Raw genomic sequence first — 56,905 nt, 5'->3', positions numbered from 1 at the left:
AGATAGTACCTTAGTGTTATGTATTTTTTGAACGCTTAGGGTAAGACTGAAAGCATTATTCCGATGTCACCTCATCTGTGTAATAACAATAATTATAGGAATGTCTATGCTGAGCATGATAGGACTGTTAGGCGGTTTAATACTGCTGATCATTTTAACGCTGCGTGGGGTAAATTTATTTATCGCTGCGCCAATCTGTGCACTGTTAGTTGCACTTAGTAGTGGCATGGCCATTTTCCCTGTATCGGCAGATACAAACTTTATTAACGCCTATATGGATGGCTTTGCAGGCTTCTTAAGTGCGTGGTTTTTTATGTTTTTACTGGGGTCGTTGTTCGGTAAATTCATGGAAGACACCGGTGCTGCAGACAGTGTTGCAAGCTACATTGTGGGTAAACTAGGTATGAAGCACGCCGTTCTTGCGGTTGTGATTGCCTGTGCTGTTCTAACCTACGGTGGCGTGAGCGTCTTTATTGTTGCGTTTTCCGTTTATCCAATGGCATTAAGTCTGTTTAAAGATGCAAACTTACCGCGCCGCTTTATTCCAGCAACGCTGGCATTTGGTTCGGTGACCTTTACCATGACTTCGGCAGGCTCGCCAGAAATTCAAAACTGGATCCCGGTTAAGCACCTTGGTACGTCACCCTATGCAGCGTGGGAAGTGAGCTTAGTGGTCGCTATTTTCATGGCGACAGCAGGTTACTTTTGGTTGAACAAGATGATCAAAAAAGCCGTTGCTAATGGCGAAACCTTTGAAGCGCGTGATGATGATCCTGTCATTATTGAGCGTCGTCGTCCGCATCCAATTACGGGTGTGATCCCACTGATTGTGGTGCTGCTTTTATCATTTACGCTACATGATGTACTGCAGCAAACCGCGCTTATTGTCGCTTTGCTTGGTGGTGTACTGAGTATTGTGATTATCAATTTTAAGCATTTTCACGATATGGGTAACGCTATTAATGTTGGTACAACCGGCGCTTTAGTGGCAATCGGTAATACCGCTGCTGTGGTTGGTTTTGGCGCTGTGGCGAAAGTATCACCGGCATTTACCGCCGCTGTCGATGTGATGACCCATATGCCGGGGAATGAGTTGGTTGGTGCTGCGGTTGCGGTTAGTGTAATTGCTGGTTTAACTGGCTCTGCTTCTGGCGGGCAAGCCATTGCATTACCCCTTGTCGCACCAGGTTATTTAGACATGGGTGTAAACCCTGAACAACTGCACCGAGTAGTGGCAATTAGCTCTGGAGCCCTCGATACCTTGCCGCATAATGGTTATGTGGTCACAACAATACGCGCTATCTGTAAAGAAACGCATCAACGAGCGTATTGGTCAATGGCAGCGCTGACTGCGGTCATTCCGCTTATCGGTGTCGCATTGGCACTCGGACTCTTTATTTTCTTTTAAGGAACAGCAATGAAAACCAAATTAATAATTTTGCTATGGCTGGTTGTATTTAGTAGCACCGCGTTTGGCGCTGCAAACAAAGCCGACACCATGCTGGTGGAAAAACAGCATTTTACGACAAAAGATTTTACCACCGTGTCTGGTGTGACGTTAGAGCAAGTGGATATTGGCTGGGAAAGCTACGGTAAACTAAACGCCAATAAAGATAACGTGATTTTAATCACTCATTACTTCTCTGGTACTTCTCATGCCGCAGGTAAATATAAAGCAGATGATGCCCTACCGGGTTATTGGGATGCGATTATCGGCCCAGGTAAAGCTATCGATACCAATAAATATTATGTGATTAGCTCAGATACTTTAGTAAATGCCAACTGGCATGATGAAAATGTCATTACCACAGGCCCTGCGTCAACTAATCCAAAAACAGGTAAACCTTATGGTTTGGATTTCCCTGTGGTTACGATTACTGACTTTGTGAATGTGCAAAAGCGTTTACTCGACAGCCTAGGAATCACTAAATTACATGCTGTGATGGGTGCATCAATGGGGTCGTTTCAAGCACTTGAGTGGGCAACACGTTACCCAGATAAAGTAGAGCGTTTAATTCATGTGATTGGCGCTGCAACGATGGATGCATGGACAGTCGCGGCACTTGAAAAATGGGCGTTACCAATTCGTCTAGATAAAAACTGGCAGCAAGGTAATTACTACGGCAAAGAGCGCCCGTTAGATGGCTTAGCGGCAACCATGCTTAATATTACGCAAGATGCGATGCATCCAATTATTTACAACGCGAGCTTCCCTGACTTTAATGTATTGGATGAAGGTGCATTAAAAGATATTCGTACCTTGCCTAAGTTAAACCAAGTACTCGCTCAGCGCGCAATGGCACGAGCTAAAACCCAAGATGCCAACCATGTACTTTATTTGGTCCGGGCATCACAATTATTTACCGCTGGTATGCAAAGCGATTTAACAACGGCACTTAAAAATGTCTCTGCCAAAACATTATTACTACCCGCAACGAACGACTTACTGCTTCGCCCTGAAAACATGCGCACCGTTTTTGACACCATGAAAGCGGCAGGTAAAGACGTTGAGATTTCAGAAATTGAAGGGGGCTGGGGACACCTTGATGGTATTTTCTCAATCGCCCCGAAAGCGCAGCTTATCAGTGAGTTTTTAGAGGAGTAGCCCGATGAGCAAAACAGTTTTAATTACCGGTGCAGCCAGTGGTATTGGTCTATATGTTGCCCAGCAACTGGCGATGCAAGGTCACACTATTATTGTGACTGATTTAAATCAGCAAGCTGCACAACAAGCGGCGGCAGGCATTGTTGAGCAAGGTGGTAGCGCCGAAGGGTATGCGCTTAATGTGGCAGACAGTGATGCAATAGAGCAGTTTTTCACTGAGCTTAATCAGCCAATTGATGTACTTATTAATAATGCGGGTATTCAGCACGTTGCGAAGCTTGAAGATTTTCCTGCTGATAAGTGGCAGTTTTTACAGCAAGTTATGCTCGTTGGCCCGGCGATGATGACCAAGGCGGTACTCCCTCGCATGCGTGAGCAAGATTTTGGTCGCATCATTAATATTGGCTCAATTCATGCCATGGTGGCGTCTAAATATAAGTCGGCTTATATCGCTGCAAAACATGGCTTAATCGGTTTTGCTAAAACCATGGCACTCGAAACGGGCGATGCCAACATCACGATTAATACTGTGTGCCCAGCGTATGTAAAAACGCCGCTTGTGGAGCAACAAATTGCCTCGCAAGCCAAAGAGCATGGCATTTCAGAGCAACAAGTGATCGACACAATTATGCTAGCACCGATGCCGAAAAAAGCATTTATCGGCTTAGATGAGATCCTGCATACCGTTAGCTTTTTAATGGCCGATGCAGCACGCAATATTACCGCCCAAGCAATCGCCATTGATGGCGGTTGGACTGCACAATAGGAGGAGCCAATGGCAGGTTTTGATAAAGTAGTTACAAGTTATAGCGAAGCAATGGCTGGCCTTGAAGATGGCATGACAGTGATAGCCGGTGGATTTGGCTTATGCGGTATTCCTGAAGGCTTGATTGCGCAAATTAAACGTCAAGGCACCCGAGATTTAACCGTGGTATCGAATAACTGTGGTGTTGATGGTTTTGGTTTAGGGGTGCTACTTGAAGACAAGCAAATCAGCAAGATGGTTGCCTCTTACGTTGGTGAAAACGCGTTATTTGAGCAGCAACTATTAAATGGTGAACTAGAAGTTGAGCTGACACCGCAAGGCACCTTAGCTGAAAAAATGCGTGCTGGCGGCGCGGGTATTCCTGCATTTTATACCGCAACGGGTGTCGGTACACCGGTGGCTGACGGTAAAGAAACCCGCAATATTAATGGTCGTGACTATTTATTGGAGCCAAGCATTACTGGCGACTTTGCGATAGTTAAAGCGTGGAAAGCAGATCGTTATGGTAACTGCATTTATCGTCATACGGCGATGAACTTTAATCCGATGGCAGCAACCGCTGGCAAAATTACGGTTCTTGAAGTTGAAGAAATTGTTGAGCCAGGGGAGCTAGAGCCAAGCCAAATTCACACGCCGGGTATCTATATTGACCGAGTGATTAAAGGTGAATTTGAAAAGCGCATCGAGAAAGTTACCACTAAGCAAGAGAATCAATAAGGAGCACGCTGATGGCATTATCACGAGAACAAATCGCTAAACGCGTGGCGATGGAACTACAGGATGGTTACTACGTTAACTTAGGCATAGGTATTCCAACCTTGGTCGCTAATTATGTCCCTGATGGCATCGAAGTGATGCTGCAATCAGAAAATGGTTTACTCGGTATGGGGCCATACCCAAGTGCAGACCAAGTTGATGCCGATATGATTAACGCAGGTAAAGAAACGGTCACCGCTGCAACGGGGGCGGCTATATTTAGCTCCGCAGAAAGCTTTGCCATGATCCGCGGTGGGCACGTTGATTTAACCGTGCTGGGTGCGTTTGAAGTGGACCAAAACGGCAACATTGCCAGTTGGATGATCCCGAAAAAGTTGGTTAAAGGCATGGGTGGTGCGATGGATTTAGTAGCCGGTGCTAAAAACATTATTTGTACTATGACCCATGCCAATAAGCATGGCGAATCAAAACTGCTGACCGAATGCAGTTTGCCGTTAACGGGTGTTGGTTGTATCAATAAAGTGATCACCGATTTGGCACTTTTAGAAATTAAAGACGGTGCATTTCATTTATTAGAGCGTGCTCCGGGTGTTTCGGTTGATGAGATTATTGCTAAGACACAGGGCAAACTTATTGTCTCTGAAGACATTCCTGAGATGACTTTTAGCTAGTTTTGCGATTTTTAAGCAGCTAATTAGCCTAGATTTTATACTAGCCCCCAGTAATGTGCTTTTTGTTCATGGGTTTTATGAACAAAAAGCCATTTATCACCATCAATGCAACTTACCCCCTAAACATTTCGTTAATCTATCGTTAACACTATGCTCCAAACCAGATCGCCATTTGCAGTAGGCCGATCAACGACAACAAATAATTATAATCTGGTGTGGAGTAATTCATGAAAGCAAGTAACACACAGCTCGCTTTAGCCGTTGCAGCGGCATTAGCAAGTACATCAGCATTCGCACAAAGCGACACTGAACAACTACAGCAACAACTCGATGCACTTCAAAAAGAAGTGGATTCATTAAAAACATCTAGCGGCTTCAACCTAGAATTTGGTGGTCGCGTGCAACTTGATTACAACTATTTCGACGGTGCTTACAATGCCGACAATGATGGCGCTGGAGGCAGCGACTTCTTCCCACGTCGTATCCGTACTTATGTTGAAAGTGAACATGGTAACTGGGATCACAAATTACTACTCGAATTTTCTGAAGGCACGGCTGAAATCGTGTTAGCGCGGGTACGTTATGCATTCGACAACGGCTTAAAAGTAAAAGCCGGTAAAATCCGTGAAGACATGTCGCTCAATGCGCTAACTAGCTCTAAACACATTAATACCATTGAGCGTAGCACCCTTGCTAACACCTTCTCACCTTTCTTCCGCTGGGGTATCTCGGCTTATCAATACTTTAAAGATTCAGGCTTACGTTACGCCGTGGGTGTTTACAAAAATGATGCGTTTGGTGCCTCAGGCCATGACGAAGATGACAAACTGACATTGGCTGTAACAGGTCGCTTAACCTGGTCTAGTGCAGCGCCGGGTGATGTGATTCATTTAGGTGCTTGGCACTCTTATCGTGACATGGGCGACAATGATTTAAGCGCTCGTTTTGCCCGTGGTGAAGTGCGTGAAACCAATGTTCGCTTAGTGGATTACGCAGTCGGTGGTGAAACCGCAGCGCTAAATAGCATGTCGCAAAGCGGTCTTGAATTTGCCTACCAAGCGAATGCATTCACTCTAGAGGCTGAATATGCCAGCCGTTACCTTGATACGGTCGATAGTAGCAACGAACTTGATGGTGAACGTTTTGATGGCTTCCATGTTTCGGCAAGTTACTTCTTAGGTGGTGAGCAGCGCCATTACAAAGCAGGCTCAGCATTATTTGTACAACCGAAAGGAATTAAAGATGCATGGGAACTTGTTGCCCGTGTGTCACAAATGAACGCTAGCAGCAAACAGCAAGGTACCGACGTAACCACTTACACATTAGGCACATCTTATTATCTAAGCAGCGATATCAAATTTATGGGCAACTTGATTTACAGCGATGTTGATGGTGCCGGTGCTTCTACGCTGGTAGGTGATGAAGATTCAGGTATGGGCATCAGTGCTCGTATGCAGTACTTATTTTAGGAGTCGTGCATTATGACTATGTTTAAATCATTAAAAAGATCTGTTTTAGCAGCTTCATTATTAGTAGCCAGCCCACTGGCATTAGCAAACTTACACTTTTTGGTACCGGGTGGCCCAGGCGGCGGTTGGGATACTACAGCACGTGGTGTCGGTGAAGCAATGGTCAAAGCGGGCATTGAAGATAATGCATCATTTCAGAATATGTCGGGCGGCGGCGGTGGCCGTGCAATTGCTTACTTGATTGAGTCGGGCACTAAAAAAGGCGATATGTTGATGGTTAACTCAACGCCTATCGTACTGCGCGCATTATCAGGCAAAATTCCTTACAGCTATCGCGATTTAACACCAGTTGCCAGCATGATTGCTGATTATGGTGCGTTTGTTGTGCGTAATGACTCACCATTTAAAACATGGCAAGACGTTATTGATGCCATGAAAAAAGACCCAGGCTCTGTAAAAGTAGCAGGTGGCTCTGCGCGCGGCAGCATGGATCACTTAGTGGCTGCACAAGCGGTGAAAGCGGCGGGTCTTGATGGTCGTCGATTACGTTACATTCCTTACGATGCCGGTGGTAAAGCGAAAGCTGGTTTACTGTCGGGTGAGGTCAACTTACTTTCAACAGGCTTAAGTGAAGCACTCGAAGTCGCTAATGGTGGTCAGGCACGTATTTTAGCGGTGACTTCTGCAGATAAATTGCCAGATTACCCAGCAATTCCAACCTTAAAGTCGCTAGGTTACGACATGGAGTTCGTAAACTGGCGCGGCTTTTTTGCAACCCCAGATTTACCAGCAGACAAACTTGCCGAGTACACAGAAAAGCTACGTAAGTTGCAACAAACCCCTGAATGGGAAGCGGTTCGTGCCCGCAATGGTTGGCTAAATCTATTTCAAGAAAAAGAAGCGTTTATTAAATCGCTTGAGCAGCAAGAAGCGCAATTACGCGTTGTAATGAAAGAACTTGGTTTTATCCGAGGCTAAGGTTAGACGATGTTAAACCGTGAACTAATTGGACCAAGTTTATTCTTGGTCCTCTTTACCCTCTACGCCCTTGTGGCTTGGCAAATTCCACTTATGCCATTTGAAGAGTACGAAAGCGTTACTTCTGCAACCTTACCAAAAGTGTATGCAGTATTCGGTATCGTGGTGTGTGTACTATCGATTGGTGCCAACTTATTAAAGCAAGCACCTGTAGAAAAAGCAGAGCTACTCAGTAAGGGTAACTTACTACGTACCTTTGCACTGTTGGTATTAATGGTTGCTTATAGCGCCATGCTTGAACCGTTCGGCTTTTTAATTGCCACCAGTGCCTTTTTAATTACGGGCTTTTTTATTATGGGCGAACGCCGTAAGGCAGTGTTGTTGTTTGCTTCTGTGCCTGTGGCCGTGGTTTTTTGGTTTTTAATGACACAAGTACTGGGCATTTACTTAGTACCTGGCAATCTGTGGAGTTAAGTTATGCTTGATGGAATTATGTTAGGTTTGTCGACCGTACTCGACTGGAACAACTTGTTATATGTGATTGTTGGCTGCTTTGTTGGCACGTTCATTGGTATGCTACCTGGTCTTGGTCCAATTACTGCAATTGCGTTGATGATCCCGATCACTTACAGCATCGGTGCTGATTCGGGCATGATTTTAATGGCCGGTGTTTACTACGGGGCTATATTCGGTGGCTCTACTTCTTCTATTTTGATTAATGCGCCGGGTGTAGCGGGGACAGTAGCGTCATCGTTTGATGGTTACCCACTAGCAAAACAAGGTAAGGCTGGTAAAGCCCTTGCGATTGCAGCTTATTCATCCTTTATAGGCGGGACCATTGGCGCCATTTTATTGATGGTGGCTGCGCCATTATTAGCGAAAGTGTCATTAAGTTTCCAATCGCCTGATTATGTTGTACTGATGTTTTTAGGCTTAACGGCGATTGCTGCGTTCTCTAATAAAGGGCAATTTTTAAAAGCTATGATGATGACGGTATTTGGCTTAATGCTGGCAACGGTAGGTATTGATCCCTCTTCAGGTACCGAGCGCTTTACTTTTGGCCAAGCTGATTTATTAGATGGTATTAGCTTTTTATTAGTAGCAATGGCAACGTTTGCGTTGGCTGAGGCACTGATTAATGTGGCGCGCCCAGAAGCTGAGCCAGATAAAAAAATTGATGATCCTGATACGCCAAAAATTGGTTCAACAAAACTGACTAAAGAAGAAGTAAAAGACATGGCTCCTGTGGTTGGCCGCTCATCTTTACTTGGTTTTATTGTCGGTGTTTTACCGGGCGCAGGGGCAACCATTGCCAGCTTTATGGCCTACGCTACTGAGCGTAACCTTGCTCCAAAAGCGCTGAAAGATAAATTTGGTAAGGGTTCGATGCGTGGCTTAGCGGCGCCTGAGTCGGCTAATAATGCAGCTTGTACTGGCTCATTTGTACCATTACTGACTTTAGGTATTCCAGGCTCTGGTACAACAGCGATCATGTTAGGGGCATTAATTGCTTACGGTATTCAGCCGGGCCCTATGTTAATGCAAGAAAACCCAAGCGTGTTTTGGGCTGTCATTGTCAGTATGTACTTTGGCAACATTGTACTGCTGATTTTGAATCTGCCGTTGATCCCATATTTCGCTAAAGTGTTGGCAATGCCTAAATCTGTGCTGACCGTGATGATTTTATTCTTCAGCTTAATTGGTGTGTATTTAGTGTCATTTAACACCTTTGATTTATTTATGATGGTGGGCTTTGCGCTGGTGGCCTTGGTGCTTCGATTGTTAGCTTTCCCGATGGCACCTTTATTACTTGGCTTTATCCTCGGTGATATGATTGAGCGAAACTTCCGCCGTGCCATGATGATTTCAGATGGCTCGCTGAGCTTTTTATGGGACCGCCCATTAACACTGAGTATTTTTGTGATTTCGATCTTAGTGTTGTTGTTCCCACTGAAAGACTATATTGTCCAACGTCGTAAAGAAAAAGCAGCTACGCAAGCAGAGCAACATGCGTAGAACAAGGCACTGATATGAGATACACCAATAAGCTAAACCCATTTCAGCATATGGTTAAAAAACCTAAGCGCTTAGAAACGCGACTCATTATTTGGGTTACTGGTCTATGTGTTTTACAGGCTGTGTTGTTTGGCGCATTGGTGTATCAGATCACTGCAGAAAGCTTACATAACCACATGGGTGATAAAGCGCTTGCGCTCGCAACCAGTATTGCCTCACGGGATGACGTACAAAATGCATTGCAAACCAAGCAAGGGCTTGATGAGTTAAATACGCAAATAGAGCATATTCGTGAACTCACCGCTGCCAGCTTTATCGTAATTGGCGATAAAAATACTCGCCGCATTGTTCACCCCGACTCTGACAAGCTCGGTAAGCCGATGGTGGGTGGTGATAGTAAAGCGGCGCTACGTGGTGAGCGGTATGTGTCGATTGCAAAAGGGAGTTTGGGCGAGTCTATTCGTGGCAAAGTCCCCGTGCTTTCAGAGCAGGGCGAAGTTATCGGCTTGGTTTCGGTTGGCTTTTTAGTGCAGTCAATTGAACCGCTTATTCGTGCTCGCAGTGCTGAAATTATGCTTTGGGGCTTGTTGTTAGTGGGCTTGAGCATTCTGGCTGCGGTATATATCGGTCAACGGGTACGTAACGCTATTTTTGGTTTACAGCCTGACGAAATAGCACGGTTGTTCTCGGAGCAAGATGCTATTTTGAACACTGTTCGTAGCGGCATTATTGCCCTCGATCCTGAGGGTAACGTGCGTAACTTAAACCAGCGTGCTTGCGAAATTCTCGGTAAACCGACTAGCTGTATTCATCAGCCACTTAAGCTTGCAGATTTGCTTCCTGAACATAGCGAGTTTTTGATGCATAACCAACAGCGTCCGATTGTAGGTTTTGAATTGTTTGCCGCCGATAAACGCATTGTGTTGTCGCGATATGCATTGCAAGTGCAAGGTCAGGCTGATGGTATTTTGTTGAGTATGCGCCCTGCGGATGAGCTTGAATATTTATCGCAGCAATTAACTAAAGTGCAAGCCTTTGCTGAGTTATTGCGGGTGCAAACCCATGATTACTCGAACAAGCTAAACTTAATTGGTGCGTTAATTCAAATGGGGCAAACGGATCAGGCAATTGAGTTAATTGGTCAAGAAAGTAAAGGCTCGCAAGCGCAGATCCATCATTTACTCGAAAGGATCCAAGATCCGGTACTAGCAGGTTTATTGGTTGGTAAATACCACAAAGCCCGTGAATTAAACGTGATACTTGAGCTTAATCCAGATAGCTTATTAGGATCGATCACCCGTAAAGATATGCTTGAACGGGTTGTCTCGATACTTGGCAATTTGATTGATAACGCAATTGAAGCTGCTATTCGAGCTAGCGATACACGTACCCCTAAGGTTCGTGTTACGGTTGATGAAACCAGTAAAACACTATTGTTTGATGTTGAAGACAGCGGTTTTGGTTTAGGCGATGACAAGGATGTGATATTTACACCACAATACAGTTCTAAGTCAGGGGCTGAGCATGGTATCGGCCTTTATTTGGTCAAAACCAACTTAGATTCGTGTCGTGGTAGTTTAGAAATAGGTGAGTCTGATCTGATGGGGGCACGCTTAAGTGTCTACATTCCAAAATAATAAAAAATGATCAGCCTATAATTAAAAGGTAAAGAACATGACTTACTCAGTTGTCATTGTTGAAGACGAAGTTGAAGTAGCCCAATTATTGGCGCAATACTTATTACTTCCTCATGGCGTTGCTGGCCAACAAGGGGCGCGGCAAGCACTGCGTCAGGGGCAATATCAAGTTGTTGGTATTGCAGGCAATCTTGCCACCGCGAAAGCGTTATTATCGGCGATTAATGCCGATTTAATTTTGCTCGATATTCATTTACCCGATGGTAATGGCCTTGATTTACTTAATGAATTACGCCGCGAAGAAATGAAAAGCGAAGTAATGCTATTAACCGCAGCAAAAGAAGTAGAAACACTGGAAAAAGCCATGCAACTTGGCGCCTGTGACTTCTTAGTAAAACCATTAATGCTAAATCGCTTAGATCAAGCACTGGCGCGATTCGAAGCAAGGCAACAATGTTTGTCAGATGCCGATGAAGTAACCCAATCTATGGTCGATACTTTATTTGGATCGCAAGAACAGTTAAAAACCCCTGTCAGGCTGCCAAAAGGGGTGGATCAGCTTACTTTGCAAAAGATCTTAAAAGCGTTTAAAGCGAATATTGGCACGGCTTTTACTGCTCAGCAAATGGGTGATTTAGTCGGCGTAAGCCGCTCAACAGCCCGTCGTTACCTCGAATACTTGCTTGAAGCTGAGCAAGTCAGTGCTGATCAGAGCTACGGAAGTATCGGGCGACCCGAGCGTTGTTATAAAATGACAAGTAGCTAATCGCATCATTTAATTGCCAAATCAGCGCTAAATTAGCGATTTTAGTAGCATAAACTCACTGTTCGGCACGTTAAAAAGTGCCGCTTATCCTGAGCATAGAAAAATTTTATAAAATTGATTGCATTTTAAGCGACTTCGATGGTGATGTTCGCTTTAAGTAATGCTATACTCCCGCCGAATAATTTTTCGACTTTATTAAGAGTAAAATAATGGCAGATTTATCGAAGTACAGAAATATTGGTATTTTCGCCCACGTTGACGCGGGTAAAACTACCACCACTGAGCGTATCCTTAAGCTTACGGGTAAAATTCATAAGACTGGTGAGGTACACGACGGTGAGTCTACTACTGACTTCATGGAACAAGAAGCTGAGCGCGGTATTACAATCCAATCAGCAGCTGTAACTTGTGAGTGGAAAGGCCACCGCTTAAACGTTATCGATACTCCGGGACACGTTGACTTCACAGTAGAAGTATACCGTTCACTTAAAGTACTAGACGGTGGTATCGGTGTATTCTGTGGTTCTGGTGGTGTTGAGCCGCAGTCAGAAACTAACTGGCGTTATGCGAACGAATCAGAAGTTGCACGTGTAATCTTCGTAAACAAATTAGACCGTATGGGTGCTGATTTCTACCGCGTTGTAGGTCAAGTTGAGAAAGTACTAGGTGCTAACCCACTAGTTATGACTTTACCAATCGGTATCGAAGACCAATTCACTGGTGTTGTAGACGTACTTGAGAAAAAAGCATACGTTTGGGACGAGACTGGTCTTCCTGAAAACTACGAAGTACAAGACGTTCCAGCTGACATGGTAGACAAAGTTGACGAATACCATGAGATGCTTGTTGAGTCTGCTGTTGAGCAAGACGAAGACCTAATGATGGCTTACATGGAAGGTGAAGAGCCTTCTCTAGAAGACATCAAACGTTGTATCCGTAAAGGTACTCGTGATCTTGCGTTCTTCCCAACATACTGTGGTTCTGCATTCAAAAACAAAGGTATGCAGTTAGTATTAGACGCGGTTGTAGATTACCTACCTTCGCCTACAGAAGTTGACCCACAACCTCTAACTGATCCTGAAACAGGTGAGCCTACTGGTGAAGTAGCAACTGTTTCTGCAGATGAGCCACTTAAAGCGTTAGCGTTCAAAATCATGGACGACCGTTTCGGTGCACTTACGTTCATCCGTATCTACGCTGGTCGCATGAAGAAAGGTGACACAATCCTTAACTCAGCAACTGGTAAAACAGAGCGTATCGGCCGTATGGTTGAGATGCAAGCTGACGAGCGTAACGAACTTACTGAAGCACAAGCGGGTGACATCATCGCTGTTGTTGGTATGAAGAACGTTCAAACTGGTCACACTCTTTGTGATCCTAAGCACGAATGTACACTTGAAGCGATGATCTTCCCTGATCCAGTTATCTCAATCGCTGTTGCTCCTAAAGACAAAGGCGGTAACGAGAAGATGGGTATCGCGATCGGTAAGATGGTTGCAGAAGATCCTTCATTCCAAGTTGAAACTGACGAAGATTCAGGCGAAACCATCCTTAAAGGTATGGGTGAGCTTCACTTAGATATCAAAGTAGATATCCTTAAGCGTACTTACGGCGTAGACCTAGTTGTTGGTCAACCTCAGGTTGCTTACCGTGAAACTATCACGAAAGAAATCGAAGATAGCTACACGCATAAGAAACAATCTGGTGGTTCTGGTCAATTCGGTAAGATCGATTACCGCATCAAGCCAGGCGAGCAAAACTCAGGCTTCACGTTCTCTTCATCAGTTGTTGGTGGTAACGTACCTAAAGAATTCTGGCCTGCAGTTGAGAAAGGCTTCGCATCAATGATGCAAGAAGGTGTTCTAGCTGGCTTCCCAGTATTAGACGTTGAAGTTGAACTTTTCGACGGTGCTTTCCACGCAGTTGACTCATCAGCAATCGCGTTCGAAATCGCTGCTAAAGGCGCTTTCCGTCAGTCTATCCCTAAAGCGGGTGCACAACTTCTTGAGCCAATCATGAAAGTTGACGTATTCACTCCGGAAGACAACGTAGGTGACGTAATCGGTGACCTTAACCGTCGTCGTGGTATGATCAAAGACCAAGAAGCTGGCGCAATGGGCGTTCGCATCAAGGGTGATGTACCACTTTCTGAAATGTTCGGTTACATCGGCCACTTACGTACTATCACTTCTGGTCGTGGTCAGTTCTCTATGGAGTTCTCACACTACGCACCATGTCCTGCAAACGTTGCTGAAACAGTAATCGCTGCAGAAAAAGAGAAAAAAGCTGCTAAGTAATTAGCCTTTTAACTTCTTTTAAAAAAACCCGCACTTGTTGCGGGTTTTTTATTGCCTAAAATAGACCGCTTATTAAACGAATTGGTGTGATACCAACCCGCAATAATACTTAATCATTTTGAGGTTTTATTGCCTCAAAATAGACAACTTAATTAAGCGGATTGGTATGAGTGGTATAAATTATAATATTTTAATTTAAATCTATGGTAGGTAAAAAGTAGCGGTTTTATAATGAGTTGCGGTCTGGTTTCTTTTTTCTAGTACAAAAGTATTTTTTTGTACCTTGTGTCCCTTTTTTAGACTCTGTAAAATAGCAATCGAATGATTCTTTAATCATTTTGTATTAAACGTCAGCTTATTATCATTAAAATTTTAAGATTCAGCCTCATGAAAACGATAAAGTTAAGTCCTAATTGGACTCTACAGGGAACCAAGATAGCGTTTGCTATTCTTGTTTTATTAAGCGTTACTTTTCTTGGAACATCGCTACTTTTGTTTCTTTTACCTATTTTGCTCTTTATAACTATTTTAAATTTCTTACAACTGCGCTTTTTACACTGTTATAAAGCGGGAATTTGTTATTCGCGTGGAATTAAAAAGCGTTATATTAACACTGAAGATATTGCTGCAGTTGAGTTCTCTCAGCTCGCATTTCTAACTATTTTTAAAGTAGATTTAGTAAATGGAAAAAGCTGCCAATTCTTTAATTGGCAAGTTAGCAATGAGCAAAAAATTGAGATTGAAAGACTCTATAAGGCAAAAGCCAACTCTAGAGTTGAATCAGTTTTAGAGTGTGAAGTATAAAAAAGGCCGCGATAAGCGGCCTTTTTACTTAATGCGGTGTCGCTTATTTTTTCATGCGACGACGAAGTGCAAATGGTAAAGCAAGTAGACTTAACCAAGCAAATGAACCAGAATCATCATCTTTTGACTCTTCTTCAGTTTCATCTTCTTCAACTTCTTCGGTTACATCATCTGCCACATCATTGGTAATGTTGATGTAGAGTAATTGTGCTTCTGATAAGTTGCCTGCGCTATCTTCTGCACGGATCATTAATGTAAGCTTGTCTTCTTCTTCAAAATCGAGCTCTTTGGCTACTGTGATTTCACCTGTAGCACTGATTGCAATCGCGTCAGCATGCTCACCTTCAATGCTAAAGCTAACGACAGGTGTATAATCAGCGTCACCATCAGAGAAAACAAGTTGACCAATCACAGCGCCTACCTCACTGTTTTCAACGATTTCGAATGATTGCTGAACTTCGATTACTGGCGCTTGTTGTTCTGGAACAGGCTCTGCAGATTGGATATCAACAATCACTGGGTCGTGATCAGATGCACGGTATGCATTGTCAGCGTAAAGGCTAGCTTGTTGTGTCGATGATTTATACTCAAGGTTGTAGTCTAGGCTGATTGGCTCATCGGCATTGATATGCCAATCCGTAGCAGCAACAACTTTAGCAAGCATAGATTCAGAGACTAGTGCGTGGTCAAGGCTACCAATGCGGCCAGAGAAGCTATAAGAATAACCTAATGTGTCGCCGTCTAGTTCAGCAACCGCACTCTTCAGACCTTTATCTGCAAATGCACGGATAGGATCTTCCATCGCGTATGCGTTCATATCGCCCACTAAGATGATATCTTCATCTTCAACTTCTGTTGGGTAAGTGGCTAACCAATCAGCATATGCATTTGCACCCGCAACACGGATTTCATTCCAACATGCTTGACCATCGCCTAAGTCAGCATTATTACCTTCAGCGCTACCACAGCCGCCTTTAGATTTTAGGTGGGCAACGGCAACAGTGAAGATTTCTTCGCTTTCAAGAGATTGGAAGCTTTGTGCAATTGGCGGGCGATTGCTGTAATCGAAAGGTTCTACTGTGGTATGAGCAGCCTTACCAACTTCAGATACTTTATTTGAGCGATAAATCAGTGCTGTCGTGATTGCATCAGTACCAATTTGGTCAACGCCGAAATCAACGAATGCGTAGGTATTTTCTGCATCTTCATCATTAAGTGCAGATACTAGGCTAGCAATGGCGCTATTTTCACCGAAACCGTCATTTTCGATCTCCATTAAGCCAATCACATCAGCATTTATAGCCGTGATTGCGCTAACTAATTTAGCTTCTTGGCGAGTAAACTCTTCTTCGCTATCTGCACCACGGCTAGTTGGGAAGCCTGCACCTTGGCCGTCGCCATTAAAGTAGTTTAATACGTTAAAGCTTGCTACACGTAGATCTGCATCTTCGTTAAGCTCTGGTGCATCTGTACGAGGGTTAGTTGCAGTGAACTCAGGTTGTACTGTAGGGTGAATACGATAACGGTCGAAGCTATAACCCATCACACCGGTAATCGTATTAACAGTATCGCCTAAACGTAATGTGTTATAGGTATCAAGGCCCATACCAGGGTAAGCAATAGGATCAAGGTTTTGCTTTGTTGAACCATCGTCGATTAAGATTTGTTTTTTCAGGTTTTCAGCTTCAACAGCATTTGCTGCATCGCCTGGAAGCGCTACTTGAGTTCCTTGGTATAAACGCTCAGTACCTAAGTCAACTTCACCATAGCGACCAAGGCCGTAGTTGTTATTAACGACTAAAGGTTGCGCGATGGTTACTAACATACCTTCGTAAGCTTCAAGGTCAGCTACGTCAGTAACTGGTAAAGTGATAGCGGTTGCATCAGTAGATAAACCTGTCGCACAGATCTCAACTTGGCTAACATCGCCTAGTTGTGTTGCGCTGTAGTATTCAGCAACGCTACCTTTAACACGCACATGGTCACCAACTGCAACGTCGGTATCTGCGAAATAAACAAATACACCTTCAGAAGTTAGTGGGTTTGTATCAACATCAGCAGCAAGTGAGCTAATGAAGAAACCTTTTAGTTGATCATCACCTTGGAAGTCAGCTGTAACAACACCTTCAACTTCTACTTCAGTGTTAATAAGCGGGCTGTCGCCGCCTTCACCTTGAATTGCGCTGATTAAGGTTTTTGCTGCACCACACTCAAGGGGAGTGACAGGTTCTGGCTCAGGCGTTGGCTCTGTGCTCTCACCATATTGACCAATATTGCTGAAATCGTCTTGGCCGAATTGCTCCCACTCATCGCTTGGGTTGAACGCAGAGGTTGCATCAGTACGGCCTGTAGTAATAGTTGCTTTACGGCGCAGTGTTTTATTTTGTGTTGAAACGCCGCCTTCATCCCATGCTGAACCTGGATCAACGCCCAGTTGACCAAAGCTATCAACAATTGCACCATCTTTAGTTAGCACTAATGCGTCATCACCGTTGAAGTAAGTGATTGTTGATTCAGTATCTGCATTGGCTTTTAACTCATCAGCAGAGCCCGCATTTACAATAACGTAGGTTGCATTTGCTGCAAGAGTACCGGTTAAAGCTAAGCTGTTATTAGGGTCTGCTAGATCGCCGTTACCATTTGAGTATAAAGAGATGGTGTAACCGTCAAGCGATAGTTCAGCACTCGATGTGTTGTATAGCTCTACCGCTTTATTGTTAGAGCTTCCTTCAACATATTCAGAGATGATTAGGTTGGCAGAAGCAGGCGCGCTCAGGCTTGCAATAACAAGCGCGAGCGGCGTTAATTTTGTATTTATCATTATTTTTCCCGTGTATGTATTATTAAAGTCCCAATATGGGACACAGTACTTTAAGAAAAATCTATGACAAATTAAATACAAAATGTTAATAAAATAGAAATAATGACCTATTTTAAGAACATTTTTTTAAGTTAGTTGTTTTTTAACCATTTTGCAGCTTGTTTTGCAAAATAAGTCAGGATGCCATCGGCGCCAGCGCGCTTAAATGCTAATAATGACTCCATGATTATTGCATCTTCTGCAAGCCAACCGTTATCAATGGCTGCTTTATGCATAGCATATTCACCACTTACTTGATAAGCAAATGTGGGCACACCAAACTCATCTTTTACGCGGCGTACTACATCTAAATATGGCATACCTGGTTTTACCATCACCATGTCTGCACCTTCTTGCAGATCAAGGGCTACTTCACGAATCGCTTCATCAGAGTTGGCAGGGTCCATTTGATAGGTCTTTTTATCGGCACCTTTTAAGTTGCCTGCAGAACCTACCGCATCACGGAATGGGCCATAGTAGCTTGAAGCGTATTTAGCTGAGTAAGCCATGATACGAGTGTGGATATGGCCTTCGGCTTCGAGAGCTTCACGAATTGCACCAATACGTCCATCCATCATGTCTGATGGCGCAACTACATCAGCTCCAGCTTCGGCATGCGATAGCGCTTGTTTAACTAAGATTTCAGTTGTTACATCGTTAATCACATAACCGTCTTCATCGATGATGCCGTCTTGACCATGAACAGTGAATGGGTCAAGTGCAACATCTGTGATCACACCTAATGTAGGAAAAGCTTCTTTAAGTGCGCGTACAGTGCGTTGTGCTAATGCATCTGGGTTATAGGCTTCTTCAGCAAGAAGGGATTTTTTATCGCTCGGTGTTACCGGGAAAATAGCGACGGCAGGTACACCTAGCTCTACAAGCTCTTTCGCTTCCTCAAGCAACAAATCAATAGAAAGACGATCTATACCTGGCATAGACTCAATGGCTTCGCGGCGGTTCTTACCTTCTAGCACAAATACAGGAAAAATAAGGTCATTTACAGTTAGTTGGTTTTCAGCCATTAGGCGACGAGAGAAGTCATCACGACGCATGCGGCGCATACGTGTATAAGGGAAAAGGTCGAGTCCTGATTGGGCCATGCTTTGTATACTCCTAGTCTGGTAGAGGATAACTCACTACGCGATTTCGACCTGTTTGCTTGGCATGATATAAGGCTTTGTCGGCATAGTCAGTGAAAAAACTTGGGTTATTAATGTCTTCAGCAATTGCGCTGTAAACACCTGCACTCAAAGTAAATTTAATCGTTGTTCCGGCAACTATTATATCAGTATTTTGGGCTGCTTTGCGTATTTGTTCGGCAATTTCTAATGCACCTTCTAGTGGTGTATTCGGTAATAACACTACAAATTCTTCGCCGCCATAGCGCGCCACTTCATCGAGAGGTCGTTTAAGATGCTGTTTGATGACATCTGCAGCTGCTTGAATGGTTTGATCACCGGTTAAATGACCATAGGTATCATTGATTGCTTTGAAGTGGTCAATATCTAACATGATGATAGCTAGAGGTGTTTGCTCTCGACGTGAGCGACGAATATCCATCAATAGTTTTTTATCAAAGTAGCGGCGGTTTTTGGTTTTAGTGAGGGCATCTTCCATATTGAGCTGTTCAAGCTCTCGGTTTTTCTCTTCAAGTTCGCGTAATGTCACTTGTAACTCAAAGGTACGCTCTTCAATATTAGCTTCAAGATCTTGGCGTGCTTGCTCTTGCAGTTCAAGGCGCTCACGCATTAAGGTATCTTGTGCTTTACTCTCTGCTAGTGCATTTTGTTGCGCTGCGACTTCAGCGTCGCGTTGCATCAAAAACAATTTTATTACCGCATAACTCAAGCTCAAGCTACAAACTAAAAAGCAAACGAAGGTGAGCGAAAGCATTCCGATATTTAAATCAAATGGATTAAATACACCGAGTGCACTGTAAACAATGGCACAGAAGAAAGCGAACAAAGCAACAAAAAAGCCAATGCACGGCTGCTTATATTCATGATTAAACTGTTTTAGAGCAATACCTGCAAAAATGATAAGCACCGCAGGTAAACTCAATAAGCAGAGTGTGATAGCAATATGAATAGGCAAAAACCACATTGTTATAGTGGCAAGCACAACTGCCCATGCTAGCCAATACTGAAAACGGTTTAAGCGAGATTTGGTAAAGCCGAATATATAGCCTTGCAATGGTACAAATAACGCACCACAGATAAAAAATAGAGTTGGGATTGTCAGTTGTTGAAACGATGAGCCACTAGGTTGTAAATAACGATAACCAAAGCCATAAAGGTAAGCCAAAGAAAGCCACAGCAAGGTAAGTAATAATCCTGTATAGGCGAAATAGCGGCGTCTAGAAAAGCCATAAAGCACTAAATTAGTGAGTGCGAGTGATAATATAAAACCGACTAATAAACCGTACAATAAATTAAATTTACTTTTATGCTTTAGGTATTCTGAGGGTTTCCAAAGGCTTAGAGGTACTCTTAAACCCCCATTGTTTTTAACTTTAAGATAAACAACGGAGTGGCTGGCTTTTGGAATGGTTAATGAGACTAACAGAGACTCATTTTTGATTTGCCGATTAGATAATGGGACTGCATCCCCAATCTTTGTGTTAAATAATAATTGGCTACCTTGAAGATGAAACACGCTCACTTCATCGAGTAAAGGGTTATCTATCGATAATATCAGTGGAATAACATCTAATGAGGTGTTTCTTATCGATAGCTTGAGCCACATTGGTTTTAGAGTCATACCTAGATTTAGGGTTTCGCCTTGGCTTGAATGCCAAGTTACATTGTTACTGCTAAAGGCTTGCTGTTGAGTGATAGGATCAAGGGTGTACTCAACATTAAGCGTATGTTGAGATTTGAATTGTGAACTAACAACAATGGAGTTAGCCTGCAAGTAAGGAGTAAATAAAACAACGAAGATTACGCCACAAAGTGACCATAGGCGCTTCATCTTAACCCTTTATGGAAAATAATTGCTGAAAGTTTAGTGTAGTTTGTTTTGCCACTTCAGTAAATTCTGAGCCTTTTAAATCAGCAATTTGCTGACATACATAAGGAAGGTTCTGAGGCTCATTACGGCGAGTTTTAGGTCTAGGCCTAATATTTCTCGGCATTAAAAAGGGCGCATCAGTCTCAATTAACAAGCGATTTAAAGGGATAGTTGGTACTAAGGCTTGTAGTTGTTCACCACGGCGTTCATCGCAGACCCAGCCCGTAACACCGATATAAAGCCCCATTGCTAGGTAACTTTGGAGTGCGTTTTCGTCACCCGTGAAGCAGTGTAGTACGCCTCGTACCTTGTAATCACTCAAGATTGCGAGCATATCTTCGCTGGCATCTCGCTCATGCAAATACACAGGCATATTTAGTTGCTCAGCAAGCTGTAACTGGCGTCTAAAAACGCTGCGCTGAACATCGCGAGGAGAAAAGTCACGATTGTAATCGAGGCCACACTCGCCAATTGCAACCACTTCAGGGTGTTGGCTAAGAGTTGTTAAGTGTGCTTCAAGGTGATCATCTGCAGTTTTTGCATCATGAGGGTGGACCCCAGCTGTGCAAAATTGCTTAAACTGTTTGGCGAGTTTAAGAGAGGCTTGGCTACTTTGCAGATCGCAGCCAATAAGAAGCATCTGTGTTACATTTGCCTCTGCGGCACGTTGTAACACAGCTTGATGAATGTCATCAAATTGATGATTGCTTAAATTGACGCCAGCATCAACTAGCGAATAGTTCATTAGTCAGTACGCTTAACACGAATTGAACGGTTTTGCCCTTTGATTCTTAACAAGAATGAATTGAAAACGCCTCGTTCAATTATGACTTTGTCGCTCACCTCTAGCTTCATTCTATCTGAGCCTACTTGGCGCCACTGTTGACCGTTTTCTAGCTCTATAATCAGCTCCCCGTAAGGCGCTTTTCTAACGCTCTTAACCACTGCGGTTATTTCGTCATCATTTTTTTTTGCAACTTCTTTGTGCTCTAAACCAAAGTCTTCATTTTTTGTTTTTAGAGCTTGTTCACTTGTTGCGGCTGCTGCGGCAACAGGAGCTGCTGAGCTAGTTACAGGTTGCTCAATTTGTTTTTTTGTAGCCGGTTTTGAAAGTGATTTACCTGCCATTACGTTGTCGTAACAAAGTAAGCGGTTAAAATCATTTTCAACAAAAGTACAGGCTTGCAATGCTTGTAAGTTAACTTCGTCTGCCTGTGCAGTACCAGCAATAGTTAAAAGAGCAACGAAGGGAATGAGTTGTTTTTTCATTTTATTCCTCGGATTCCTGTTGAGGTTTGGCGGTATAGAATGCAGCCAAAATTAAACCTAATTCAAATAATAACAGCATTGGTAATGCTAGTAATGTTTGTGACAGTACATCAGGAGGTGTTAAGAACATGGCAACCACGAATACACCTACCACGATATAAGGTCGTTTTTCTTTTAAACTTTTCGTTGTTGTTGCGCCACTCCAGCATAACAGCATGATGGCAACAGGTATTTCAAACGCAATACCAAAAGCAAAAAACAGTTTTAAAGCAAAACTTAAATAACTACTAATATCAGGTGCTAATGTCATCATATCAGGGCCAGTATTAGTAAAAAACCCTAAAATAATAGGTAGCACCACAAAGTAGCAAAATGCGATACCACTATAAAATAGCAAGATACTTGAGGCCAAAATTGGCATTAGCATGCGCTTTTCATGTTGATACAAACCTGGTGCTATAAAGCTCCAAACTTGATGCAGTATCATGGGAATAGCAGCAAATAACGCTACAAATAAGGTGAGTTTAAACGGTGCAAAAAAAGGTGCTGTTACATCCGTTGCGATCATGGTGGCAGTGCTTGGCAAGTTTGCAATCAGTGGAGCTGCAACAAAGCTATAAATATCGTTGGCAAAGTACACCAAGGCGATAAATATTAGCAAAATGCTTAACAAAGCTTTCATGAGTCGGTTTCGTAACTCAATCAAGTGGCCAACAAAGCCTGTGTGAGCTTGCTCGGTCATAATTTACTATTCATCATCATTGTTATTGACCACAAAAGCAGAGATTAAATTCACTTTTTTTCGTCATTATTGTTAGTTTCTGCTTTTTCTGGTGTGTCTTTTTTATAACTGTGGGTAACTGACTGAGCAGCCTTTTGAAGTTCGTTTACAGAATCTTGCAGATCTGGTGTGAGCTCTTGCAAGTTTTGCTGTTCTGCTTTTTTTAAGTTCTCGTGAAGCTCATGGATACGGAGTTCTTCGTTCACTTCAGCTTTCACTGAATTGGCGACTGACTTTAATGTTTTTACCCAGCGGCTAACTGTACGAATTGCCACAGGCAAGCGCTCAGGGCCTAACACAATCAGACCTACGATAAGTACGACAACAAGTTCCCACATCCCCATGTTGATTAAGCCTTATGGTCGTCTTTGCTTTTCTCTACGGTTTCTTTGCTTTGCGTGTTAGAAGCTTGCTCTATTTGCTCGCTTTTGGAATTAGTTTGGTCATCATCAGACACGGCTTTTTTAAAGCCTTTTACTGCGCTACCTAAATCACCGCCAATGCCACGAAGTTTCTTTGTGCCAAATAACAACACGATGATTGCTAAAATAATGATTAATTGCCAAATACTGATACCACCAAAACCCATGGGTTACTCCGTTTTTATCAAATTTATTGAATAGACTTGCCTTGATTATACCCACCAAAACATAAATAGCACTTAGTTTATGCGCTTCGCCATGCTGCAATAAAGCCTGCTATAGCAAAGCCTGCGGTAATTACACAGGCGACTAAGTCATGCTGTAAATAACATAAGCCTGAAACTATTAAACAGCTACCAGCAAAGATACTAAGTAACAAAGGCTTAGCAGATTGCGGCGCTGGCAATTGTACAGGTTGTTGTTGACGTTTTAAGTTTTGATAAATTAAATCAGGTAATTCAGGCATTTTTTCTGCCCAAAATGGCAAGTTCGCATACATTTTTTTCATTACTGCAAGCGGACCAACTTGTTCTTTGACCCAATCTTCTAGAAAAGGTTTAGCGGTTTTCCATAAATCAAGCTGCGGATACAGTTGTCTGCCAAGGCCTTCAACATACAACAGCGTCTTTTGTAGTAACACTAATTGCGGTTGAACTTGCATATTAAAGCGACGAGCCGTATTAAACAGGTTAACTAGCACGTGGCCAAAAGAGATTTCGGCCAGTGGTTTGTTGAAAATTGGTTCACACACAGTACGAATGGCAAATTCAAACTCTTCAATGCTGGTATCGGCGGGTACCCAGCCAGAATCAACATGCAGTTGCGCTACTTGGCGGTAATCACGGTTGAAAAAGGCAATAAAGTTCTCTGCTAAATAGCGTTTATCTTCACGATTAAGGGTGCCCACAATGCCGCAATCAATGCCGATATATTTTGGGTTATGAGGGTTTTCACTTGAAACGAAGATATTACCCGGATGCATATCAGCGTGGAAGAAACTGTCGCGGAATACTTGTGTGAAAAATACTTCGACTCCACGCTCAGCTAGTAGCTGCATATTGGTATTTTGTGCCAGTAATGCGTCGGTATCAGATACTGGAATACCGTAAATGCGCTCCATTACTAATACGTTATTGCGGCTGTAGTCACTGTAAACAAAGGGAATGTAGAGCGAATCTGAGTCTTCGAAGTTACGGCGTAGCTGAATCGCATTCGCCCCTTCACGCATTAAGTCGAGCTCATCGAGTAAAGTTTTTTTGTACTCGTTTACTACTTCAATAGGGCGTAAACGTTTTGCTTCTTTTAATAACTTAGCAACCAAGCGAGCGACTTTTTGCATTAGCATTAAGTCAGCATCAATTTGCTCTTTAATGTTAGGGCGAATGACTTTAATCACCACATCTTGTGGCGCGCCATGCTCATCAATTAAGGTTGCCGTGTGAACTTGTGCAATCGAGGCTGATGCCAAAGGTGTTTGCGAAAAATCACTAAATAATTCACTAATATCATTAATACCGAGCGCCTTTTCGATCAGTTGCTGGGCAAGCTCACCTTCAAAAGGTTCAACCTGATCTTGTAGCAGTGCAAGCTCTAATGCGACATCATGCGGCAGTAAATCACGGCGTGTAGAAAGCATTTGACCAAACTTGATCCACACCGGGCCGAGCTCTTGCAATGCAAGTCTTAAGCGCATACCTGCAGGTTTATCTTTATGTTGGTTACGTAACCAAAATAAGCTGCCACGGGCGAGTTTGGCAAACCAAGGCACTCGTTTACGCGGAATTAATTCGTCTAAGCCATAGCTCAGTAGAGTTTTAGTAATGTAATAAAGACGAGCAGACGACACACAAGTTCCTTAGCGCATTAGCGTGACTGTAACAGCGCGTTAATTCGCATCTCTAATTGAGATACTTGGCTTTTTAATTGGCGATTTTGCTGTTTAAATTCAGCAAGTTCAAGAGGGTGTATGGTCACTGCTAACTCATCTTGGCAGAGCGTTGTTAAGGTATTTTCTAACTTGCTTTTCGTTTGTGAACTACGACGTTTTAAAGCTTGAATAGAGAGCCACAACTGTTGTGCTGGGGCATCGCCAATGTATCGAGAAAAATGTTCTGGCCAATCAATATCAAGCTCAGCAAACGCATTGCTAAAGCCTTGCGCAAGATTTAAATCGCCTTGTAAGTCGAGCTTGTCTTGGCGAATGAGTTGCGTGAGCATTGATGGATCTTTAAGCGCCAATAAGGTGTTGATATCGGCGCTGATCATGCAGTCAAAACTGCGTTCTTGCGTACTGTATAAGTGAATTTGCTCGTCGCTGTAAACGCACAAAATTGACTGTTGCCAATCACGTATCTCAATCAACAGCTGTTTATCAGCAATTGCTGCAAGCTTACCCTTTAACTGAGGGTCTAACTGCAGCAGTTGATTAATGATTCGTTCGACGAGTGATAACAGAGCGTTTGCTAACATCGCGTTACCTACTTAATTTACAGAGTTTTTAGTATTTAAAACCACGGTGAAGGGCAACAATACCGCCAGTAAGGTTTTGATAACTGGTTTGTTCAAAACCCGCATCTTCCATCATGCCTTTTAATGTTTCTTGATCTGGATGCATACGGATAGACTCAGCAAGGTATTGATAAGACTCGCTGTCATTCGCAACCAGCTCACCCATCTTAGGTAAGATATTAAATGAGTAGAAATCGTAAGCTTTGCTCAGTATTTCTTGTTCTGGTTTTGAGAACTCAAGCACAAGTAAACGACCGCCAGGCTTAAGAATACGATACATTGAGCGTAGAGCTTTATCTTTATCGGTCACGTTACGAAGACCAAAGGCAATCGTAATTAAGTCGAAGCTGTTGTCAGGAAATGGCAATGCTTCGGCATTCATTTGTACATATTCAATATTGCCAACACGACCAAGATTACGCAGTTTCTCGCGGCCAACTTTCAGCATTGAAGAGTTGATATCGCCTAAGATAACTTGACCTGTTTCACCCACTAACTGACTAAATTTAGCGGTCAAATCGCCTGTACCGCCAGCAAGATCTAATACATAGTGACCTTTACGAACACCAGAACTTGCAATAGTTTGGCGTTTCCATAAACGATGAATACCGAACGACATTAGATCATTCATTACGTCATACTTTGCAGCGACTGAGTGGAATACATCTGCAACCATTGATGCTTTGTCGTTTTCAGCAACGGTTTTATAGCCAAAATGCGTGGTCTTTTCTTGATTCTCGTTCATGATTAATCTCTATCGTGGCAATAAAGACTAGTGTACTTGATTGTAGCTGTGGGGTGCAATTTGATTATAACTAAATCATCAGATTAGCATTGCTTTTCATGATTTAGCACAGGTTTAAACTTTACTGGCCGGCAATAAAACTACTTTGCCCAAGCGACTTGGCTTTCGCAGCTGCTAAAGAGGCTTTACGTGCTAAGCTGTTAAAGTCGCCATCGCCTTCATGTTTAGCGATACCTAGGGCTAAGGTAATAGCGGGGAGTTTGGTGCCATTTTTTGAGCTGACAAAGCGCAGCTTTTCGACACCATTTCGTACTTTTTCGGCTATTAAGTTGGCAGTTTCAGGCTCAATATCAGCAAGTAAGATGGTAAATTCATCTTTACTTGTGCGCCCAGGTAAGCCGCTTTCTTGTACGTATTTTTGCACCTGCTTGGCGACTTTATTTAAAATTACTTCACCAATCACATCACCATAGTTTTCAATAAAATGGTTTAAGTTCTCAATGTGAATAGAGATAGCACAAACCGCTTTATTTTGGCCGACCCAAAGTTGAGTTTGTTGATTTAAGTAATGGCGCTTGTATAAGCCGGTTTGTTGGTCGGTAATGTGTTGTTTGCGTAATTGAGTGAGTTGTTTTTGGGTTTTTTCTTGTAGTGATTTGGCTTTTGCTATTTCTTGCTTAAATTGACGGTGCTGATTGAGCAGGACTTCAGATTGCTTACTGAGCATTTTTAATGCATGACGCGTTTGCTCAATATTGTTTTCATCAATTGAATGAACACATTCTGTGACTTGATCAGCAAAGCGCACGATATTTTGCTCGTTATTGTTAGCATTTCGCGAAAGGGTGTTAATTACTGAGTCAACGTTGCGAACAATGGCGGTTTTCATTTTATGCCCTTGCTCTATAAAATCGAAATAAAGCTGTTCTACATAGACACAATCGATGGTTTTTCTTTGTGCGATGGCACGGTCAATAGCGGCGTTAAGTTTAGGGTTAGACTGGCTGACGTAGGTGTAAACAACTTGGTAGTTAAGTGGTGACGGCGGTAATGCATGATGTTCTAAAAAGATACATACCTTTGTCATTTTTTCTTGAGCAATAGCCATGGGATCATGGAACATCATTTTTCAATACCACTAAATACGCATATCAACCAATTAATCATCTCTTCCGTAAGGTATAGCTGCTTCCAAGCATAAATACTGAGTCTACAGTAATCTGTAATCAGCCTATTTAAAAGCAAAATCGCTTACTTTGGAACTTAAATTTGTTTCGTTTGTGTCTATTAGCTGATTTTCTCAACAACTTTAACAAGTGTAATTAAAAATTGCTTAAACCTTGCTCATTCTTATTTATACACCGTTGTTAATTTGAGCGTATTTAACCTGAGCTTGGTCGCATTTGTTTGGGTTTTAGCCAGTGCTGCGCTACTTTAGCGATACTGATTAAAACTAAAAAGAATGCTATGAAACAAACACTGTCGCGAACTTTAAATCGTTCTGTTATTGCGGTTGCTTTAGCGTGTACTTTAAGCGCTTGCCAAGTAACAAATATTGATGCTGATCAGCAATTTACTCAAGTAGCCGAAAATATTGTTAATTACCGCCAAAGCATCAGCCCGTATGGTAAAGATAATGGCGTTGATGGTTATTTATTAGAAAATCTATCGGCTGAATTTTTAGAACAAAAATACCAAAAGAATACAGAGTTACTTGCCGAGCTAGACGCTATCGACCGTGATAAGTTATCGGAAGAAAATCGCATTAACCTGACTATTTTACGCGGCCAAGTGCAAAATAGTGTCGATGAATATGTGTTTAATGCACACTATATGCCGCTGACATCTGAATATGGGTTCCATTCTAGCTTGTCATTTATGATCTCCAGCTCAGATTACACAAAACCACAAGATTACCAGCTATATCTTGCTAAATTACAGCAAATTCCTCGCTATTTTTCGCAAAATATCGGCTGGATGCGAAAGGGGCTTGAAGTGGGGCTAACCCAGCCAAAGGCTGTTTTAGAAGGTTATCAAGACTCAATCACGGCTTATATTGTTGATGATGCTACTAAGTCTGAATTCTACAAACCATTTTTAAATAACACGGCAGGCCTAAGTGATAGCGAGTTTGCAGCACTACAAAAGCAAGCGCAAACCATTATCACAGAACAAGTTATTCCGGCATATCAAGGTTACTTAACCTTCTTTAACAATGAATATCAACCGGGTGCACGTACAGATATTGGTATTTCAAGTACGCCGAATGGCAAAGCGTTTTACGAAAATCGCGCTAAGTACTACACCACCACAGATATGACGCCAAAAGAAATCCATGAGCTGGGTTTACAAGAAGTCGCGCGTATTCGCGCAGAAATGGAAAAAATTATCGAGAAAGTAGGCTTTGAAGGCTCGTTTGCTGATTTTGTGCACTTTTTACGTACTGATCCGCAATTTTACGCAAAAACACCAAAAGATTTGCTAAAAGAAGCGTCTTACATTGCCAAGAAAATGGATGCGCAGTTACCTAAGTTATTCCACACCTTGCCAAGAATGCCGTACGGTGTTGCGCCAGTGCCAGAGAGCATTGCACCTAAATATACAACGGGTCGTTACTCAGGCTCTCGCCGTGATGACCAAGCAGGTTATTACTGGGTTAATACCTATGCGTTAGATAAGCGCCCGTTGTATGTACTTGAAGCATTAACTTTACACGAAGCAGTACCTGGGCATCATTTACAAATCTCGCTAAATGCTGAACTTGAGTCATTACCAAGTTATCGCCGTAATGCATATTTGTCGGCATTTGGTGAAGGTTGGGGCTTATATTCGGAGTTTTTAGGTATCGAAGCGGGCTTTTATCAAGACCCATACAGTGACTTTGGTCGTTTAACTTATGAGATGTGGCGAGCGGCACGTTTAGTGGTTGATACAGGTATGCATATGTATGGCTGGAGCCGCGAGCGTGCAATGAAGTTTATGAGCGAAAACACCGCGCTTTCATTGCATAATGTGAAGACAGAAACTGATCGTTATATCTCATGGCCTGCACAAGCGTTGTCATACAAAATTGGTGAGCTAACTATTAAACGTCTACGCCACGAAGCTGAGCAAGCACTTGGTGCAGATTTCGACATTCGCGAATTCCACCATCAAATATTGCGTCATGGCTCAGTGCCAATGTCAGTGCTTGAAGAGCAAATTCAACTTTATATTAAAGCTGAATTAGCAAAACGAGCAGCATAGCTGTATAGCAGTATAAAAGAAGAGGCGTGATTTTCATCACGCCTTTTTTAATTAATAAAATGCGAATTCTCCTAGCGCGTTTGTTATTTATCTTTGGGTAATATTATTTTAATCAAATTTGTTAGGAGTAGATTAAATGGACATTATTCCAAAAGCTCGCCTTTTACTTTTAAGTGTATTGCTTATATACCCAAGCCACCTCAAGATGCAGAATTCAGCGTTTCACAGGTGCTTAATATCAAGGCGTTACTTTGCAAGAATGGCAGTCCCTTTTAAGAAGTAACAACGATGAGAGTAAGTGCCTGTGAAGCGCCCGAAGGGTTGGTTTAAAAGCGATTTATACTGCGTTATTGATTTTAACAATAGAACCACTATTACTTGCAATCAATGCCTTGCCTAAATCGCTTTTAATTCCAACTGAAACTCGCATCTTGAGGTGGTTTGGGTATATTCAGCTTTCAAAATTCAGTTTTTGCAAAAGAGGAACCTACACCCAAAGAGGCTGTTACAGTATTGCTTAATGCAATGAAAAATAATAATGAGGAACAAATTCGGGCTGTTTTTGCCGACAATGCAAGCCAAGAATATGAACGTTGGTATAAGCGTAAGAATAGTGGTGATAGATTTAAAAGCTGGCTTGAATCAGACATTATCAATGTTCATGGCCAAGTAATTGAACCTGTATTAAAAATGACGGGTAATCAAGTCGTTGTCACTGGTACTTATAAAAACAATGATGGTTACTCCAGCCCAGCAAATTTTTTATTAGTGGTAGAGCAGCGTAAGATTGTTAGCTGGACAATGCGGTACGATTAACTAGTAATATTAGTTGAAACTTGAGTTGTGTAATGTGCTAACGGCTTCTTTCATTTTATCAATAAACACCTTAATTTTTTGTGGTGTGCAAGGTTGCTTTTTATACACTGCATGTGATGAGTAACTTTTTAACTGATAATCTGTTAGCAGAGGAATGAGCTGCTTTTTGTGGATAGCCTCTGAGAAAAACCAAAGAGGCCCAAGGTGAATACCTACGCCATTAATGACTAGGTCTCTCACCGCAGACACACTATTAACTGTGAAGTTACTGTGCATTTTAACATGTGGAAAACGAGTAAAATTAAGGTATTCAATATCGCTTTTTGCTTGTTTTTGTGAATAAAAAATAAAATTGTGTTGTTCAAGATCCATTGGATTCAATGGTATACCAAATTTCTCTAAATACTGCTGACTCGCAACCAGAACTCTGGAGATTTCTCCAAGTTTTCTGGCAATAAGCTGTGAGTTGGCTAACTCACCAATTCTCACCGCAACGTCAATTTTATTGCTAAATAAGTTCTCAAAATCACTACCAAGGAATAATTCAAAATTTAAGTCAGGGTATTGCTTTTGCATTGCCCTACATACTGGGACGACAAATTGCGATCCAAAGTCGACGGGCGCTCCGATTCTTAAAGTCCCATCTACTTTTTTATGCTATTCGAGATTTCTTCGTCTAATGCTTGTTGAGCATCAAGGATATCTTTTAGTCGTTCAAAATAAGTTTGTCCTTGCTCTGTAGGAGTAGTACGAACAGTTGAACGATTAAGTAATTTTACCCCTAAGCGCTTCTCTAGTGCAGCAACTTTACGGCTGATAGAGGAAGGTTCGATCCCTAATTGTGCCGCAGCATTTTTGAGGCTGCCAGCTTCTACAACTCGAATAAACAGTGACTTAGCATCGTGCATTTAGTTAATTGCATTTTTGACAATCAGTAATTGCATATTCACCTAATTCCCGCACTTTATTCAATTGGATAAAGTAATGAATTGAGAATAGGTACGCCTAATCCGTTTTAGGTTACTTACTGACTTTGATATGAATTACTTAAAGGAGATAGGAATGTCAAAACATGATGTTAAAGGTAAAGTGGTGGTTGTTGCTGGCGGTGGCAAAAATTTAGGTGGCTTGATCAGCCAAGAGTTTGCTAAAGAGGGTGCAAAAATTGTTGCACACTATCATAGTGACTCTTCGAAAGCGGAAGCTGAGGCGACTGTTGATGCGATTCTAGCGACAGGAGGTGAGGCGGTGACGTTTCAAGGTGATTTGTCTAAGGCTGATAATGTAACCGCGCTTTTTGATTTTGCTAAGTCTACTTATGGTGGTATCGATATAGCTGTAAATACAGTAGGCAAGGTCCTAAGAAAGCCAATAGTTGAAACATCTGAAGCGGATTATGATTCGATGTTTGATGTTAACTCAAAAACAGCGTATTTCTTTATAAAAGAAGCGGGTAAGCAGTTAAATAACAACGGCAAAATCATCACAATAGTCACCTCTTTACTCGCCGCATTTACAGATGGGTATTCAACATATGCTGGCGGTAAGGCACCTGTTGAGCACTTTACCCGAGCTGCTGCAAAAGAGTTCTCTGGTCGTGGGATTTCGGTTACAGGTATTGGTCCTGGTCCAATGGATACGCCTTTCTTTTATGGTGAAGAAACGCCAGAGCGTGTGGCATTTCACAAATCACAAGCAATGGGAAACCAATTAACACAAATTGAAGATATCGTACCGATCGTTAAATTTTTAGCGACTGATGGTTGGTGGATCACTGGGCAAACTATTTTTGCTAACGGCGGCTATACAACACGCTAATTGATTAGGTGTGCCGTCAACCTCGGCATACCTATTTTTTGAATTCAATGCTCTTATCACTTCTATTTTGTAAATACTTATCCTTTGAACCAACGAAACCTTAAATATATGAAGTGCTTATTGCACGTAATATAAACACCTTATATGCTTTGAAGGATGTCAGTTCACAAAGGGGCCTTGGATGAGTGATTTTATAATTTTTAGTATCGATGTATTTGCCAGCTTGTTTATTTTTGCACTCGGTATAGGTTTGCTGGTGATTGTGTGCTTTTACATTAGTGATGTGACGCAATCTAAACAGGCGATTCGCCGTAATTACCCGGTGATCGGTCGCTTTCGTTATTTTTTTGAACGCCAAGGTGAATTCTTCCGACAATACTTTTTTGCCATGGATAGGGAAGAGCTACCATTTAATCGTGCTGAGCGAAGCTGGGTGTATCGTGCTGCGAAAAATGTTGACCGTACTACGGCCTTTGGTTCAACCCAAAGCCTTGAAGCAACGGGCACTGTGATGTTTATGAACTGTGCGTTCCCAACCTTAGATGAAGATGCACTTGATCCAAGCGAAGTCACGTTAGGGCCTTATAGCCAAGCTCCTTATACAACAAACTCGTTATTTAATATTTCAGGTATGAGCTTTGGCGCATTATCTAAGCCCGCTGTTCGCGCATTATCGCGAGGGGCAAAATTAGCCGGCTGTTGGATGAATACCGGCGAAGGAGGGCTCAGCCCTTACCACCTTGAAGGTGGCGCTGATATTGTGTTTCAGATTGGCACGGCAAAATATGGTGTACGAGATGAGCACGGTAAATTAAGCACCGAAAAACTCAAAGCGATTGCTGAGCACGAACAAGTTAAAATGTTCGAAATTAAAATGAGTCAAGGTGCTAAACCCGGTAAAGGGGGTATGTTACCAGGGCGCAAAGTGACTGCTGAAATTGCAAAAATTCGGGGTATTCCCGAAGGGCATGACTCGATTAGCCCAAATGGTCATCCAGAAATTAAATGCCCAGCAGATTTACTCGATATGATTGAAACGGTACGCAGTACCACAGGTAAACCAACCGGTTTTAAAGCGGTTATTGGTGAATACACTTGGCTCGAAACCTTGTTTAGTGAAATAAATAACCGTGGTATTGAATCTGCCCCTGATTTTATCACTATTGATAGTGCCGACGGTGGAACGGGCGCTGCCCCTCAACCCTTAATGGATTCAGTTGGTTTACCGCTGCGCGAGAGCCTGCCTTTGGTTGTTGATCTGCTAAAAAAACATGGTCTCAGAGAGCGTGTGAAGGTGATTGCATCGGGTAAGCTAATCGTACCGTCAAAAGTGGCTTGGGCACTCGCACTGGGTGCTGATTTTATTGTGTCGGCGCGTGGTCATATGTTTTCGCTAGGTTGTATTCAGGCTCTACAATGTAATAAAGATACCTGCCCGACCGGTATTACGACTCATAATGAACGCTTACAGCGGGGCCTAGATGTGACCGATAAGGCACAACGTGTCGCCAATTATAATAAGTTTATTCATTATGGTGCAGGGCTGATTGCTCATTCATGTGGTGTATCAAGTGCCCGCGAGTTAGCTCGCCAGCATGTGCGAGTGGTACAAGAAAATGGTTTATCAGAGCCGCTCGATAAAATGTATGAGCACTACAATAAATAATCTAGTTGAGTTGAATAATTAAAAGGCGCATTAAGCGCCTTTTTACTTTTTGACTATCAGTTTAATAAACTGATTAACAACGAAAAGAACTCGTCTTTATTGTTACAGCTTGTGGAATTGAGCATCAGTTGCTCGCCGAGTACGAGCGTTTGCTGTTGTACTGCTAAACGAGCTTGTGCATCTTCAATACCGTCTATATCTGCAACATGGGCTAAACCAATAGTACGGCGAATAAGTTCAGCGCCACAGTAGCCAATCGCATCACGCAATACGTGTTGTAAGTAATCTTCGCTAAAGGCGCGGTTTGCAAAGCTAATATCAGTTGCTTCCCTGCTTGCTAGGTTTAACCAATGTTGCTCAAATTGGCTATAACAGTCTTGTAAGCAAGTTAATAAATGGGTTTGATACTGACGGCGCTTTGCTCGCTCTGTAATACGGGCGTTTTGGGCACAGTAATTTAGTAGCAAGTTACCCATAAATGAGCCGATATCAAAGCCAACAGGGCCAAAAAAGCCGAACTCTGGGTCGATCATTTTAGTGGTTTTGCTATCAACAAAAATGCTGCCACTGTGCATATCGCCATGCAATAAAGTTTGCGGGCACGATAAAAATTTCGCTTTTAATTTAGCAGCGGCTAGTTTTAAAGCATCATTATTACGAATACTTTCGACGTGCTCAGTAAGCTCTGCAGGGAAATTATTGCGCTCATGCTCAATGTACGGATCAGTGAAAAATAAGTCTTCTGTGATCTTACATAAATCAGGGTTAATAAATTGACTGACTTTGGCTTTTTTATCTTCAGCAGATAAGTAAAAATCTGAGTTATAAAAGCCTGTTCGGCTTAAGTAGAGCGCAACATGACTTGCCAATAAGGGAAATTGCTCTGCGTTGATTTGTGCGCCACGTAAAATTTGTAACTCACCTAAATCTTCTAACACGGTTAATGCCAGCTCGACATTGTGATGTAATATCGCCACGGTATGTTCTGGGCATAACTTACCATGATTAATCAATACTTCGGCTTCGATTCTGGCGCGGTCTAACGATAATGGCCATGACTCACCTACGCAGCGGGCATAAGGGAGTGCTTGCTTTAGAATTACACTGTTGTTGTGCTGATCAGCAACCCGAAAAACTAAGTTTAAGTTTCCATCTCCAAACTCGTATGCAGTCAGTGTTGCATCAGCAGGGAAGACTGAAATTAGTTCACTTTTAACAAGTTCTTTAATGTAATCAACAGCATGCTCTGCATTAAAGGCAGTGTATTTAGCCATGGCTCTATCTCGTAATACAATTAACTTTGAGCATTCTATACCTGCAACCGTTTAGATGTCCATACATCTAGCTTGTTAGTTGTCAAAACTGATGTAAAATAACTATTCACATAAATTAGTTATTCATTAGTTATTCGGATTCAGTATGCAAGATCTCATCGCCAGCAGTATTAAATATCAGCAAGGTACGCTAACCGTGCTTGATCAGTATTTGTTGCCACATCAACAGCATTGGCATGTATGTAACGATGTTGAAACGATGAAAGATTTGATTCTGACTTTGAAAATCCGGGGAGCGCCTTTAATCGGCTTAGGTGCTAGCTTGTTGGTTGCACACCTAGCCGAGCAGGGCATGAGTCAATCAGCACTTGCGGTTGCTATAGATGAACTAGAAGCAACACGCCCAACCGCCGTTAACCTTATGCACTGCATGGCCAAGTTACGCGTAGCGCTTGTAGAGACTGATTATGTTGCAGCTGTTGTCTCTACTGCTGAGCAGTTATTTAAAGAAGATATTGCCCTTTGCGATAGCATGGCAGAACGTGGTGCTGCCTTGGTTGATAAAGGTGATAACATTTTAACGCACTGTAATACCGGTGCGTTAGCGACTGCGGGTGTCGGTACTGCATTAGGGGTTATTCATAAAGCGCAGCAACGCCACGGTGATATTCATGTTTGGGTTGATGAAACGAGGCCGTTACTGCAAGGTGGCCGCTTAACGGCTTTTGAGCTTGAGCGCTGGGAAATTCCTTATACCTTGATTTGCGATAACATGGCGGCGAGTTTAATGGCTGCGGGCAAAGTTGATAAAATCTTTGTTGGTGCTGACCGTATTGCTGCAAACGGTGACTTTGCTAATAAGGTAGGTACATATAACCTTGCTGTGTTAGCGCATTTTCATAACATTCCATTTTATGTCGTTGCGCCACTTACGACGCTTGATACACAAACGGTGTGTGGTGCGAATATCGAAATTGAGCAACGCAGCCCTAATGAAGTGCGAGGGGTTAGTGGCAGTTTTGGCGAAGCAATATGGGCACCAACTAACGCGAAGGTTTATAACCCGGCATTTGATGTTACACCGGCTAGCCTAGTCACAGGCTGGGTGCTCGATAGCGGCGTTTATAACCAATCCGATATCGAGCAAGGTATTCTAAAACAGTTAATATCGTAAATTACTCTGCGCTTTTTTTAGTGTAGAGCTCAATGCTATTTTGACTATTTGCGGTTAGTAACGAAATCGCCAGCTTGTCATTACTCGCATTGATATGCGTTATATAGTGTAAGGGCCGCATTTTCATTGCTAGATCAACATCTTGTATGTTTGCCAAGTCAATACTATAAATTTCATTATTTGTGGCAATATATAAGCTGTGATGGTTGCTTGTCATAGTGATAATTGAAGGCTTTAGCTCGATTAGTTTGTCAGGAGTTATCAGCTCACTATAAGTATTGCTGTCACTATCTAAAAGCAAATATTTTCCGTATTTAGAATGGACGATTAGCTGATTATTATCATACCAAGCAATTGCCAATGGGGTGTCGATGGTGCTTTTGACAACCTGATCGCTGTTGGTGTGCAAAATCATTAGTTGGTTTTGCTGGTTACTAAGCTCGGTAAAGATTACTGCAATTTTATTACCTCTGACTGCTGCTAGTTTGCTGTTTCCTGGTAGTGTCCAGTGTTTAACTTCTGAAAAGTCATTGGCATTTAATAAGCTTAGCTTTTGATTGCTTTTATTAAAACTCACCAGCTGACTGCTGTCGTTATTTGCAGAAATAATGGTGGCATCTTCACCAATTTTGTCGGTTATATCTATATATTGGTTGTTTTTTCTGAGCCAGTGCTGTCGTTTATAGTATTCAAGATCAGCGAAGTAGACATCATTATTCGGTAGTGCGACAACATCATCCTCATGCTTATTAGCTGTGGCAATATAGCTCATTTGTTTTGATTTTATGTCAAATATAGCCGCATCACTGTCGTGTAAATCAGTGCTGATCAGTACACTTTGTTTATTAAGAGGGTAAGCGTAATTTGCTCGTTTTACTGGGGCTTTAATGGCTTGTCCCCGACTCATGGTATCAAATGAAAATGATTCAATAGTTAATTTACCGCGGTTATACCAAACAAGCGAGTTAGTTTGTTTATCATAAGTTGCAGCCCAAGCTCGGTATTCGTTGGTGGTTAAAAGTTTGAGTGAGCTACCGTCCAAATTCGCTATATAAATTTCTGCTTGGCCAACATTGTGGCGTTCAAAAATAACACGGTTGGGGTTTTTAAGTGTTGTTAAAATATAATCGCCAGTGCCAGTAATATTAGGTGATGTAATGCGAATTTCTTCACCGGTCTTTAAGTCTTGCGCATACAGAGCAGATAGGTGAGTTAAGCCACGGTAATTATTACGTCTTGTAATTGCCGTATTACCAATTTCAATGTACTGATCTGGTGTGATATTTAATATAGATTGATTTGTAACTGGCTTTAGTAATACTTCATTTGATAGCAAATTGCTTGCTTGCCAAGCACTACAATCATTGAAGTCACTGTTTTCACATGAACTATAAAATAGCCGCTCGCCATCTTCAGACCAGCCCTGTAAAAAGACAGCGCCAGATGTAATTGAGTACTCTTTTTTTGTCGTTAAGTCGACAACATAAATATGTTGATTGTCATTTTGCAGCACATAGGCAAGCTGCGTTTTGTCGTGATTTAGCAATAATTGATAGTGAGTGCCCTTATGCCATGAAATCGTTTCGGCTTGCAGGTCTAAAAATGGCGCTTCGTTTTGTGCTTCATCATTTACTTTAGGTTGCTGTAAGAACAACCAAATAGCCGCAATCAATAAACCAAGCGCTAAGGCCGCAAAAGGCCATGGCCAGCGTGAAGAATGCGCTTTTTGCACGTTAAGGGAAGTTGTATTAACTGGAGTTTCAGCTTCTTTATGTTCTGTGTTTTTATCTTCTGTTATTTGTGGGTCTGAAATGGAGGTGGGCTCAAGAGGCTTAACTTTAATAAATAGGCTATAACCTTTGCGGTAATGGGTTTTAATAGTTTGCCCGGGCTGCTTTTCTGATTTGAGAGTTTTTCTTAGTTCAGAGATGGCACGGTTAATAGCATTGTCATCAACAAAACTTTGTTGCCAAATATTCTCAACCAGCTCTTGGCGAGTGATAATGCGATCATTATGCTCAATAAAGAAACACAGCAATTTAAACAATAAAGGTTCTAGTTCACGCTTATGAGTGCCATCGCTGATGGTTTGCTGCTGAGTGTTAAATTGCCACTCACCCACATAAATAACGGTATCGCGTAAGGGTGAAAATGCCGACCCCATGTTTAGTCCTTTAACTAAAAAATATTAATTTTGATAGGGAAGATAATAACAGCTTTTGTTCTTGATTTGGGTCTTTTTGTTTTATATTTGTAAATTAAAGGCTGTTTTTTGCAACATATAGCCAAGCTTGGTTGTTACATTGGAATGTTTCTGCGATTCGTTGATAATCATCTACTTCGTAAGCATCAGCCTGATTGAGCTCACGTTTAGTGATTAAATAAATAGTGCCATTAACAATATCACTTTGTTTGCCTGTTTTGATTAACGCCGGGTGAAAACGTTGACCACTACTTTTAAGCACGGCTTCGTCGGTGATCTCGACTTCACCAATGACATACCCAGTTAGCGTAGCAGGTTGACCTTCGAGCAAACGCCCAAAGGTATCAAGCTGAACCTGCGGGTACTGTAATGTACCGTAAGAAAATAGCTTTTCCATATTAGTCCAGCAGCGGGAAGTTGGTAGCAATGGTTGACTCAGTGCTTTTAGCGACCCAACCTTCGGTATTATTGAATAAGCGAATTGCTGTGAACTCAGGGTCGCTGCCCATATCAAACCAATGTGGTGTGAGTTCTGGTACTGAAATTAGGTCGCCTTGTTGACACAGCACTTGATACACTTTATCGCCTAGGTGTAAGCAGAATAAGCCTTGGCCTTTCACAAAAAAACGAACTTCATCTTCGCTATGTGTATGTTCAAATAAGAACTTACTGCGTAGTTCGCTGGCATTTGGACTTCCCTTAGCAAGCGAAATAACGTCCACTGTTTGATAACCCCCTTCAGCCTTAAGGCGCTCTATATCGTTAGCATAGGCAGTTAAAATAGCGTCATGGCTGGTATCTTGGTCAATCTGTGCTGTTGCTTGCCATTGCTCAAAGCGAACGCCAACCGCATTCAGCTCACTGGCAATAGCGCTTAAGTCTTCACTATGAAACAGTATGTTGCTTGCGTTGTTATCGTTATAAATAGTTAATTGACTCATGCTAACAGCTCCGCGCTAAAATCCGAAAAGTCGTTGATATATGGGTGAGCGTCACTTACCGCTTGGCCATCGCGAACAAGGTGCAAAGTGCCAAGACCAGCAGCTTTGGCAGCATCAAGCTCTGCCACCACATCGCTTAAAAACAATACTTCGGCAGCGTCAAATGGTAGCTCGGCAATAATATTCTCATAAGAGCTTTGCTGTTGTTTTGCACCGACTTTAGTGTCGAAGTAATCACTGAATAAAGGTCTAACATCACCATAATCAGAAAACTCAAAAATCAGGTGCTGCGCTTTCACAGAGCCCGAAGAGTAGACATATAAACTTTTACCAGCTTGTTTTTGGGCTTGTAAAAAGTCATAAGCATCTGGGTAAAGGTGGCCAGTAAAGTCACCATTTTCGTAGCCTGTTTGCCAAATTAACCCTTGTAACTGCTTAAGTGGGGTAATTTTTTGATCTGTTTCAATCCAATGAATTAAATGTTTAATGACCGTGTCGATATCGGCTTCGGGTTGTTCAATATGTGTTTTAACGGCCTCAATTTGGGCTGCAACTTCCGGGTCTGTTTGATGTGACTTTACAAACTCAGGTAATTGCCCTGCCGCGTAAGGAAATAATACGTCTTTAACAAAAGAAATGCGGGTAATTGTGCCTTCAATATCGGTTAAAATCGCTTTGATCATGGCTGAACTCCAGCTTGAATACCTTCTAGTTTTAGGCGCTCAAGCTCACAGCTAAATAGAAACTCTAATCCTTCTAAATGGCGAAGTACTTCTTTGATATCTCGACCAACGACATATAAACCATGACCACGAATTAATACGGCATGTTCAATAGGGGTGTGAAGATGATGATCACTGACTAGTAAGCTTAAACGGTCAATGTCTTGGTCATTATCAAAAATGGGAATAGTTAAGGTATCTAAGTGCGATTTGATACCGCTTAAAGATTTTTGCATTTCGTAGCCATGCAAATTGATAGCGTGGCCTTTGATCACACGAGATAACACGGTTGCCGCAACAGAATGAGTGTGCAAAACAAATTTAGCTGACGGGATAAGCTTATACATATTCAAATGTAGCTCAGTTTCAGCTGATGGATTGCCAGAGCCCTTAGTACGATTGCCTTCATGATCAAATTCAATAAATGCATGAGTGCCGAGTTGACCTTTATCGAAACCACTTGCTGTGACGACATAACCGCTTGCAGTGCGGGCTGAAAAGTTACCACCAGTAGCAGGGACCCAGCCACGTTGGCTTACCCATTTACCAGCTTCAATTAGTTCTGAAATAGCGGTATTGTTATGCATATATTCCTCGACATTCTAAAAGTTATTTAGACGGCTATACATCTGTTTTAAGCAATGATAGCATCGCTTCGGGCGCAAAACCATCTTTAAGGAACCTCTGTGTTTGAAAGTAAATTGCCGAATTTAGGCACCAGCATTTTTAGTCAAATGACCGCTCTGGCAAATCAGTATCAAGCGCTTAATTTATCTCAGGGTTTTCCTGAGTTTGATGCACCTGAATTGCTAAAAAAACAACTCAATCATTATGTACTTGAGGGGATAAATCAATATGCGCCTTCAAGTGGTATTGCAAAGCTACAACAGCAAATAGCGGCTCTGATAGCGAGAAAATACCATAACAACATAAATTACGAGCAACAAGTTACTGTTACGTCAGGGGCAACAGAGGCATTATTTGTAGCGATTCAAGCACTTGTCAAAGAGGGTGACGAAGTGGTGGTGTTTGACCCTGCTTATGACTCTTACCAACCGGCAATTGAGCTTGCAGGCGGTCGTTCAGTTCATGTCGCTTTGCATGCGCCAGATTATAAAATCGATTGGCAAGCTGTAGCCGACGTCATCACAGACAAAACACGTGTCATCATCATCAACACGCCACATAACCCAAGCGGTAAAATCTTTAAAACAGAAGATATTAACGCCCTTAAAGCGCTTGTTGCTGAGCATGATTTATATGTGATCAGTGATGAAGTGTATGAGCACATTACCTTTGACGGTGCTTTGCATTTAAGTGCGCTGACCGACTCTGAGTTATTTGCTCGTAGTTTTGTGATTTCAAGTTTTGGTAAAACCTTTCACAGCACTGGCTGGAAGATGGGTTACTGTGTAGCACCCACTCAGCTGATGGTGGAGTTTCGTAAAATTCACCAATATGTGACCTTTTCAAGTTTTACGCCTGCCCAGCATGCATTAGCCGATATGCTTGAGTTAGAGCCTGAGCATGTTGATGAGCTAAGTTGTTTTTATCAACAAAAACGCGACTTGCTCAGCGAAGCACTAGCGCAAAGCCGTTTTAAAATATTACCAAGTGAAGGCACCTATTTTTTGCTACTCGATTACAGTGATGTGTCTGATCTTGATGATGTTGAGTTTTGCCAATGGTTGGTTGAACAAGCGGGTGTTGCAGCTGTACCACTCAGTGTGTTTTATAACAGTGCAAGCAGCGACAAAGTGATTCGTTTATGTTTTGCTAAAAATGATGACACATTAAAATGTGCCGCGGAGATTTTATGCCAACTTTAACCTTAGCTTTAGTGCAGTCATCACTGCATTGGCTTGATAAAAGCGCTAACCTTGCGCACTTTACTGAGCAGCTTAACAGTTTAAACGAGCAAGTTGATTTAATTGTCTTGCCAGAAACATTTGCCACGGGTTTTGCGATTAATCTAGATTGCAGCGAACCAGAACAAGGCGAGGTACTTAGCTGGTTAAAAGCCACAGCTAAGCAAAAAAATACTGTGGTTGCAGGCTCTGTTTTAGTTGCAAAAGGCGACAAAAAGGCTAATCGCTTTTATTGGGTTTGGCCAAATGGCGAAGTGAAGTATTACGACAAACGCCATTTATTCTGTTTAGGTAACGAAGGCAATTTCGTCGCAGCAGGCGAGCATCGCGAGATATTCGCTATCAATGATTTTCGCATTTTGCCGCAAGTGTGTTACGACTTACGCTTTCCTGTATTTCAGCGTAATTGCAACGACTACGATGTGATGATCAACGTAGCTAATTGGCCAGCAGCTCGTCGCCATGTCTGGGATACCCTACTAAAAGCACGCGCAATGGAAAACCTGTGTTATGTCGTGGGTGTCAATCGCATTGGTGCTGATGGTAATAATGTTGCCCACAGTGGTGGAACTGCCGTTTATGATTTTAAAGGTGACACCTTAGCTAAGCTCGAAGATGGCCAATCGGGTATCATTATTCAGCGCTTAGAAAAATCACCGCTTGATGACTTTCGAAGAGCGTTTCCTGCTCACTTAGATGCTGATCAATTTCAGTTACTGTAATTGCTCGAAGCCGCATACTCAAAAATTTGTTAAACTCATGGTTGGATTATTTACTTTAAGCAATCATGAGTCGCAAAATCACCCCCGTTATTCTTGCTGGTGGCATAGGTTCTCGTTTATGGCCTTTGTCGCGTAAAGCGATGCCTAAGCAGTTTTTGTCTTTGCTTAGCGAAAAATCACTGTTACAGAGTACGCTTTTACGAGTGGCTGACTCACGATTTAATGCGCCAATTCTAGTGTGCAATGAAGAGCATCGCTTTATCGCTAAAGCGCAAATTGCAGAAATCACAGATAGCTATACTTTATTGCTTGAACCTGAAGGTAAAAATACAGCCCCCGCGATTGCCCTAGCCGCTGAATTTGCATTGCAAAATGGTCTAACTGATCCCTTGTTGGTGATGCCTGCTGATCATCATATCAGTGATTTTGATAAACTTATTGCCTGCTTAGATAATGCGATAGCGCTTTGTCAGCAACAACAATTAGTAACCTTTGCTATTACTCCCACTGAACCACATACCGGCTATGGTTATATTCGCCAAGGTGAGCCGTTAGCCCCTGAAGGTTGTTTTAAGGTGGCTGAGTTCAAAGAAAAACCAGCTCTGGAATTAGCCGAAAAATACCTTACCAGTGGTGAGTATGGCTGGAATAGCGGCATGTTTTTATTTTTGCCAGATGTGTACTTGAGTGAGCTTAATCGTTTTGCGCCAAAGATTGCTGACAGTGTCGCAAAAGCGGCTAGCTTCACCGCAGATTTAGGTTTTCAACGGCCTGTTGCGGGTGCGCTCACAGCATGCCCAAGTGATTCTATTGATTATGCTATTTTGGAGCGTAGCGCTAACGTTGCTGTTATACCTGTTGACTTAAATTGGAGCGATGTTGGCAGCTTTTCTGCATTATCGAAAATCGCAGAAAAAGACCATCATGGCAACTATTTAGCCTCACAAGGGGTGAGTTTAGATAGCGAAAATAATCTACTGATCAGCGAGGCTGATCACACTATTGCGGCGCTCGGCGTGAGTAATCAAGCAATTATACATACTCACGATGCCACCTTAGTGGCAGACAAAAGTGCGCTCGATAAGCTTCCTGATTTACTTAAACAGCTTGCTGTTGTTGATAGCGATAAACTAACCCACCATCAAGCCGTATTCAGACCTTGGGGCAACTATCGAACTTTAATTGAAAGCACTGGCTTTAAAGTAAAGAAAATAATCGTAAACAGCGGCGCAAAGCTCTCAACTCAACGCCATCAGCACCGTGCAGAACATTGGGTCGTCGTATCTGGAGTGGCAAGCGTGCGAGTAGGTGATGATGAATTTGAATTATCCGCCGACCAATCTTGTTACATCGCGGCTAAGCAGCTACACAGCCTTGCTAATCAGCAATACACGCCACTAATCGTTATCGAAGTACAAACCGGAGCGATACTTGATGAAACTGACATCGAGCGATTTGATGATAGGTATGGGAGAGGATAGCTGGAAGCTTTAAGCTTATCGAAAAGGAGGCTTTTTAACAGAGCTTATTTGAATCATAAGTTGGATTTTTGCCGCTTACTGCTAATGCTTCCAAACTTACAGCTGCTGTATCACTTCAACTGTTTTAGTTTATGGTCTATCACAGGGTCATCCGGTGAGAGTTGCTGCGCTACTTCTAAGACCTTAATTGCATCGTTTGGGTGCTCATCTTGATGTTTGATTGCAACATCAATCAGCGGTTGCACATCAATCGCATCTTTTTGCTCTTGCATGTGCTCGGCTTTTTCTTCAGCTAAAATTGTATGCGCGGTGCTTAGTAAGGCTAAACGATGTGGCGAACTCTTGTTTGCCTTATTTAGGCGACGATAATAGTCTTCTTTAAAGCGTAGCGTTTTGGTTTGCTGGCGGAATTGGGCGATATCAACTTGCTGGTGGCTTATAAAATCAACAGCAACATCTTTATAAAAGCCAAACTTATTTAAATATGTTGCATGAACACTATGGCCCATACCAAACACGCGTAAGTGGGTGAGTTGTGGGTAACGTTTAGCATGAGCTCGGTCGATACGATTAGTTGGGTCGTAAATAATATAACCCTTTGCATGGCCTAAATCTAAATCGTGGTAGTCACCGTTCCAATCGAATTTTTGCGCGATGTCAGTGCTTGAACGGTCATCCCATGGTGCTTTTTCTTTGTTTTTTGTGCTAACAGGGTGAAAGAGTAAAACTTTATCAAGCTTTAATAGATTGGCAAAGGCACCAACGGCAAAGCCTCCTCGACTCAAGCCATAACCTAACCGCTCTTTGAACCCGCCAATCAGTGGTGCTAGCTGCTCAATGAAAAACAACAGATTACGGTGCCTAAACCAGTTGCTAATGCCTAAATGTTGAAAAGCGATAATATTCACATCCTGCTTCTTCGCGAGCTTATAAGCCCAAGGCGAAAAATCATCAGTAATATCATGTTCTTGATAATTGGTTCCGGCAGGAGAGAAGGTAATTAGCAGGGGTTTATTGGCATCAATGATATGATATTTCACATAAACGTCGCCGAGCAAATCACCGCCAGTCATAGGCACAAGGCTTTGTTGCTCATCGCGTGGGAGATTGGTCCATTCCTCTAACCAATACAATAATTTCATACATCCCCCCTTAGTACCTCTAAAATAAAGGGGCGAAATTATAGCAAAAATAGCAGCTCATTAAAAATGGCCGCTACTTTATATGCTTAGCCCTCGCTCATTGCGATGATCTGTTGCCAGTCATGTTCGGTGACAGGCATTACTGACAATCGGCCGCCTTTTTTAAGAGCGATTTCGGTAATTGACTCATTGGCTTTAATCGCCTGCAGGCTAACTAGCTTTTTAAGGTGTGATTGGTATTGCACATCGACTACAAACCAGCGCGGGTTATCAGCAGTTGCTTTAGCATCGTAGTAATCGCTATTTAAATCAAACTGTGTTGGGTCGGCATAAGCTTCGCGAGTCACCGTAGCGATACCTGCAACACCCACCTGTTTACAACTTGAATGATAAATCATTACCAAGTCACCTTGCTTGATACCATCGCGAAGAAAGTTGCGGGCTTGATAATTACGCACGCCATCCCACATAGAGGTTTGCTCAGGTGCGTTTTTTAGATCATCAATTGAAAATGCATCGGGTTCGGTTTTAAAAAGCCAATAAGCCATAATGAGGTGCTCTTACAAAGATTTACTTCCAATTAGTCTATAGTATCATTAAACGCTTGTCGGGATTGAGGATAAATAAATGAGCCAAGTATTAGATGACCTACTGTCATTAATGTCGTTAGAAGAGATTGAGCAAGGCTTGTATCGCGGGCAAAGCCAAGATTTAGGATTTAGAGCTGTATTCGGTGGTCAAGTAATGGGCCAAGCCCTATCTGCCGCAAAAGAAACATTACCACAAGGGCGTATTGTTCACTCTTTACACTCTTACTTTTTGCGCCCTGGTGATGCTGCAAAGCCGATTGTCTATGATGTAGAAAATATCCGTGATGGTAAAAGTTTTAGTACTCGCCGTGTAAAAGCAATTCAATATGGTAAGCCGATTTTTTACATGACCGCTTCTTTCCAAGGTGAAGAAGAGGGCTTATCACATCAAGCGCAGATGCCTGATGTACCACAGCCTGAAGAATTAAAGTCATCGCTTGAATTTTACCAAGCAAATGCAGAGCTTATTCCTGAACCAATTCGAAATAAGTTCATCCGTGAAGTGCCAATTGAAATGCGTCCTGTGACCTTTCATAACCCATTCAAACCACAAGTGATGGAGCCAGTTAAGCATATTTGGTTTAAAGCTAATGGTGAGATGCCTGACGATCAGCGCATTCATAATTACTTACTTGCGTACGCATCTGACTTTGAATTTTTACCAACTGCATTACAGCCGCACGGCGTATCGTTTATGCAGCCGAATATGCAGGTTGCGACGATTGACCATGCGATGTGGTTTCACCGCCCGTTTAGACTAGACGATTGGATTTTATATTCGATTGATAGCCCAAGTGCGAGCTCTGGTCGTGGTTTGGTGCGAGGTCAGTTCTTTGACCGTCAAGGCAATTTAGTTGCCTCAACGATCCAAGAAGGGGTCATGCGTCAGCGTTAATCTTTTGTGTGCTGAGCTTGGCTTTGCACTATATCGTCAATTGACTGCCAGACCCGTGCTGGCAGCAATGCTTTAAGGTATAAATACACCTCACACAGTTCATTGCTACCCGTTAAGCCTTGCTCTGTTTCGGTAATTAGCTTTTGCTCTCGCAAGCTTGAAATAAAACCAATAAGTACTTTTTTGTCGAAGAACTCAGGGGTTTTAATGCCGTGCAAGGTACCTAAGCGCTCAGCTAACACTTGGCTTTCGTGTTCAAGTTCTTCACGCTCAATACCACTGCTAGTTTGAATAAAGCCAACCACGATAGCGTAGCGTTGTAGTGTTAAACTTAGGGCACGACCGAGCATTTCGAGTTTCGCTAAGCAGTCGTTGCTGTTAGTGATCTTGATATTATCGCCATCAATTTCAATCAGGTCTTGATCAACGAAGCTTGCAAGTACGCGAGTAATGTAGTTTTCATCTAGCTCGTGTAAGAACCACTCTTTGGCAAACAGTGGGTAAAAACGTGCAATTAAGGCTTGGCAATCAGCCATGGTAGTTTGATGTGCTTTGAATAAATGCAGCGCCAATAAGCTCGGTACTGCAAATAAGTGCAACACGTTATTACGGTAGTAGTTGAACAGTGTTTTTTCTTTATCGTTAATTGCGATAATTTCGCCAAACTCGTCACTGATCACATCAAACTTATTAAGTTTAAGTGCATGCTCTAATAGCTGCTCGGCGCTTTCGTCTGGCGTGGTCACCTTTTCGCTGTAGCTTGCGCTACGTTGTAAATGTAAATAAAACTCAAGCTGAGCAATCAGCTTAGGTTTACTTAGCGCGTGTTTATCATTTACCAGTAATATCATCGCAAGTAGATTCACTGCATTGAGTGCAGCGGCGCTATTAATATTAACCATTACCTTATCAGCGAGGTTAGCGACTTGTGGTCCAAGCCATTGTGGCTTTTGCACGTCGGTTGGGTGAATAGACTCGCGCCAGTCAGGTTGTTGGTCATTGAGGTATTGGTTTATCGAAATAGGGTCGCCAAAGTTTAAATAACCACGACCATAGTTTTTCAGGTTTTTAATCGCCTTAAAAATACCTAATACCGACTCTCCTTTTTTATCGTTACCGGCAAGCTCTTTTAAGTAAGTATTAATTTCCATTACGTGCTCATAACCAATGTATACAGGCACAATTGAAATAGGGCGGTCTATGCCACGTAACATGGCTTGTAATGTCATGGCGAGCATACCTGTTTTTGGCGGTAATAAGCGACCAGTACGGCTACGACCACCTTCAGTGTAAAACTTTACTGAATAGCCTTTGATAAATAACTGGCTCAGGTACTCTTTAAATACTGACGAATACAATTTATTGCCCGCGAATGATCGGCGAATAAAGAAAGCACCACTGCGACGGAAAATTCCCCCTGCCGGGAAGAAATTTAAGTTGATACCGGCAGCGATATGCGGCGGAACTAAGCCTAAGTGGTAAATAGAATAGGTCAGCAATAAGTAATCCATATGCGAACGGTGACATGGCATATAGATAATCTCGTGGCCTTTATCTGTAAGCTCATGTACCTGTTCAGAAAACTTAATATCAATCCCGTTATAAAGCTTATTCCACAGCCAAGTTAAAATACGGTCTGCAACACGAATGGTGGCATCGCTATAATTGGCGGCAATCTCATCAAGTAGCTTTAGCGCATTTTGGCGAGCTTGCTCTTGGCTGATGTTTTTTTCTTTCGCTTCTATTTGAATTGCTTTTTTTATTGTTGGTGAGGCAAGTAGCGAATTAAATAGCTGCTCACGTGATGGCATTTTCGGGCCTGTCGCTGCCAATTTTTGGCGACGAAAGTGCACGCGGGCTACTCGTAAAAGCTTATGTGGTAGTTCATCAACCTCTGCTTTTTCATTGACCAATAAAGATAAATCTAGTGGCTGACTAAAGCGAATAAAGTTATCGCGCCCAGAAAATAGCAACACAAAGAACTTACGAAACCAGCTGGGTGTTAATGAATGAGACACCAAAGTACCTAAACCTGGCTTTTCTTTACCCGGATTTCGGCCCCATAAAATCGTCACCGGGATCACTTGGACGTTTTTCTCACCTGATTGCATCAGGTGGTCAATAATTTGTTTGCCTTGCTGCAGGGCATTGCTTGGTTTGCTTTTATTACCAAATAGCGGTGGTGGGTTTTGAATACCGATAAAGCGATCAAGTTCTGCATTACCTAATAACTGCTCTTCGGTCGGATTAGGTAAGCCGTATTTTTTACATACCCGCGCCAGTGCTGCTAAATCAGAGCGTGCATTTAGCCTAACAATGTAGAAAGTAGGGTTGGCTGGGTTTAGATTGTATTGTTCAATCGGATTTTCTGGCAGCACCTTACTTTTTACAAACAAGCGGTTCATACCGGCAGAAATGAAATTTAAACAACGATTAATGATACGCATCAACTCACCAAAGTTATTAGTAGATATTAAATAGACCGAGTGTGGTCAAAAATAAGCGGCATAGAATAACAATTATTAACTGGACTGACCATTTAAAAGCGATTTTCTAGCCTCTTTACTCGCACAAGTATAATTTAAAGACGCTAATGTTATTGATAAAGTTCGAAAATTAAACAAAATTTAATTTAGACCTTTGAGATTTTCAAAATAGTTGTTGCATTTATCACCAATCTATCTATAATACGCAGGCTTTCAAAATTCCCTCGGGAACTTGGAAGGAAAGATTAAGCTTGGATTTCAAGCTAATAAACAGGAATTCCGATTTGGAATTCAACGTAGATATAAGAAAGCAGCCGACATCTTAGTTATTAAGATTGTTTCGGTCGTTTTTTTATGCTCTTTTTAAATGCTCTTTATATTGAGGTTTAAGAATGTCAAATCAACGCATTCGTATTCGCCTAAAAGCTTTTGACCACCGTTTGATTGACCAATCAACGGCGGAAATCGTGGAAACTGCGAAACGCACTGGCGCACAAGTACGTGGTCCAATCCCACTACCTACACGCTTTGAACGTTTTACTGTACTAACTTCACCGCACGTTAACAAAGACGCGCGTGATCAGTACGAAATCCGCACCCATAAACGTCTGATCGACATCGTAGAACCAACTGACAAGACTGTTGACGCTCTTATGCGTTTAGATCTTGCTGCTGGTGTTGATGTTCAAATCAGCCTGGGTTAATCGGAAGATTAGAGAGGTTTTAGGAAAATGGCATTAGGTCTAGTCGGTCGTAAAGTGGGTATGACACGTATCTTCACTGAAGATGGTGTATCTATCCCTGTGACAGTTATCGAAGCGACACCTAACCGCATTGCTCAGATCAAATCTGAAGCAACTGACGGTTATAACGCGCTTCAAGTAACCGCAGGCACTAAAAAAGCAAGCCGTGTAAACAAAGCAGCAGCGGGTCACTTCGCTAAAGCTGGTGTTGAAGCGGGTCGCGGTCTGTGGGAATTCCGCCTAAATGGTGGTGAAGGCGATTTTGAAGTAGGCGCTGAGCTTACTGTTGAATTATTCAACGAAATCAACAAAGTTGACGTAACCGGTACTTCTAAAGGTAAAGGTTTCCAAGGTGGTGTTAAGCGCTGGAACTTCAGCATGCAAGACGCTACTCACGGTAACTCTCTATCTCACCGTGCTCCTGGTTCAATCGGTCAAAACCAATCACCTGGTAAGGTGTTTAAAGGTAAGAAAATGGCCGGTCACATGGGTGCTGAGCGTGTAACGACTCAAAACTTAGAACTAGTTCGCGTTGACGCTGAGCGTAACTTGCTTTTAGTTAAAGGTGCAGTACCTGGCGCTATCGGCGGTGACGTTATCGTTAAACCAGCTGTTAAAGCATAAGTCCTGGAGATTTAGTGATGGAATTAGCAATTAAAGACGCTTCTGGCGCTCTTGAAGTTTCTGAAGCTACTTTTGGACGTGAGTTTAACGAAGCATTAGTACACCAAGTAGTTGTTGCTTACGCAGCAGGTGCTCGTCAAGGTACTCGTGCTCAGAAGACACGTTCTGAAGTTAGCGGTGGTGGTAAAAAACCATGGTCTCAAAAAGGTACTGGCCGTGCACGTGCTGGTACAATTCGTAGCCCAATTTGGCGTTCAGGTGGCGTTAGCTTCGCAGCTAAACCACAAGATCACAGCCAAAAAGTAAACCGTAAAATGTACCGCGGTGCGATCAAAAGCATCTTATCTGAATTAGTTCGTCAAGAGCGTTTAATCGTTGTTGAGCAGTTTGGTCTTGAAGCACCAAAAACTAAAGAACTAGTTGCTAAGCTTAAAGAACTTGAGCTTAAAGATGTTCTAATCGTGACTGAAGAAGTAGATGAGAATCTTTTCTTATCGGCACGTAACCTATACAAGGTTGACACGCGTGATGTAGCTGGTATCGATCCTGTAAGCCTAATCGCTTTCGATAAGGTACTTATTACAGCTGCTGCTGTTAAGCAACTTGAGGAGGCGCTAGCATGATCCGTGAAGAACGTCTTTTAAAAGTGATCCTTGCTCCACACATCTCTGAGAAAAGCACTATCGCTGCTGAAGAGAACAACACGATTGTTTTCAAAGTAGCTTCTGATGCAACTAAAGCTGAAATCAAAGCTGCAGCAGAAAAGCTTTTTGAAGTAGAAGTAACTGGTGTTCGCACACTAAACGTTAAGGGTAAAACAAAACGTACTGGCATGCGTTTCGGTCGTCGTTCAGACTGGAAGAAAGCTTACGTTACTCTTAAAGAAGGTAGCGAGCTAGACTTTGTCGGCGGCGCCGAGTAATAAGGGGAGTTAGAATTATGGCACTTCAAAAGTGTAAACCAACTTCTGCGGGTCGTCGTCACCTGGTTAAAGTGGTTAACCCAGATCTACATAAGGGTAAACCTTACGCACCACTACTAGAGAAAAACTCTAAGTCTGGTGGTCGTAATAACAAAGGTCGTATCACGGTTCGTCACATCGGTGGTGGTCATAAGCATCATTACCGTGTAATCGACTTTAAACGCACTAAAGATGGCATTCCAGCTGTTGTTGAGCGTCTAGAGTATGATCCAAACCGTAGCGCAAACATCGCTCTTGTATTATATGCAGACGGTGAGCGTCGTTACATTATTGCACCTAAAGGCTTAAAAGCTGGTGATTCAATCCAATCTGGTATTGATGCACCAATCAAAGCTGGTAACACGTTACCAATGCGTAACATGCCTGTAGGTTCGACTGTTCACAACGTAGAATTAAAACCAGGTAAAGGCGCGCAAATCGCACGTTCTGCTGGTGCATACGTTCAAATCCTTGCTCGTGAAGGTCAATACGTAACTCTACGTCTTCGTTCTGGCGAAGTTCGTAAAGTTCCAGCTGACTGTCGCGCAACACTTGGTGAAGTAGGTAATGCTGAGCATATGCTTCGTTCACTAGGTAAAGCTGGTGCAAATCGCTGGCGTGGTATCCGTCCGACAGTTCGTGGTGTTGCCATGAACCCGGTAGATCACCCGCACGGTGGTGGTGAAGGTCGTACATCTGGTGGTCGTCATCCTGTGTCTCCATGGGGTAAACCGACTAAAGGTGCTAAGACACGTAAGAACAAGCGTACTGATAAATTTATCGTACGTCGTCGTACTAAATAATAGTTGAGGAATAGCCATGCCACGTTCTCTCAAGAAAGGTCCTTTTATTGACCTACACTTGCTGAAGAAGGTAGAGAAAGCGTTGGAAAGCGGTGACAAGAAGCCAATTAAAACTTGGAGCCGTCGTTCAATGATCATACCTAACATGATCGGATTGACCATCGCTGTCCATAATGGTCGTCAGCACGTTCCTGTGTTCATCACAGACGAAATGATCGGTCACAAACTAGGTGAATTTGCACCAACTCGTACTTACCGCGGTCACGCTGCGGATAAGAAAGCGAAGAAACGTTAAGAGGGGAATGATAAATGCAAGCATTAGCTAAACATAAATTCGCCTCTGGTTCGGCGCAAAAAGCACGTCTAGTTGCAGATCAGATCCGCGGACTTCCGGTTGATCGCGCTCTAGAAATCCTGGCGTACAGCCCTAAAAAAGCGGCTGTATTAGTTAAAAAAGTACTTGAGTCTGCTATTGCTAACGCAGAGCATAACGAAGGTGCTGACATTGATGAGCTTCGTGTAACTACGATCTTTGTGGACGATGGTCCAACAATGAAGCGTATTATGCCACGTGCTAAAGGACGCGCAGACCGCATCCTTAAGCGTACAAGCCACATCACTGTTGTGGTTTCAGATAGCTAGGAGTATAAGTAATGGGACAAAAAGTTCATCCTACTGGTATTCGCCTAGGTATCTCTAAACCTTGGGTTTCTACCTGGTACGCGAATTCAAAAGATTTCTCTGATCAGCTTTTTGGCGATCACAAAGTACGTACTTTCCTTACTAAGGAATTAAAAGCGGCTTCTGTGTCTAAAATCGTTATCGAGCGTCCAGCTAAATCTATCCGTGTAACAATTCACACAGCTCGTCCTGGTGTTGTTATCGGTAAAAAAGGCGAAGACGTTGAAAAACTACGTCAAGCAGTAACTAAGATTGCAGGTGTTCCGGCTCAGATTAATATCGCTGAAGTTCGTAAGCCTGAACTTGATGCACAACTAGTAGCTGACGGTATTGCGTCACAGTTAGAGCGTCGTGTTATGTTCCGTCGCGCTATGAAGCGTTCGGTACAAAATGCAATGCGCATTGGTGCAAAGGGTATCAAAGTTGAAGTTAGCGGTCGTCTTGGCGGTGCTGAGATCGCACGTTCAGAATGGTATCGTGAAGGTCGTGTACCTCTACATACTCTTCGTGCTGATATCGACTACGCAACTTCTGAAGCCTTAACCACTTATGGTATCATTGGTGTTAAAGTTTGGATCTTCAAAGGCGAAGTTATTGGTGGTTTACCACTAGTACAAGAGCAAGAGAAGCCAGCTAAACGCGCGCCAAAGAAAGCCAAAAAAAGTGCTAAGTAGAGGTAGCGAGTAATGTTACAGCCAAAACGTACAAAATTCCGTAAAATGCACAAAGGCCGCAACCGCGGTTTAGCGCAAAACGGTAACAAAGTAAGCTTCGGTACTTTCGGTTTGAAAGCTACTGGCCGTGGCCGTATGACTGCTCGTCAAATCGAAGCAGCTCGTCGTGCTATGACACGTCACGTAAAGCGTCAAGGTAAAATCTGGATTCGTGTATTCCCAGATAAGCCAATTACGAACAAACCATTAGAAGTTCGTATGGGTAAAGGTAAAGGTTCTGTTGAATATTGGGTTGCTGAAATTCAACCTGGTAAAGTACTTTACGAAATGGAAGGTGTTTCTGAAGAGCTTGCTCGTGAAGCATTTAACCTTGCAGCGCGTAAATTACCATTCACAACAACTTTCGTAACTCGGACGGTGATGTAATGAAAGCTAGCGAACTAAAAGACAAAAGCGTAGAAGAGCTAAATGCTGAACTTCTAGGACTTCTTCGTGAGCAGTTCAACCTGCGCATGCAAGCAAGCACTGGTCAGTTAGCTCAGACACACACGCTAAGAACAGTACGTCGCGATATCGCGCGTGTAAAAACAGTTATTAACCAGAAGGCAGGTCAATAATGAGCGATAAAATCCGTACTCTTCAAGGCCGTGTAATCAGCGACAAGATGGATAAATCTTTCACTGTTGCTATCGCACGTTACGTGAAGCATCCAGTATATGGAAAATTCATCAAACGTACGACTAAACTACACGTACATGACGAAAACAACACAGCTCAAACTGGTGACGTAGTTACTATTTCTGAGTGCGCTCCTATTTCTAAGACTAAGTCTTGGACTTTAGTAGACGTTGTTGAGCGTCCAAAGAAAGCTTAATTTTTAATTAAGTTTCCTTACTAAAAAGCCCCGGCATCTGCTGGGGCTTTTTGTTTTTAAAATACCGCTTACCGCCATTTTCTGATGAACTATTTCACTCATCTGACACTCTTAAAAATAAAAATGAGGCGCTTGGGTGTTAAAAGGGAATTACAAAGCATGGATCATCTCGATATTGCTACATACTGTGCTTTTGTTGTTACTAGCTCGATATGGCAAGTTTGTGAAGCTTCCCGCCGTCACAGAACCGCCCAAGGTAATCAACGCGTATGTGAGTGTCGATTTAACAAAGCTACCAAGTTTGCAGAAGACTCAAGACAAACGTTTATCGGATCAGCCGCCAGAAATAGTTGATGAAGCGAAGGCTTTGCCGCTAAGAAAGGAAACCCCTCATAGCAGTCCTAAGCAGAAAAGCGATGATAGGGTTGTTGAATACTCAGTTAGTGAATCCCAAGAAGTGACAACTGAGGTCGCAAAGCCTGATCAGGCACCTGAACACTCAAAAACAACCGAAGTACCCTTTAAAAAGCTCAACCCGTATGCGCTAATTCCAGAGCTTAAGTTTGAAAATGACTCTTCTAATGCATCGCTATTTGGTCAGGTGAACGCCGCAAATAATAATTCGTCTGTAGGCAGGATATCTGTACCTGTGCAATTAACAGTATCAGATAAGGCAAAAGTCGTTTGGCAGAGTGGTGATGGTAGCAAGCGCATCGAGGTGCTAAATGGTATGTGTTATGGCATCGATTTTAATTCGGTGTTTGGTAAATCTGGAGTGCCAAGCGGTTCGCCCAGACCTTGTGAAGACAAGGATGCTAAATTATTTAAAGAAATAATGAATAAGTGGAGTAAAAACTAATAAAAAAACACTTTACCTCAACTTAACTTGAGCTTTTAAAGTGGCGTTTTTAAAAGGGCGCTACAATGAATCCATTAGAAAACTATCTATTAAGCTTGCAGATTAATACTTATAAAACTTCAATTTATCAAGTTATTGAAATACAAACGCGTATTTGGCAATCACTCCAATCAGGCTCTAGCTATGCACTGGCCATGCTGGAGGTATTAGAAGTAGTAAACCATTCAAAACAACAGCAGCATCAAGCACTGTTAAAGCAGGTGTTACAGCTTCTTGGCTATAGTGCCCAATCTCAAGTCGGTAATAATTTACTTGTTGTGCATAAGCACTTTTCACATTCGTTAGAATTATTATGAGCTGTCATTATTAGGTCACAAAGGTTGGGTGAAATAATACTGTTTTAAGGATTGAAACGGAGTTTCTGCATCATGAATGAGCAGCCAGAGATAATTATTATAGGTAATGGCCCAATAAATACCGAGCTTGCTAAGCTGATTGATTGTTGCCCTCGTGTCGTTCGTTTTAACCGCTGTGCAGCAATGCCTACGCACCTAGGTAGGCGATGCACTGATCTATGGCTACTGGGCCGAGGAAGGCAGGCGCAAAGCTTACTTACTGATCCGCTTGTGATGCCGCTTGAAGGGATAAGTAAAGTTGTCGTCACTGATCCTGCGCCAAATTTACTTATGCAGCACATATTCAAACTGATCCGCCGTCAAAGCCGGCTTGACCATGGTGACGCTTTGTTTAATAAATATGGCAAAGGATTACAGCAAGAAAGGTTAACCCAGCAATTTCGCCAATCAGTCCTTGAGTATCTATTAACGTTAGGGCCAACAATACATAAGCCATATTGCCCAAGTTCAGGAACTTTAGCGATTGTTCACTACCTTAAATTGTTTTCAAAAGTGCATATAGCAGGTTTTGGTTTTCAGGGCTGGAAGCGTCATCCGTGGCATTTAGAAAAACGCTATGTATCAGAGTTAATTCACGAAAACAAAGTCATTATGCTTGACTGAAAAAAGGCACTTAGCCGAAACTAAGCGCCTTGGCTTAACGAAGTTACCAAATCATTTCTACAAATTCTGGGTGATCCACAAATGGATTGCGGTTACCTTGATGTTCATAAGCGGCTTGGTTACGGTCAAGCTCTAATTGGCTAACGGGATCCTCGTTATGCCACTTTAATAACATAGTAACGACCCAGCTCTCAAAGACCTGATTAGATGAACCATTCAGTACAGCGTTACTGTAGGTTGTGTTGTTTTGCCATGAGCCAATCACGTTTTCATAGCGTGTTGCCATATAGAAGTACGCTC

The 56,905-nt window shown here is 42.5% G+C and carries 60 protein-coding genes (1 of these 60 running past the window's edge); 36 read left to right on the top strand and 24 right to left on the bottom strand.

Translation table 11 applies throughout. From position 1 onward, the window contains the following. Positions 1-106 precede the first annotated feature (106 nt). The 13 genes from L1266_RS13515 (at position 107) to L1266_RS13455 (ending at position 14,726) form a co-directional block, all read left to right on the top strand. Positions 107-1,408 (top strand): GntP family permease, encoded by a 1,302-nt coding sequence (locus L1266_RS13515; protein WP_054552324.1) that lies wholly within the window; start codon positions 107-109, stop codon positions 1,406-1,408. 9 nt (positions 1,409-1,417) lie between these two features. Continuing rightward, complete coding sequence (locus tag L1266_RS13510; RefSeq protein WP_063527829.1) at positions 1,418-2,605, top strand: E22 family MetX-like putative esterase; 1,188 nt, start codon at positions 1,418-1,420, stop codon at positions 2,603-2,605. A 4-nt stretch (positions 2,606-2,609) separates the two neighbouring features. Further along, positions 2,610-3,371, top strand: a complete 762-nt coding sequence (locus tag L1266_RS13505; protein ID WP_054552326.1) for a 3-hydroxybutyrate dehydrogenase — start codon at positions 2,610-2,612, stop codon at positions 3,369-3,371. A gap of 9 nt (positions 3,372-3,380) precedes the next feature. Further along, positions 3,381-4,088: a CoA transferase subunit A gene (locus L1266_RS13500; protein WP_063527828.1), complete on the top strand. Its 708-nt coding sequence runs from the start codon at positions 3,381-3,383 to the stop codon at positions 4,086-4,088. 11 nt (positions 4,089-4,099) lie between these two features. Next, positions 4,100-4,759 carry a CoA transferase subunit B gene (locus L1266_RS13495; protein ID WP_187489540.1) on the top strand — a complete coding sequence of 220 codons (660 nt, stop codon included), beginning with the start codon at positions 4,100-4,102 and terminating at the stop codon, positions 4,757-4,759. A 227-nt stretch (positions 4,760-4,986) separates the two neighbouring features. Then, complete coding sequence (locus L1266_RS13490; RefSeq protein WP_235377697.1) at positions 4,987-6,228, top strand: OprO/OprP family phosphate-selective porin; 1,242 nt, start codon at positions 4,987-4,989, stop codon at positions 6,226-6,228. A gap of 12 nt (positions 6,229-6,240) precedes the next feature. After that, on the top strand, positions 6,241-7,206 hold the full coding sequence (locus tag L1266_RS13485; RefSeq protein WP_370316435.1) for a Bug family tripartite tricarboxylate transporter substrate binding protein: 966 nt from the start codon (positions 6,241-6,243) through the stop codon (positions 7,204-7,206). 9 nt (positions 7,207-7,215) lie between these two features. Beyond that, a complete protein-coding gene (locus L1266_RS13480; protein WP_235377696.1) occupies positions 7,216-7,680 on the top strand; it encodes a tripartite tricarboxylate transporter TctB family protein in 465 nt (154 codons plus the stop codon). Between the two features lie 3 nt (positions 7,681-7,683). Next, positions 7,684-9,222, top strand: coding sequence for a tripartite tricarboxylate transporter permease (locus L1266_RS13475; RefSeq protein WP_054552331.1), 1,539 nt, complete (start codon positions 7,684-7,686; stop codon positions 9,220-9,222). A 14-nt stretch (positions 9,223-9,236) separates the two neighbouring features. Beyond that, a complete protein-coding gene (locus L1266_RS13470; RefSeq protein ID WP_235377695.1) occupies positions 9,237-10,859 on the top strand; it encodes an ATP-binding protein in 1,623 nt (540 codons plus the stop codon). A gap of 37 nt (positions 10,860-10,896) precedes the next feature. After that, positions 10,897-11,625 (top strand): response regulator, encoded by a 729-nt coding sequence (locus L1266_RS13465; RefSeq protein ID WP_235377694.1) that lies wholly within the window; start codon positions 10,897-10,899, stop codon positions 11,623-11,625. Between the two features lie 209 nt (positions 11,626-11,834). Continuing rightward, positions 11,835-13,922 (top strand): elongation factor G, encoded by a 2,088-nt coding sequence (gene fusA / locus L1266_RS13460; protein WP_062566304.1) that lies wholly within the window; start codon positions 11,835-11,837, stop codon positions 13,920-13,922. Positions 13,923-14,309: 387 nt separating this feature from the next. Continuing rightward, positions 14,310-14,726 (top strand): hypothetical protein, encoded by a 417-nt coding sequence (locus L1266_RS13455; protein ID WP_166341212.1) that lies wholly within the window; start codon positions 14,310-14,312, stop codon positions 14,724-14,726. Positions 14,727-14,769: 43 nt separating this feature from the next. Here the strand turns inward: L1266_RS13455 and L1266_RS13450 are convergent, their stop codons facing one another. The 12 genes from L1266_RS13450 to L1266_RS13395 all read right to left on the bottom strand — a co-directional run bounded on the left by L1266_RS13450 (position 14,770) and on the right by L1266_RS13395 (position 27,431). Continuing rightward, positions 14,770-17,547: an ExeM/NucH family extracellular endonuclease gene (locus L1266_RS13450; protein ID WP_235377693.1), complete on the bottom strand. Its 2,778-nt coding sequence runs from the start codon at positions 17,545-17,547 to the stop codon at positions 14,770-14,772. Between the two features lie 131 nt (positions 17,548-17,678). Beyond that, positions 17,679-18,689, bottom strand: coding sequence for a porphobilinogen synthase (hemB, locus tag L1266_RS13445; protein ID WP_054552337.1), 1,011 nt, complete (start codon positions 18,687-18,689; stop codon positions 17,679-17,681). 13 nt (positions 18,690-18,702) lie between these two features. After that, entirely contained in the window at positions 18,703-20,559 is a 1,857-nt protein-coding gene (locus L1266_RS13440) for a sensor domain-containing diguanylate cyclase (RefSeq protein WP_054552338.1), read from the bottom strand. A gap of 1 nt (position 20,560) precedes the next feature. Beyond that, positions 20,561-21,343, bottom strand: coding sequence for a TatD family hydrolase (locus L1266_RS13435; protein WP_054552339.1), 783 nt, complete (start codon positions 21,341-21,343; stop codon positions 20,561-20,563). Next, positions 21,343-21,867 (bottom strand): hypothetical protein, encoded by a 525-nt coding sequence (locus tag L1266_RS13430; protein ID WP_235377692.1) that lies wholly within the window; start codon positions 21,865-21,867, stop codon positions 21,343-21,345. The genes L1266_RS13435 and L1266_RS13430 overlap by 1 nt, the downstream gene beginning before the upstream one ends. 1 nt (position 21,868) lies before the next feature. After that, positions 21,869-22,609, bottom strand: coding sequence for a twin-arginine translocase subunit TatC (tatC, locus tag L1266_RS13425; RefSeq protein ID WP_054552341.1), 741 nt, complete (start codon positions 22,607-22,609; stop codon positions 21,869-21,871). A gap of 50 nt (positions 22,610-22,659) precedes the next feature. Then, a complete protein-coding gene (tatB, locus tag L1266_RS13420; RefSeq protein WP_054552342.1) occupies positions 22,660-22,992 on the bottom strand; it encodes a Sec-independent protein translocase protein TatB in 333 nt (110 codons plus the stop codon). A 5-nt stretch (positions 22,993-22,997) separates the two neighbouring features. After that, complete coding sequence (gene tatA / locus L1266_RS13415) at positions 22,998-23,237, bottom strand: Sec-independent protein translocase subunit TatA (RefSeq protein ID WP_054552343.1); 240 nt, start codon at positions 23,235-23,237, stop codon at positions 22,998-23,000. Between the two features lie 77 nt (positions 23,238-23,314). Further along, positions 23,315-24,916, bottom strand: a complete 1,602-nt coding sequence (ubiB, locus tag L1266_RS13410; RefSeq protein ID WP_235377691.1) for a ubiquinone biosynthesis regulatory protein kinase UbiB — start codon at positions 24,914-24,916, stop codon at positions 23,315-23,317. A gap of 17 nt (positions 24,917-24,933) precedes the next feature. After that, the gene (locus tag L1266_RS13405) at positions 24,934-25,539 is read right to left on the bottom strand and encodes a ubiquinone biosynthesis accessory factor UbiJ (RefSeq protein WP_138618506.1); all 606 of its coding nucleotides are present in this window, start codon (positions 25,537-25,539) and stop codon (positions 24,934-24,936) included. A gap of 28 nt (positions 25,540-25,567) precedes the next feature. Then, positions 25,568-26,323 carry a bifunctional demethylmenaquinone methyltransferase/2-methoxy-6-polyprenyl-1,4-benzoquinol methylase UbiE gene (ubiE, locus tag L1266_RS13400; protein ID WP_054552346.1) on the bottom strand — a complete coding sequence of 252 codons (756 nt, stop codon included), beginning with the start codon at positions 26,321-26,323 and terminating at the stop codon, positions 25,568-25,570. 121 nt (positions 26,324-26,444) lie between these two features. Beyond that, positions 26,445-27,431 (bottom strand): GGDEF domain-containing protein, encoded by a 987-nt coding sequence (locus L1266_RS13395; RefSeq protein WP_054552347.1) that lies wholly within the window; start codon positions 27,429-27,431, stop codon positions 26,445-26,447. Positions 27,432-27,790: 359 nt separating this feature from the next. Here L1266_RS13395 and L1266_RS13390 point away from each other — a divergent pair, with 359 nt between their 5' ends. Continuing rightward, on the top strand, positions 27,791-29,569 hold the full coding sequence (locus tag L1266_RS13390; protein WP_138599078.1) for a DUF885 domain-containing protein: 1,779 nt from the start codon (positions 27,791-27,793) through the stop codon (positions 29,567-29,569). Positions 29,570-30,094: 525 nt separating this feature from the next. Next, positions 30,095-30,385: a hypothetical protein gene (locus L1266_RS13385; protein ID WP_235377690.1), complete on the top strand. Its 291-nt coding sequence runs from the start codon at positions 30,095-30,097 to the stop codon at positions 30,383-30,385. 9 nt (positions 30,386-30,394) lie between these two features. Here the strand turns inward: L1266_RS13385 and L1266_RS13380 are convergent, their stop codons facing one another. Both L1266_RS13380 and L1266_RS13375 read right to left on the bottom strand, forming a co-directional pair. Continuing rightward, a complete protein-coding gene (locus L1266_RS13380) occupies positions 30,395-31,015 on the bottom strand; it encodes a substrate binding domain-containing protein (protein ID WP_235377704.1) in 621 nt (206 codons plus the stop codon). Between the two features lie 14 nt (positions 31,016-31,029). Further along, a complete protein-coding gene (locus tag L1266_RS13375; RefSeq protein ID WP_235377689.1) occupies positions 31,030-31,293 on the bottom strand; it encodes a LysR family transcriptional regulator in 264 nt (87 codons plus the stop codon). 154 nt (positions 31,294-31,447) lie between these two features. Here L1266_RS13375 and L1266_RS13370 point away from each other — a divergent pair, with 154 nt between their 5' ends. Both L1266_RS13370 and L1266_RS13365 read left to right on the top strand, forming a co-directional pair. Next, on the top strand, positions 31,448-32,203 hold the full coding sequence (locus L1266_RS13370; protein WP_235377688.1) for an SDR family oxidoreductase: 756 nt from the start codon (positions 31,448-31,450) through the stop codon (positions 32,201-32,203). Between the two features lie 181 nt (positions 32,204-32,384). Beyond that, positions 32,385-33,869: an FMN-binding glutamate synthase family protein gene (locus L1266_RS13365; RefSeq protein WP_235377687.1), complete on the top strand. Its 1,485-nt coding sequence runs from the start codon at positions 32,385-32,387 to the stop codon at positions 33,867-33,869. A gap of 56 nt (positions 33,870-33,925) precedes the next feature. Here L1266_RS13365 and mtnK read toward each other — a convergent pair whose 3' ends face one another. Then, a complete protein-coding gene (mtnK, locus tag L1266_RS13360) occupies positions 33,926-35,143 on the bottom strand; it encodes an S-methyl-5-thioribose kinase (RefSeq protein ID WP_235377686.1) in 1,218 nt (405 codons plus the stop codon). 145 nt (positions 35,144-35,288) lie between these two features. Here mtnK and mtnA point away from each other — a divergent pair, with 145 nt between their 5' ends. Then, complete coding sequence (mtnA, locus tag L1266_RS13355; protein ID WP_235377685.1) at positions 35,289-36,317, top strand: S-methyl-5-thioribose-1-phosphate isomerase; 1,029 nt, start codon at positions 35,289-35,291, stop codon at positions 36,315-36,317. Position 36,318: 1 nt separating this feature from the next. Here the strand turns inward: mtnA and L1266_RS13350 are convergent, their stop codons facing one another. The 5 genes from L1266_RS13350 to L1266_RS13330 all read right to left on the bottom strand — a co-directional run bounded on the left by L1266_RS13350 (position 36,319) and on the right by L1266_RS13330 (position 40,770). Further along, positions 36,319-38,481 carry a winged helix-turn-helix domain-containing protein gene (locus tag L1266_RS13350; protein WP_235377684.1) on the bottom strand — a complete coding sequence of 721 codons (2,163 nt, stop codon included), beginning with the start codon at positions 38,479-38,481 and terminating at the stop codon, positions 36,319-36,321. Between the two features lie 94 nt (positions 38,482-38,575). After that, entirely contained in the window at positions 38,576-38,917 is a 342-nt protein-coding gene (locus tag L1266_RS13345; protein WP_054552356.1) for a gamma-glutamylcyclotransferase family protein, read from the bottom strand. Position 38,918: 1 nt separating this feature from the next. Beyond that, positions 38,919-39,461 carry a 1,2-dihydroxy-3-keto-5-methylthiopentene dioxygenase gene (locus L1266_RS13340; RefSeq protein ID WP_235377683.1) on the bottom strand — a complete coding sequence of 181 codons (543 nt, stop codon included), beginning with the start codon at positions 39,459-39,461 and terminating at the stop codon, positions 38,919-38,921. After that, the gene (gene mtnC / locus L1266_RS13335; RefSeq protein ID WP_235377682.1) at positions 39,458-40,144 is read right to left on the bottom strand and encodes an acireductone synthase; all 687 of its coding nucleotides are present in this window, start codon (positions 40,142-40,144) and stop codon (positions 39,458-39,460) included. Before mtnC ends, L1266_RS13340 begins: the two co-directional genes overlap by 4 nt. Next, positions 40,141-40,770, bottom strand: a complete 630-nt coding sequence (locus L1266_RS13330) for a methylthioribulose 1-phosphate dehydratase (protein ID WP_166341190.1) — start codon at positions 40,768-40,770, stop codon at positions 40,141-40,143. The genes mtnC and L1266_RS13330 overlap by 4 nt, the downstream gene beginning before the upstream one ends. 99 nt (positions 40,771-40,869) lie before the next feature. Here L1266_RS13330 and L1266_RS13325 point away from each other — a divergent pair, with 99 nt between their 5' ends. From L1266_RS13325 to L1266_RS13315, 3 genes are all read left to right on the top strand, one after another. Then, on the top strand, positions 40,870-42,012 hold the full coding sequence (locus L1266_RS13325) for a methionine aminotransferase (RefSeq protein WP_328260390.1): 1,143 nt from the start codon (positions 40,870-40,872) through the stop codon (positions 42,010-42,012). Beyond that, a complete protein-coding gene (locus L1266_RS13320) occupies positions 42,000-42,773 on the top strand; it encodes an amidohydrolase (RefSeq protein ID WP_235377681.1) in 774 nt (257 codons plus the stop codon). Before L1266_RS13325 ends, L1266_RS13320 begins: the two co-directional genes overlap by 13 nt. A gap of 65 nt (positions 42,774-42,838) precedes the next feature. Further along, positions 42,839-44,254 carry a mannose-1-phosphate guanylyltransferase/mannose-6-phosphate isomerase gene (locus L1266_RS13315; RefSeq protein WP_235377680.1) on the top strand — a complete coding sequence of 472 codons (1,416 nt, stop codon included), beginning with the start codon at positions 42,839-42,841 and terminating at the stop codon, positions 44,252-44,254. A 110-nt stretch (positions 44,255-44,364) separates the two neighbouring features. Here the strand turns inward: L1266_RS13315 and L1266_RS13310 are convergent, their stop codons facing one another. Together L1266_RS13310 and L1266_RS13305 are read right to left on the bottom strand one after the other, a co-directional pair. Continuing rightward, on the bottom strand, positions 44,365-45,396 hold the full coding sequence (locus tag L1266_RS13310) for a hypothetical protein (protein WP_063529763.1): 1,032 nt from the start codon (positions 45,394-45,396) through the stop codon (positions 44,365-44,367). Between the two features lie 86 nt (positions 45,397-45,482). Next, the gene (locus tag L1266_RS13305) at positions 45,483-45,944 is read right to left on the bottom strand and encodes an EVE domain-containing protein (RefSeq protein WP_054563924.1); all 462 of its coding nucleotides are present in this window, start codon (positions 45,942-45,944) and stop codon (positions 45,483-45,485) included. A gap of 79 nt (positions 45,945-46,023) precedes the next feature. On the opposite strand from L1266_RS13305, the gene tesB reads away from it, so the two are divergent. After that, positions 46,024-46,881 carry an acyl-CoA thioesterase II gene (gene tesB, locus L1266_RS13300; RefSeq protein ID WP_054552365.1) on the top strand — a complete coding sequence of 286 codons (858 nt, stop codon included), beginning with the start codon at positions 46,024-46,026 and terminating at the stop codon, positions 46,879-46,881. On the opposite strand, the gene plsB is transcribed toward tesB, so the two are convergent. Beyond that, positions 46,878-49,328 (bottom strand): glycerol-3-phosphate 1-O-acyltransferase PlsB, encoded by a 2,451-nt coding sequence (gene plsB / locus L1266_RS13295; protein ID WP_058583715.1) that lies wholly within the window; start codon positions 49,326-49,328, stop codon positions 46,878-46,880. The two genes, tesB and plsB, sit on opposite strands and share 4 nt — an antisense overlap. 431 nt (positions 49,329-49,759) lie before the next feature. Here plsB and rpsJ point away from each other — a divergent pair, with 431 nt between their 5' ends. From rpsJ to L1266_RS13225, 14 genes are all read left to right on the top strand, one after another. Next, positions 49,760-50,071 (top strand): 30S ribosomal protein S10, encoded by a 312-nt coding sequence (rpsJ, locus tag L1266_RS13290; protein ID WP_002957900.1) that lies wholly within the window; start codon positions 49,760-49,762, stop codon positions 50,069-50,071. Between the two features lie 27 nt (positions 50,072-50,098). Beyond that, positions 50,099-50,734, top strand: a complete 636-nt coding sequence (rplC, locus tag L1266_RS13285) for a 50S ribosomal protein L3 (protein ID WP_036974218.1) — start codon at positions 50,099-50,101, stop codon at positions 50,732-50,734. A 17-nt stretch (positions 50,735-50,751) separates the two neighbouring features. Next, on the top strand, positions 50,752-51,357 hold the full coding sequence (rplD, locus tag L1266_RS13280) for a 50S ribosomal protein L4 (protein ID WP_062568199.1): 606 nt from the start codon (positions 50,752-50,754) through the stop codon (positions 51,355-51,357). Continuing rightward, positions 51,354-51,656 carry a 50S ribosomal protein L23 gene (rplW, locus tag L1266_RS13275; protein ID WP_054552368.1) on the top strand — a complete coding sequence of 101 codons (303 nt, stop codon included), beginning with the start codon at positions 51,354-51,356 and terminating at the stop codon, positions 51,654-51,656. Before rplD ends, rplW begins: the two co-directional genes overlap by 4 nt. A 17-nt stretch (positions 51,657-51,673) precedes the next feature. Then, on the top strand, positions 51,674-52,498 hold the full coding sequence (rplB, locus tag L1266_RS13270) for a 50S ribosomal protein L2 (RefSeq protein WP_054552369.1): 825 nt from the start codon (positions 51,674-51,676) through the stop codon (positions 52,496-52,498). A gap of 16 nt (positions 52,499-52,514) precedes the next feature. Continuing rightward, a complete protein-coding gene (rpsS, locus tag L1266_RS13265) occupies positions 52,515-52,793 on the top strand; it encodes a 30S ribosomal protein S19 (RefSeq protein ID WP_010376377.1) in 279 nt (92 codons plus the stop codon). Between the two features lie 14 nt (positions 52,794-52,807). After that, positions 52,808-53,140, top strand: a complete 333-nt coding sequence (rplV, locus tag L1266_RS13260; RefSeq protein WP_004588690.1) for a 50S ribosomal protein L22 — start codon at positions 52,808-52,810, stop codon at positions 53,138-53,140. A gap of 11 nt (positions 53,141-53,151) precedes the next feature. After that, a complete protein-coding gene (rpsC, locus tag L1266_RS13255; protein WP_054552370.1) occupies positions 53,152-53,853 on the top strand; it encodes a 30S ribosomal protein S3 in 702 nt (233 codons plus the stop codon). A gap of 12 nt (positions 53,854-53,865) precedes the next feature. Beyond that, positions 53,866-54,279, top strand: coding sequence for a 50S ribosomal protein L16 (gene rplP, locus L1266_RS13250; RefSeq protein ID WP_036974208.1), 414 nt, complete (start codon positions 53,866-53,868; stop codon positions 54,277-54,279). Beyond that, entirely contained in the window at positions 54,279-54,470 is a 192-nt protein-coding gene (gene rpmC, locus L1266_RS13245) for a 50S ribosomal protein L29 (RefSeq protein ID WP_054552371.1), read from the top strand. Before rplP ends, rpmC begins: the two co-directional genes overlap by 1 nt. Then, positions 54,470-54,727 carry a 30S ribosomal protein S17 gene (rpsQ, locus tag L1266_RS13240; protein ID WP_054552372.1) on the top strand — a complete coding sequence of 86 codons (258 nt, stop codon included), beginning with the start codon at positions 54,470-54,472 and terminating at the stop codon, positions 54,725-54,727. Before rpmC ends, rpsQ begins: the two co-directional genes overlap by 1 nt. Positions 54,728-54,863: 136 nt before the next feature. Continuing rightward, on the top strand, positions 54,864-55,586 hold the full coding sequence (locus L1266_RS13235) for a hypothetical protein (RefSeq protein WP_235377679.1): 723 nt from the start codon (positions 54,864-54,866) through the stop codon (positions 55,584-55,586). 65 nt (positions 55,587-55,651) lie between these two features. Further along, the gene (locus L1266_RS13230; protein ID WP_235377678.1) at positions 55,652-55,942 is read left to right on the top strand and encodes a hypothetical protein; all 291 of its coding nucleotides are present in this window, start codon (positions 55,652-55,654) and stop codon (positions 55,940-55,942) included. 72 nt (positions 55,943-56,014) lie between these two features. Next, entirely contained in the window at positions 56,015-56,605 is a 591-nt protein-coding gene (locus L1266_RS13225) for a hypothetical protein (protein WP_199528593.1), read from the top strand. Between the two features lie 43 nt (positions 56,606-56,648). On the opposite strand, the gene L1266_RS13220 is transcribed toward L1266_RS13225, so the two are convergent. Next, on the bottom strand, positions 56,649-56,905 hold the 3' end of the coding sequence (locus L1266_RS13220) for an endonuclease (protein ID WP_235377677.1). Its footprint extends 1,384 nt past the window's final position; the window shows 257 of its 1,641 coding nt (coding positions 1,385-1,641); the start codon falls outside the window, past its right edge; it ends in the stop codon at positions 56,649-56,651.

This window comes from Pseudoalteromonas sp. Cn5-37, assembly GCF_021532495.1.
Classification (GTDB): Bacteria; Pseudomonadota; Gammaproteobacteria; order Enterobacterales; family Alteromonadaceae; genus Pseudoalteromonas; species Pseudoalteromonas simplex.
Note: the sequence above shows the minus strand (reverse complement) of the source record. Positions and strands in the feature narration are given on the sequence as shown.

Bases quoted from the DNA above. Each gene is read 5' to 3' on its own strand.
- L1266_RS13515 (WP_054552324.1), top strand. From the start codon at position 107: ATGCTGAGCATGATAGGACTGTTAGGCGGTTTAATACTGCTGATCATT.
- L1266_RS13510 (WP_063527829.1), top strand. From the start codon at position 1,418: ATGAAAACCAAATTAATAATTTTGCTATGGCTGGTTGTATTTAGTAGC.
- L1266_RS13505 (WP_054552326.1), top strand. From the start codon at position 2,610: ATGAGCAAAACAGTTTTAATTACCGGTGCAGCCAGTGGTATTGGTCTA.
- L1266_RS13500 (WP_063527828.1), top strand. From the start codon at position 3,381: ATGGCAGGTTTTGATAAAGTAGTTACAAGTTATAGCGAAGCAATGGCT.
- L1266_RS13495 (WP_187489540.1), top strand. From the start codon at position 4,100: ATGGCATTATCACGAGAACAAATCGCTAAACGCGTGGCGATGGAACTA.
- L1266_RS13490 (WP_235377697.1), top strand. From the start codon at position 4,987: ATGAAAGCAAGTAACACACAGCTCGCTTTAGCCGTTGCAGCGGCATTA.
- L1266_RS13485 (WP_370316435.1), top strand. From the start codon at position 6,241: ATGACTATGTTTAAATCATTAAAAAGATCTGTTTTAGCAGCTTCATTA.
- L1266_RS13480 (WP_235377696.1), top strand. From the start codon at position 7,216: ATGTTAAACCGTGAACTAATTGGACCAAGTTTATTCTTGGTCCTCTTT.
- L1266_RS13475 (WP_054552331.1), top strand. From the start codon at position 7,684: ATGCTTGATGGAATTATGTTAGGTTTGTCGACCGTACTCGACTGGAAC.
- L1266_RS13470 (WP_235377695.1), top strand. From the start codon at position 9,237: ATGAGATACACCAATAAGCTAAACCCATTTCAGCATATGGTTAAAAAA.
- L1266_RS13465 (WP_235377694.1), top strand. From the start codon at position 10,897: ATGACTTACTCAGTTGTCATTGTTGAAGACGAAGTTGAAGTAGCCCAA.
- fusA (WP_062566304.1), top strand. From the start codon at position 11,835: ATGGCAGATTTATCGAAGTACAGAAATATTGGTATTTTCGCCCACGTT.
- L1266_RS13455 (WP_166341212.1), top strand. From the start codon at position 14,310: ATGAAAACGATAAAGTTAAGTCCTAATTGGACTCTACAGGGAACCAAG.
- L1266_RS13450 (WP_235377693.1), bottom strand. From the start codon at position 17,547: ATGATAAATACAAAATTAACGCCGCTCGCGCTTGTTATTGCAAGCCTG.
- hemB (WP_054552337.1), bottom strand. From the start codon at position 18,689: ATGGCCCAATCAGGACTCGACCTTTTCCCTTATACACGTATGCGCCGC.
- L1266_RS13440 (WP_054552338.1), bottom strand. From the start codon at position 20,559: ATGAAGCGCCTATGGTCACTTTGTGGCGTAATCTTCGTTGTTTTATTT.
- L1266_RS13435 (WP_054552339.1), bottom strand. From the start codon at position 21,343: ATGAACTATTCGCTAGTTGATGCTGGCGTCAATTTAAGCAATCATCAA.
- L1266_RS13430 (WP_235377692.1), bottom strand. From the start codon at position 21,867: ATGAAAAAACAACTCATTCCCTTCGTTGCTCTTTTAACTATTGCTGGT.
- tatC (WP_054552341.1), bottom strand. From the start codon at position 22,609: ATGACCGAGCAAGCTCACACAGGCTTTGTTGGCCACTTGATTGAGTTA.
- tatB (WP_054552342.1), bottom strand. From the start codon at position 22,992: ATGGGGATGTGGGAACTTGTTGTCGTACTTATCGTAGGTCTGATTGTG.
- tatA (WP_054552343.1), bottom strand. From the start codon at position 23,237: ATGGGTTTTGGTGGTATCAGTATTTGGCAATTAATCATTATTTTAGCA.
- L1266_RS13405 (WP_138618506.1), bottom strand. From the start codon at position 25,539: ATGTTAGCAAACGCTCTGTTATCACTCGTCGAACGAATCATTAATCAA.
- ubiE (WP_054552346.1), bottom strand. From the start codon at position 26,323: ATGAACGAGAATCAAGAAAAGACCACGCATTTTGGCTATAAAACCGTT.
- L1266_RS13395 (WP_054552347.1), bottom strand. From the start codon at position 27,431: ATGGCTATTGCTCAAGAAAAAATGACAAAGGTATGTATCTTTTTAGAA.
- L1266_RS13390 (WP_138599078.1), top strand. From the start codon at position 27,791: ATGAAACAAACACTGTCGCGAACTTTAAATCGTTCTGTTATTGCGGTT.
- L1266_RS13385 (WP_235377690.1), top strand. From the start codon at position 30,095: ATGAAAAATAATAATGAGGAACAAATTCGGGCTGTTTTTGCCGACAAT.
- L1266_RS13375 (WP_235377689.1), bottom strand. From the start codon at position 31,293: ATGCACGATGCTAAGTCACTGTTTATTCGAGTTGTAGAAGCTGGCAGC.
- L1266_RS13370 (WP_235377688.1), top strand. From the start codon at position 31,448: ATGTCAAAACATGATGTTAAAGGTAAAGTGGTGGTTGTTGCTGGCGGT.
- L1266_RS13365 (WP_235377687.1), top strand. From the start codon at position 32,385: ATGAGTGATTTTATAATTTTTAGTATCGATGTATTTGCCAGCTTGTTT.
- mtnK (WP_235377686.1), bottom strand. From the start codon at position 35,143: ATGGCTAAATACACTGCCTTTAATGCAGAGCATGCTGTTGATTACATT.
- mtnA (WP_235377685.1), top strand. From the start codon at position 35,289: ATGCAAGATCTCATCGCCAGCAGTATTAAATATCAGCAAGGTACGCTA.
- L1266_RS13350 (WP_235377684.1), bottom strand. From the start codon at position 38,481: ATGGGGTCGGCATTTTCACCCTTACGCGATACCGTTATTTATGTGGGT.
- L1266_RS13345 (WP_054552356.1), bottom strand. From the start codon at position 38,917: ATGGAAAAGCTATTTTCTTACGGTACATTACAGTACCCGCAGGTTCAG.
- L1266_RS13340 (WP_235377683.1), bottom strand. From the start codon at position 39,461: ATGAGTCAATTAACTATTTATAACGATAACAACGCAAGCAACATACTG.
- mtnC (WP_235377682.1), bottom strand. From the start codon at position 40,144: ATGATCAAAGCGATTTTAACCGATATTGAAGGCACAATTACCCGCATT.
- L1266_RS13330 (WP_166341190.1), bottom strand. From the start codon at position 40,770: ATGCATAACAATACCGCTATTTCAGAACTAATTGAAGCTGGTAAATGG.
- L1266_RS13320 (WP_235377681.1), top strand. From the start codon at position 42,000: ATGCCAACTTTAACCTTAGCTTTAGTGCAGTCATCACTGCATTGGCTT.
- L1266_RS13315 (WP_235377680.1), top strand. From the start codon at position 42,839: ATGAGTCGCAAAATCACCCCCGTTATTCTTGCTGGTGGCATAGGTTCT.
- L1266_RS13310 (WP_063529763.1), bottom strand. From the start codon at position 45,396: ATGAAATTATTGTATTGGTTAGAGGAATGGACCAATCTCCCACGCGAT.
- L1266_RS13305 (WP_054563924.1), bottom strand. From the start codon at position 45,944: ATGGCTTATTGGCTTTTTAAAACCGAACCCGATGCATTTTCAATTGAT.
- tesB (WP_054552365.1), top strand. From the start codon at position 46,024: ATGAGCCAAGTATTAGATGACCTACTGTCATTAATGTCGTTAGAAGAG.
- plsB (WP_058583715.1), bottom strand. From the start codon at position 49,328: ATGCGTATCATTAATCGTTGTTTAAATTTCATTTCTGCCGGTATGAAC.
- rpsJ (WP_002957900.1), top strand. From the start codon at position 49,760: ATGTCAAATCAACGCATTCGTATTCGCCTAAAAGCTTTTGACCACCGT.
- rplC (WP_036974218.1), top strand. From the start codon at position 50,099: ATGGCATTAGGTCTAGTCGGTCGTAAAGTGGGTATGACACGTATCTTC.
- rplD (WP_062568199.1), top strand. From the start codon at position 50,752: ATGGAATTAGCAATTAAAGACGCTTCTGGCGCTCTTGAAGTTTCTGAA.
- rplW (WP_054552368.1), top strand. From the start codon at position 51,354: ATGATCCGTGAAGAACGTCTTTTAAAAGTGATCCTTGCTCCACACATC.
- rplB (WP_054552369.1), top strand. From the start codon at position 51,674: ATGGCACTTCAAAAGTGTAAACCAACTTCTGCGGGTCGTCGTCACCTG.
- rpsS (WP_010376377.1), top strand. From the start codon at position 52,515: ATGCCACGTTCTCTCAAGAAAGGTCCTTTTATTGACCTACACTTGCTG.
- rplV (WP_004588690.1), top strand. From the start codon at position 52,808: ATGCAAGCATTAGCTAAACATAAATTCGCCTCTGGTTCGGCGCAAAAA.
- rpsC (WP_054552370.1), top strand. From the start codon at position 53,152: ATGGGACAAAAAGTTCATCCTACTGGTATTCGCCTAGGTATCTCTAAA.
- rplP (WP_036974208.1), top strand. From the start codon at position 53,866: ATGTTACAGCCAAAACGTACAAAATTCCGTAAAATGCACAAAGGCCGC.
- rpmC (WP_054552371.1), top strand. From the start codon at position 54,279: ATGAAAGCTAGCGAACTAAAAGACAAAAGCGTAGAAGAGCTAAATGCT.
- rpsQ (WP_054552372.1), top strand. From the start codon at position 54,470: ATGAGCGATAAAATCCGTACTCTTCAAGGCCGTGTAATCAGCGACAAG.
- L1266_RS13230 (WP_235377678.1), top strand. From the start codon at position 55,652: ATGAATCCATTAGAAAACTATCTATTAAGCTTGCAGATTAATACTTAT.
- L1266_RS13225 (WP_199528593.1), top strand. From the start codon at position 56,015: ATGAATGAGCAGCCAGAGATAATTATTATAGGTAATGGCCCAATAAAT.